This window comes from Paenibacillus sinopodophylli (assembly GCF_005930355.1).
In the GTDB taxonomy this organism is placed as follows: domain Bacteria; phylum Bacillota; class Bacilli; order Paenibacillales; family Paenibacillaceae; genus Pristimantibacillus; species Pristimantibacillus sinopodophylli.
The window spans coordinates 115,344-173,014 of record NZ_VDBO01000002.1 but is presented as its reverse complement, the minus strand read 5'-3'; the positions used below and the strand labels follow the sequence as shown (position 1 = coordinate 173,014).

Annotated in this window: 48 protein-coding genes (2 of these 48 cut by a window edge); 15 read left to right on the top strand and 33 right to left on the bottom strand. The window is 47.2% G+C overall.

Translation table 11 applies throughout. The annotated features are described in order from the left end of the window. Together FGT79_RS12650 and FGT79_RS12645 are read right to left on the bottom strand one after the other, a co-directional pair. Window positions 1-1,468, bottom strand: partial view of an alpha-N-arabinofuranosidase gene (locus FGT79_RS12650; RefSeq protein WP_171056218.1) — the 5' portion only. The gene continues 35 nt to the left of window position 1, outside the view; 1,468 of the gene's 1,503 nt are visible here — the first part of the coding sequence; it begins with the start codon at window positions 1,466-1,468; its stop codon lies off the left edge, out of view. 228 nt (window positions 1,469-1,696) lie between these two features. Continuing rightward, the gene (locus FGT79_RS12645; RefSeq protein WP_138753179.1) at window positions 1,697-2,479 is read right to left on the bottom strand and encodes an alpha/beta hydrolase; all 783 of its coding nucleotides are present in this window, start codon (window positions 2,477-2,479) and stop codon (window positions 1,697-1,699) included. Window positions 2,480-2,798: 319 nt separating this feature from the next. Here FGT79_RS12645 and FGT79_RS12640 point away from each other — a divergent pair, with 319 nt between their 5' ends. Next, window positions 2,799-3,779 (top strand): aldo/keto reductase, encoded by a 981-nt coding sequence (locus FGT79_RS12640; protein WP_138753178.1) that lies wholly within the window; start codon window positions 2,799-2,801, stop codon window positions 3,777-3,779. A 166-nt stretch (window positions 3,780-3,945) separates the two neighbouring features. After that, window positions 3,946-4,431: a C40 family peptidase gene (locus FGT79_RS12635; protein WP_138753177.1), complete on the top strand. Its 486-nt coding sequence runs from the start codon at window positions 3,946-3,948 to the stop codon at window positions 4,429-4,431. Window positions 4,432-4,603: 172 nt separating this feature from the next. On the opposite strand, the gene FGT79_RS12630 is transcribed toward FGT79_RS12635, so the two are convergent. Continuing rightward, a complete protein-coding gene (locus FGT79_RS12630; RefSeq protein ID WP_138753176.1) occupies window positions 4,604-5,221 on the bottom strand; it encodes an ATP-dependent DNA ligase in 618 nt (205 codons plus the stop codon). A 133-nt stretch (window positions 5,222-5,354) separates the two neighbouring features. On the opposite strand from FGT79_RS12630, the gene FGT79_RS12625 reads away from it, so the two are divergent. Together FGT79_RS12625 and fabV are read left to right on the top strand one after the other, a co-directional pair. Then, the gene (locus FGT79_RS12625) at window positions 5,355-5,564 is read left to right on the top strand and encodes an alpha/beta-type small acid-soluble spore protein (protein WP_138753175.1); all 210 of its coding nucleotides are present in this window, start codon (window positions 5,355-5,357) and stop codon (window positions 5,562-5,564) included. A gap of 205 nt (window positions 5,565-5,769) precedes the next feature. Beyond that, window positions 5,770-6,960 (top strand): enoyl-ACP reductase FabV, encoded by a 1,191-nt coding sequence (fabV, locus tag FGT79_RS12620; RefSeq protein WP_138753174.1) that lies wholly within the window; start codon window positions 5,770-5,772, stop codon window positions 6,958-6,960. 163 nt (window positions 6,961-7,123) lie between these two features. Here the strand turns inward: fabV and FGT79_RS12615 are convergent, their stop codons facing one another. Both FGT79_RS12615 and FGT79_RS12610 read right to left on the bottom strand, forming a co-directional pair. Continuing rightward, complete coding sequence (locus FGT79_RS12615) at window positions 7,124-7,354, bottom strand: cold-shock protein (RefSeq protein WP_138753173.1); 231 nt, start codon at window positions 7,352-7,354, stop codon at window positions 7,124-7,126. Window positions 7,355-7,422: 68 nt separating this feature from the next. Next, on the bottom strand, window positions 7,423-7,623 hold the full coding sequence (locus FGT79_RS12610; protein ID WP_053377054.1) for a cold-shock protein: 201 nt from the start codon (window positions 7,621-7,623) through the stop codon (window positions 7,423-7,425). A 283-nt stretch (window positions 7,624-7,906) separates the two neighbouring features. On the opposite strand from FGT79_RS12610, the gene FGT79_RS12605 reads away from it, so the two are divergent. Then, window positions 7,907-8,650, top strand: a complete 744-nt coding sequence (locus FGT79_RS12605) for a CAP domain-containing protein (RefSeq protein WP_138753172.1) — start codon at window positions 7,907-7,909, stop codon at window positions 8,648-8,650. Window positions 8,651-8,703: 53 nt separating this feature from the next. Here the strand turns inward: FGT79_RS12605 and hisC are convergent, their stop codons facing one another. Both hisC and FGT79_RS12595 read right to left on the bottom strand, forming a co-directional pair. Next, complete coding sequence (hisC, locus tag FGT79_RS12600) at window positions 8,704-9,855, bottom strand: histidinol-phosphate transaminase (RefSeq protein WP_246096408.1); 1,152 nt, start codon at window positions 9,853-9,855, stop codon at window positions 8,704-8,706. 254 nt (window positions 9,856-10,109) lie between these two features. Beyond that, entirely contained in the window at window positions 10,110-12,656 is a 2,547-nt protein-coding gene (locus FGT79_RS12595) for a beta-mannosidase (RefSeq protein WP_138753171.1), read from the bottom strand. Between the two features lie 383 nt (window positions 12,657-13,039). On the opposite strand from FGT79_RS12595, the gene FGT79_RS12590 reads away from it, so the two are divergent. Further along, window positions 13,040-14,044, top strand: coding sequence for a LacI family DNA-binding transcriptional regulator (locus FGT79_RS12590; RefSeq protein ID WP_138753170.1), 1,005 nt, complete (start codon window positions 13,040-13,042; stop codon window positions 14,042-14,044). A 68-nt stretch (window positions 14,045-14,112) separates the two neighbouring features. Here the strand turns inward: FGT79_RS12590 and FGT79_RS12585 are convergent, their stop codons facing one another. From FGT79_RS12585 to FGT79_RS12550, 9 genes are all read right to left on the bottom strand, one after another. Beyond that, complete coding sequence (locus FGT79_RS12585; RefSeq protein ID WP_246096406.1) at window positions 14,113-14,796, bottom strand: HNH endonuclease; 684 nt, start codon at window positions 14,794-14,796, stop codon at window positions 14,113-14,115. Between the two features lie 124 nt (window positions 14,797-14,920). Further along, on the bottom strand, window positions 14,921-15,067 hold the full coding sequence (locus FGT79_RS31115; protein WP_171056217.1) for a hypothetical protein: 147 nt from the start codon (window positions 15,065-15,067) through the stop codon (window positions 14,921-14,923). A 45-nt stretch (window positions 15,068-15,112) separates the two neighbouring features. Continuing rightward, the gene (locus FGT79_RS12580) at window positions 15,113-16,063 is read right to left on the bottom strand and encodes a carbon-nitrogen hydrolase family protein (RefSeq protein ID WP_138753168.1); all 951 of its coding nucleotides are present in this window, start codon (window positions 16,061-16,063) and stop codon (window positions 15,113-15,115) included. Window positions 16,064-16,243: 180 nt separating this feature from the next. Continuing rightward, the gene (locus FGT79_RS12575) at window positions 16,244-17,686 is read right to left on the bottom strand and encodes a DHA2 family efflux MFS transporter permease subunit (protein ID WP_138753612.1); all 1,443 of its coding nucleotides are present in this window, start codon (window positions 17,684-17,686) and stop codon (window positions 16,244-16,246) included. Window positions 17,687-17,731: 45 nt separating this feature from the next. Continuing rightward, window positions 17,732-18,328 carry a TetR/AcrR family transcriptional regulator gene (locus FGT79_RS12570; protein ID WP_138753167.1) on the bottom strand — a complete coding sequence of 199 codons (597 nt, stop codon included), beginning with the start codon at window positions 18,326-18,328 and terminating at the stop codon, window positions 17,732-17,734. Window positions 18,329-18,475: 147 nt separating this feature from the next. Further along, window positions 18,476-19,102, bottom strand: coding sequence for an FMN-dependent NADH-azoreductase (locus FGT79_RS12565; protein WP_138753166.1), 627 nt, complete (start codon window positions 19,100-19,102; stop codon window positions 18,476-18,478). Between the two features lie 161 nt (window positions 19,103-19,263). Then, window positions 19,264-19,923, bottom strand: a complete 660-nt coding sequence (locus FGT79_RS12560) for a response regulator (protein ID WP_138753165.1) — start codon at window positions 19,921-19,923, stop codon at window positions 19,264-19,266. After that, a complete protein-coding gene (locus FGT79_RS12555; RefSeq protein ID WP_138753164.1) occupies window positions 19,920-21,578 on the bottom strand; it encodes a sensor histidine kinase in 1,659 nt (552 codons plus the stop codon). The genes FGT79_RS12560 and FGT79_RS12555 overlap by 4 nt, the downstream gene beginning before the upstream one ends. Window positions 21,579-21,678: 100 nt before the next feature. Further along, the gene (locus FGT79_RS12550) at window positions 21,679-22,911 is read right to left on the bottom strand and encodes a multidrug effflux MFS transporter (protein WP_138753163.1); all 1,233 of its coding nucleotides are present in this window, start codon (window positions 22,909-22,911) and stop codon (window positions 21,679-21,681) included. A gap of 276 nt (window positions 22,912-23,187) precedes the next feature. On the opposite strand from FGT79_RS12550, the gene FGT79_RS12545 reads away from it, so the two are divergent. The 4 genes from FGT79_RS12545 to FGT79_RS12530 all read left to right on the top strand — a co-directional run bounded on the left by FGT79_RS12545 (window position 23,188) and on the right by FGT79_RS12530 (window position 28,009). Further along, the gene (locus FGT79_RS12545; protein WP_138753162.1) at window positions 23,188-24,129 is read left to right on the top strand and encodes a ribose-phosphate diphosphokinase; all 942 of its coding nucleotides are present in this window, start codon (window positions 23,188-23,190) and stop codon (window positions 24,127-24,129) included. A gap of 153 nt (window positions 24,130-24,282) precedes the next feature. Next, the gene (locus FGT79_RS12540) at window positions 24,283-25,788 is read left to right on the top strand and encodes a spore germination protein (protein ID WP_138753161.1); all 1,506 of its coding nucleotides are present in this window, start codon (window positions 24,283-24,285) and stop codon (window positions 25,786-25,788) included. Next, a complete protein-coding gene (locus tag FGT79_RS12535; protein ID WP_171056216.1) occupies window positions 25,785-26,885 on the top strand; it encodes a GerAB/ArcD/ProY family transporter in 1,101 nt (366 codons plus the stop codon). The genes FGT79_RS12540 and FGT79_RS12535 overlap by 4 nt, the downstream gene beginning before the upstream one ends. Beyond that, window positions 26,882-28,009, top strand: coding sequence for a Ger(x)C family spore germination protein (locus FGT79_RS12530; protein WP_138753159.1), 1,128 nt, complete (start codon window positions 26,882-26,884; stop codon window positions 28,007-28,009). Before FGT79_RS12535 ends, FGT79_RS12530 begins: the two co-directional genes overlap by 4 nt. A gap of 54 nt (window positions 28,010-28,063) precedes the next feature. Here FGT79_RS12530 and FGT79_RS12525 read toward each other — a convergent pair whose 3' ends face one another. From FGT79_RS12525 to FGT79_RS12480, 10 genes are all read right to left on the bottom strand, one after another. Continuing rightward, window positions 28,064-28,828 (bottom strand): DUF3891 family protein, encoded by a 765-nt coding sequence (locus FGT79_RS12525; protein WP_171056215.1) that lies wholly within the window; start codon window positions 28,826-28,828, stop codon window positions 28,064-28,066. 47 nt (window positions 28,829-28,875) lie between these two features. After that, window positions 28,876-29,181, bottom strand: coding sequence for a chorismate mutase (locus FGT79_RS12520; protein ID WP_138753157.1), 306 nt, complete (start codon window positions 29,179-29,181; stop codon window positions 28,876-28,878). A 162-nt stretch (window positions 29,182-29,343) separates the two neighbouring features. After that, complete coding sequence (locus FGT79_RS12515) at window positions 29,344-30,504, bottom strand: LLM class flavin-dependent oxidoreductase (RefSeq protein WP_138753156.1); 1,161 nt, start codon at window positions 30,502-30,504, stop codon at window positions 29,344-29,346. A gap of 131 nt (window positions 30,505-30,635) precedes the next feature. Further along, window positions 30,636-32,633, bottom strand: a complete 1,998-nt coding sequence (locus FGT79_RS12510) for a beta-galactosidase (protein WP_138753155.1) — start codon at window positions 32,631-32,633, stop codon at window positions 30,636-30,638. Window positions 32,634-32,694: 61 nt separating this feature from the next. Next, on the bottom strand, window positions 32,695-33,522 hold the full coding sequence (locus FGT79_RS12505; RefSeq protein WP_138753154.1) for a carbohydrate ABC transporter permease: 828 nt from the start codon (window positions 33,520-33,522) through the stop codon (window positions 32,695-32,697). Next, complete coding sequence (locus FGT79_RS12500; RefSeq protein WP_138753153.1) at window positions 33,519-34,403, bottom strand: carbohydrate ABC transporter permease; 885 nt, start codon at window positions 34,401-34,403, stop codon at window positions 33,519-33,521. Before FGT79_RS12500 ends, FGT79_RS12505 begins: the two co-directional genes overlap by 4 nt. 92 nt (window positions 34,404-34,495) lie before the next feature. Continuing rightward, a complete protein-coding gene (locus FGT79_RS12495; protein WP_138753152.1) occupies window positions 34,496-35,791 on the bottom strand; it encodes an ABC transporter substrate-binding protein in 1,296 nt (431 codons plus the stop codon). Between the two features lie 101 nt (window positions 35,792-35,892). After that, complete coding sequence (locus FGT79_RS12490; RefSeq protein WP_138753151.1) at window positions 35,893-36,954, bottom strand: response regulator; 1,062 nt, start codon at window positions 36,952-36,954, stop codon at window positions 35,893-35,895. Beyond that, window positions 36,947-38,728 (bottom strand): sensor histidine kinase, encoded by a 1,782-nt coding sequence (locus tag FGT79_RS12485; RefSeq protein ID WP_138753150.1) that lies wholly within the window; start codon window positions 38,726-38,728, stop codon window positions 36,947-36,949. The genes FGT79_RS12490 and FGT79_RS12485 overlap by 8 nt, the downstream gene beginning before the upstream one ends. A gap of 89 nt (window positions 38,729-38,817) precedes the next feature. After that, entirely contained in the window at window positions 38,818-40,173 is a 1,356-nt protein-coding gene (locus FGT79_RS12480) for a glycoside hydrolase family 30 protein (RefSeq protein WP_138753149.1), read from the bottom strand. A gap of 303 nt (window positions 40,174-40,476) precedes the next feature. Between FGT79_RS12480 and FGT79_RS12475 the strand changes: the two genes are divergently transcribed. Continuing rightward, on the top strand, window positions 40,477-47,184 hold the full coding sequence (locus FGT79_RS12475) for a DUF11 domain-containing protein (protein ID WP_138753148.1): 6,708 nt from the start codon (window positions 40,477-40,479) through the stop codon (window positions 47,182-47,184). Then, window positions 47,181-48,860, top strand: a complete 1,680-nt coding sequence (locus FGT79_RS12470; protein WP_138753147.1) for a DUF11 domain-containing protein — start codon at window positions 47,181-47,183, stop codon at window positions 48,858-48,860. The genes FGT79_RS12475 and FGT79_RS12470 overlap by 4 nt, the downstream gene beginning before the upstream one ends. A 62-nt stretch (window positions 48,861-48,922) precedes the next feature. Here FGT79_RS12470 and FGT79_RS12465 read toward each other — a convergent pair whose 3' ends face one another. Both FGT79_RS12465 and FGT79_RS12460 read right to left on the bottom strand, forming a co-directional pair. Then, window positions 48,923-49,789, bottom strand: a complete 867-nt coding sequence (locus FGT79_RS12465; RefSeq protein ID WP_246096404.1) for a sugar phosphate isomerase/epimerase family protein — start codon at window positions 49,787-49,789, stop codon at window positions 48,923-48,925. Next, window positions 49,789-50,598 carry a phytanoyl-CoA dioxygenase family protein gene (locus FGT79_RS12460; protein ID WP_138753146.1) on the bottom strand — a complete coding sequence of 270 codons (810 nt, stop codon included), beginning with the start codon at window positions 50,596-50,598 and terminating at the stop codon, window positions 49,789-49,791. Before FGT79_RS12460 ends, FGT79_RS12465 begins: the two co-directional genes overlap by 1 nt. Window positions 50,599-50,729: 131 nt before the next feature. Here FGT79_RS12460 and FGT79_RS12455 point away from each other — a divergent pair, with 131 nt between their 5' ends. Next, window positions 50,730-51,548, top strand: coding sequence for a helix-turn-helix domain-containing protein (locus FGT79_RS12455; RefSeq protein ID WP_246096403.1), 819 nt, complete (start codon window positions 50,730-50,732; stop codon window positions 51,546-51,548). 117 nt (window positions 51,549-51,665) lie between these two features. On the opposite strand, the gene FGT79_RS12450 is transcribed toward FGT79_RS12455, so the two are convergent. Together FGT79_RS12450 and FGT79_RS12445 are read right to left on the bottom strand one after the other, a co-directional pair. Then, a complete protein-coding gene (locus FGT79_RS12450; RefSeq protein ID WP_138753145.1) occupies window positions 51,666-52,604 on the bottom strand; it encodes an aldo/keto reductase in 939 nt (312 codons plus the stop codon). 31 nt (window positions 52,605-52,635) lie between these two features. Further along, window positions 52,636-53,637: a Gfo/Idh/MocA family protein gene (locus FGT79_RS12445; RefSeq protein WP_138753144.1), complete on the bottom strand. Its 1,002-nt coding sequence runs from the start codon at window positions 53,635-53,637 to the stop codon at window positions 52,636-52,638. Window positions 53,638-53,855: 218 nt separating this feature from the next. Between FGT79_RS12445 and FGT79_RS12440 the strand changes: the two genes are divergently transcribed. Beyond that, on the top strand, window positions 53,856-54,692 hold the full coding sequence (locus tag FGT79_RS12440; protein ID WP_138753143.1) for an AraC family transcriptional regulator: 837 nt from the start codon (window positions 53,856-53,858) through the stop codon (window positions 54,690-54,692). Window positions 54,693-54,808: 116 nt separating this feature from the next. Here the strand turns inward: FGT79_RS12440 and FGT79_RS12435 are convergent, their stop codons facing one another. From FGT79_RS12435 to FGT79_RS12425, 3 genes are read right to left on the bottom strand one after another with little or no spacing between them, the layout of a single operon-like run. Beyond that, a complete protein-coding gene (locus FGT79_RS12435; protein WP_138753142.1) occupies window positions 54,809-55,819 on the bottom strand; it encodes a Gfo/Idh/MocA family protein in 1,011 nt (336 codons plus the stop codon). A 27-nt stretch (window positions 55,820-55,846) separates the two neighbouring features. Continuing rightward, window positions 55,847-56,695, bottom strand: a complete 849-nt coding sequence (locus tag FGT79_RS12430; RefSeq protein WP_138753141.1) for a sugar phosphate isomerase/epimerase family protein — start codon at window positions 56,693-56,695, stop codon at window positions 55,847-55,849. Window positions 56,696-56,715: 20 nt separating this feature from the next. After that, window positions 56,716-57,363: a carbohydrate-binding family 9-like protein gene (locus FGT79_RS12425; protein WP_138753140.1), complete on the bottom strand. Its 648-nt coding sequence runs from the start codon at window positions 57,361-57,363 to the stop codon at window positions 56,716-56,718. A gap of 163 nt (window positions 57,364-57,526) precedes the next feature. Between FGT79_RS12425 and FGT79_RS12420 the strand changes: the two genes are divergently transcribed. Beyond that, window positions 57,527-57,671 carry the start of an AraC family transcriptional regulator gene (locus tag FGT79_RS12420; RefSeq protein ID WP_246096401.1) on the top strand. Its footprint extends 761 nt past the window's final position, so only the first 145 of its 906 coding nucleotides appear in the window; its start codon is at window positions 57,527-57,529; its stop codon lies beyond the right edge, outside the window.

The following is a 57,671-nucleotide window of genomic DNA, read 5'->3' as shown; positions in this document are numbered from 1 at the left end:
TCGGCGAGAGCTTCGCGCTGATCGTTGAACCGTTAACCGTGAATGCCTGATAAGCGGTCGGAACTACCGTTTCAGGCTGATCGAATGTATTGTGAGCATCCTTGACCGAAGCAGTCAACTCCGTACCGGAAACGGAAATACCAGAACCGACCAAGCCGCGGAGGTCGATCTCAACGTCTGCAGCCTCATTTTGGTCTAGATTGCATAGGCTGACGTGAATGCGTCCTTCCGCATCCCTTGAAGCCGAAACGGAAACCTTCGGGATCTTATCGTTATTATGCACATAGTCCTGACTGTCAATGGATGTGTTCAGTAAAGTGGCGTTCTGATGCACCTTATACATGTCAAAAACGTGATACGTCGGTGTCAGCACCATTTTCTCACCCTCAGTCAAAATGACCGATTGCAGTACATTAATGACCTGAGCAATATTAGCCATTTGCACCCGATCGCAATGATCATGGAAAATATGAAGCGTTATGCCCGCTACAAGCGCATCGCGAATCGTATTCTGCTGATAGAGAAAGCCTGGGTTCGTACCTGGCTCAACATCAAACCATGTTCCCCACTCGTCGACCATTAGGCCAACACGCTTAGCTGGGTCATATTTATCCATAATCGTTGAATGGCGTTTAATCAGCTCGTCCATCCACAACGCTTTCTTGAGTGTAATATACCATTCATCCTCCGTGAAGCCTGTTGCTGCTCCCTTTTCGTCCCAAGTGTCGCCCGGAAGCGTATAATAGTGCAGCGAAATGGCATCCATTTTCCCATGTGCCTCGCGCATCAGTACTTCCATCCAGTTGTAATCATCTACATTCGGTCCACATGCGATCTTATGAATGCTGTTCTCTCCATAATTGCGTACATAGGTTTGGTACCTGCGATAAAGATCTGCATAATATTCAGGGCGCATATTGCCGCCACAGCCCCAGTTCTCATTACCTACGCCGAAATATTTGATATTCCACGGTTTCTCACGACCGTTCTCCCGCCGCAGCTCTGCCATTGGAGAAATGCCGTCAAATGTCATGTATTCTACCCACTCCGACATTTCCTGTACCGTGCCGCTTCCAACATTGCCCGAAATATATGGCTCACACTCCAGCATTTCACACAGCATCAGAAACTCATGCGTTCCGAAATGATTGTTTTCCAGCACGCCGCCCCAGTGCGTATTAATCATCCGTTTGCGCGATTCCCGTGGACCTATACCGTCTTTCCAATGGTATTCATCTGCGAAACAGCCGCCCGGCCAGCGAAGCACCGGAATGTTCAGTTGCTTCAGTGCCGCGACTACATCGTTGCGGATCCCGTTTGTGTTCGGAATAGGTGAATCCTCGCCTACCCAGATACCTTCATAAATACAACGACCCAAATGCTCTGAGAAATGTCCATAAATATTGCGATTAATCGTACCTGCCGTCAGATCGGTATTGATTGTTATCCGGTTAGTCAAAGCTATCATCCTCACTTTTATATATTGAATTGTTCGATCCCCACTTATTGAATTAATATAAATATTAATACAATGTTATAAATATTAATCCTAAACAAATCATAATGGTAGCGGATACATTTTGCAACTACTATTTGGGTGAGACTAACAAAATCATTCCATGATTGACGCAGATAATAAAAAAGAATCACACCAATTAGCTTCTAATCGGTGTGATTCTTCATCTTGTCCATCTTCCTACTCAGAGCGCGGAAGCCATTTCAAAAAATGTTGAATATGCTCATCCCAATAGCCCCATTCATGACTGCCCGGTCCTTCGACGTATGTCAGTGGAAGCGCAGCATCCCGGCAAGCATCGCGGAAAGCGATATTGTCCGTATACAGGAAATCTTCTGTCCCGCAGCACTGATAGAGAAGCGGCTTCTCGACTGAAGATGCCTCATGCTCAGCAACGAGATGGAGCAAATCATCATCTGTCCCCTTAATATCCTTATCTCCATAAATGAGGGTAAATAAAGGCTTCATATTCAACTGAGCTGGTTCTTTGATATGCTTTGCCATATCAAGCGCACCCGATAAGCTTCCCGCAGCTGCAATACGGTCAGGATGACGAAGCGCCCATTTGAAAGCGCCGTAGCCCCCCATAGACAAGCCTGCAACATAATTGTCCTCCCTTGCGTCTGATAAAGGGAAGAAGGAACGGGCGATAGCCGGAAGCTCCTCTGTAAGGAACGTCCAATATTTGTTCCCGTATTCCATATCCGTATAGAAGCTTTGATGGACATTCGGCATAACGACAGCAAGTCCCAGCTCAGCTACATACCGTTCAATAGAAGTTCTTCGTGTCCAGATTGTATCGTCGTCGGATAAACCATGCAGCAAATATAATGTTTTGTGCAGCTTCTGGCTGCTTCGATTGTTCAGCCCAATCTGAGAATGGGTTTGCTGAGGCAAAATAACAGTCATTGATGTACTGAGGCCTAGTGCTTCAGAAAAAAAGTTACAGGTTATGAACGCCAATTGAGACACCTCCAAATTAATGTTAGTCAAACATAGTCATAAGTAATTTAGCATTGAAATGAAGCGTTTGCAACAAGGTGAAACGGCTGTCGCTATCCTTTGGCAGTGCAGCGTGTTTCATTCCGAGAAATATAGAGAAAGGATGGCGAAATAATATCCTTTCCTATATTTTAAGAATCGACTTTAATAAGAGGTTCAATTGATACTAGCGGCGCAAAGATAGTTAGTGAACTTTTTTTCAGTGCTTATATAGCAATCGATAGCAAGGTATAATAGTAACCGTCTAAGTATAATTCCAATATCCGGAGGTTGATGAACAATGAAATTGATGCCACTCGAGCATCGAGGAATATCGAACAGCCGTTTAGCATTAGGATGCATGGGCCTTGGCGGAAGCTGGGATCTTGCGGACCCGATTACAACTGATCACGTTCGTCAGGCTGAAGCAGCCATCGACGCTGCCCTCTCGATCGGAATCACGATGTATGACCACGCCGATATTTATACAAGAGGCAAAGCCGAGTCCGTATTCGGACAAGTACTCAAGCAGCAGCCAAAACTGCGCGAGCAAATGGTCATTCAATCCAAGGTTGGCATTCAGCTAGCTGACGGTGTATTACCAGGAAGATTCAACTTCTCAAAGTCACATATATTGCCATCAGTAGACGGCATTCTAGAGCGTCTAGGTACAGAATACATTGACGTATTGCTGCTTCATCGTCCCGATCCACTCATGGAGCCGGATGAAATTGCAGAAGCCTTCACTGCGCTTAAGTTATCAGGGAAAGTACGTAACTTCGGTGTTTCCAATATGAGCCCGGGTCAAATTCGATTCCTCCAGCGTGCATTGCCAGATCCTATCGTCGTCAATCAGCTAGAGCTTAGTCTGCTGCGCCATGACTGGGTCGATCAAGGTATTCATGTGAATCAGAAAGCCGGACTAAAGGATAACTTCGCTGAAGGTTTAATGGAGTTCATGCAAATGGAGAACATTCAGATTCAGGCGTGGGGACCGCTTGCTCAAGGCAGATTTTCTGGTAGAGCTTCGGAGAATGCCAGTGAAGCAGAAATTCAAACAGCCGCTTTGGTAAAGGAAATTGCCGAGGAAAACGGTACAACGTCTGAAGCCATCGTACTAGCTTGGCTGATGAAGCATCCTGCTCGCATTCAACCGGTAATCGGCACGGTAAACCCAGAGCGCATTATCGCCTGTAAAGACGCGGTTCAACAGTCCGAAATCATGACACGCGAGCAATGGTACAGCCTGCTAGTCAGTGCTAGAGGCGTAAACATGCCTTAATTTCTGCTGTCTATTTTTAATTATGAGTTTTTTTTCATTTAATTCTCATAAACTCTCAGAATCCCTGTTATAACTAAAGGTTCGCTCTCATTCGCGATTTTCGCCGTTTTTAGATGTGTTATAGTCAGAACACATAAAACGAAACGCGGAGGGACATCCTGACAGCATGAGAACATCACACCTATTGAAATCGATTGCCAAAGCAGGCATTTGCAGCGCGATCGTCATGTCGGCAATCACATTCGGATCTTTTGCACCAAAAGCACATGCAGCAACACCTGAAACATTAGATCTTATTTCTACTGGGAAAGAATATATCGGTACACCTTATAAATTTGGCGCACCAGTTGGCGTTACATACGCTTTTGACTGCTCTTCTTTCACCCAATTTCTGTACAAAAGCTTGGATGTTAATTTGCCGCGCTCTTCTTCTGCGCAAGCATCTGTAGGCGAGAAGGTTGCGAAAGGCTCTTTAAGCGTGGGCGATCTTGTATTCTTCAACACGAACGGCAAGTCCATTAGCCATGTCGCTATCTATGCTGGCAATAACAAAATCATCCACAGCTCTACAAGCCAAGGTGTTACCGTCACAAGCCTTGGAAGCAGTTATTGGGCCAAGAAATATGTAACGGCCAGACGTGTTCTTAGCTAGTTATGCCTATTAATAATGAGCCATTGAAGGCTGCAGACGCTAATCGCGTCTGCAGCCTTTTGCTTTCGCTTCAAATAGGAGCTAATTTCAACAATGTGCAGCTCACCTTGTTTCTAATCAAAGTTTCATCTGTTACTGCTATTTAACCTATTCGATTAGGTATGAAACATTCTCATTGTCCAACCAGCTTCAATGACTTATAATCCTCGCTCAGCACCTGCAGCCAACCACCTTGTTTACCATAGGAATATACGCTGTCCTTCCGTTTGCAGGCCACTCCCTCCCCATCGCAATGTGTAACGAGATCAAAGAGCGCAGAGCCATTCCTCTCCATGTAAAACATCTTTTTAAAATAATGATTATCTTCCAATATCCGGTTAAGCAGCTTCTTCCGCTCCAGCAGCGGGTACGGCCTTAAATCCACACCGTTATAATACAACAAGTCAAATATGAAAAACTGTACAGGATTCGTCCGTTTAGCTTCTCGGATCGCAGGCTCTTTCCTCATGCGATATCTGGTTTGCAGTGTCTGGAATTCGAAAGCTCCCGTATCCGGGTTTACATAGGCAACCTCGCCGTCTAATAGTACATCAGCCGGTTCTCGCAATGGTACATTATGTAGCTCCGGATATTGGCGGGTAACGTCATTAAAGTGTCTCGTATATAATTTAGGTTTGTTCTGGATGAAAGAAAGCTGCAGTCGATGGCCGTCAATAATTGGCTCGAAAATATAATTATCATCATCAAAAGGCTTTGCATGCTCGGTCATAAGCATCGGTTTCATAAACATAACGAGGCCTCCTTCCGTGTACCCTATCTTAGCATGAAATAACCCCAAAATTCGTCGGTAATTTCAGGTTGAATAGACGAATAATCCCCTATCCTCTTCCACATAATAGATGCAAGAAGGAGGCTGAGAAAAGATGGCAAACCGCACCAATCAACTTCTTGTACCGCAGGCTCGTGCAGCACTTGAACAACTCAAATTCGAAGTTGCGCAAGAGCTTGGTATTCAACTTCCGCAAGACGGCTACTACGGGAATATGACGACCCGTGACATGGGCTCAATAGGCGGCTTAATTACACGCAGACTCGTACAGATCGCAGAGCAGCAGCTCTCAGGAAACCGTTAATCTCCCCATTATTCAGCGCCAGAGCAGCATCTTTACTGCCTTGGCGCTTATTTGTTTCGTATAGACAAACGTTAACTTCACAAAAAATACAGCAGTTCTCATGAGAGAACTTCCCTTCTGCTATAAAAATCGGTAAAATGAGATAGAGTTGTCCCACTACATAACCCTTACTTGCAAATTCCATAATGGAGAGGAATATTCTAATATGATTATTCAACCGAAAACGCGCGGATTTATTTGTACGACCGCTCATCCAGAGGGCTGCGCCCAACAGGTACAGCGCCAAATCGATTATGTTAAGGCACAACCAACCATTACAGGTCCCAAAAACGTACTAGTCATCGGCGCTTCCACTGGCTATGGCCTCGCCTCCCGCATCGTATCGTCCTTTGCCGCAGGCGCTAACACGATTGGTGTCTACTTTGACAAAGCTGCTGAAGGGGCTCGCACAGCCTCTGCAGGCTGGTACAATTCCGCTGCTTTCGAAGAAGCTGCCGCCGCTGCTGGACGCAAATCCTACAGTATCGTTGGCGATGCCTTCTCTGATGAAATCAAAGCGAAAACGATCGACTTGATCCGTACTGAGCTTGGTCAAATCGATCTTGTCGTGTACAGCGTTGCATCCCCGCGCCGTACGCATCCGAAAACAGGTGAAACCTTCTCTTCCGTCATTAAGCCATTAGGTGGCACATACACAAACAAAACCGTAAACTTCCACAGCGGCGAAGTTTCACAAGCTACAATAGAGCCAGCCACCGAAGACGAGCTGCGCCAAACCATTGCCGTTATGGGTGGCGAGGACTGGCAAATGTGGATTGATGATCTGACTGCAGCAGGCGCGCTAGCCGAAGGAGCGACAACCGTTGCTTATTCCTACATCGGTCCAGAAATTACACACGCTGTTTACCGCGAGGGTACGATAGGAGCTGCCAAAAACGATTTGGAAGCTACCGCTAAGCGCTTGAACGAGCAGCTTGGCAACGCTGGCGGCCGCGCTTTCGTGTCTGTCAACAAAGCACTAGTGACACAATCCAGCTCGGCTATTCCGGTCGTTCCGCTTTATATTTCTGCGCTGTATAAAGTCATGAAGGAAAAAGGCATTCATGAGGGCTGTATCGAGCAAATGTACCGTTTGTTCTCTGACCGATTATATAACAGCAGCGAAACGCTTATCGATGAAAAAGGACTGATCCGTGTCGACGACTGGGAGATGAGACCCGAGATTCAGGCTGAGGTTGCTGAAGTTTGGGCGAAGTTGTCTACAGAAAACGTATACGAGCTATCAGATCTTGAAGGCTACAGACGGGAATTTTTCCAGCTATTTGGTTTTGAAACAGATGGCATTGATTATGAAGCAGACGTTAATCCAGAAGTGAATATTCAAAACCTGCGCTAAACAATAAAAAGGACGTTGAACTCGGAAACCCGAATTCAACGTCCTTTCTCACTCCTATAGACAAACCAAGGTGAAACAGCTGTCGCCGACCTTTGAGGGCGCTGCGCGTTTCATTCCGAGAAATATAGAGAAAGGATGGCGAAATCCTTTCCTTTCCTATATTTTAAGAAATCAATTTGCCAGGCTTCAGCGATTTCATATCTTTATTGGCATTGTTTAGCTCAACCAACATTTTCTCGCTTCTTATCATAGTAGAGTGGCATAGGAAGCAAGCAGGCACATGATCGAAAGCAAACTCATCGCGGATCCAACCCTTACAGGCTTCGTTCTCGCATGTCCATATAACGGTATTAGCTTGAGGATGATCTTCTAACGATTTTCGGCGAAAATACATCGTGCAATCCTCCTTTGGCCTAAAAAAAGAGCCCTTAACAAATGTTAAGGGCTCTTGATGTGTAAAACCTACAGTTTTACAACGTTTTCTGCTTGTGGTCCACGGTTGCCTTGAGTTACGTTGAACTCAACGCGTTGACCTTCGTCAAGGGATTTGAAGCCTTCGCCTTGGATTGCGGAGAAATGTACGAATACGTCATTTCCACCTTCAACTTCGATAAAACCAAAACCTTTTTCTGCGTTAAACCATTTTACTGTACCTTGTTCCATTATAAAAACCTCCAATAATTTTTTTAACATGTTTTTTCCAGAAAAACTAAAAATCACACATTGAGAAAAGTATCATTATACAAATGACAACCCTTTTCAATATGTGAATTCAAGGTTAAAATTTGTTATTTGTATTAACAATATATCATAGGCTCCGGCATTACGCAAGCCCTCAACCAAAAAAACCAAAAACTTTTATGCGCGGTCGGAATAGATGCTGTTGCAGCGGGCAAATCTAATGTCGTAACCAGCACTCTATCCTAATCATATGAGGTGTCCGTACATGAAAAAGTTCGTTGCTTTGGCTGCATTGTTAGTCGTTACCGGCTGTTCGTCGGGCTCCAACATGATGCATAAGCAGTCTACACATGAGTACGCCAATGACAAAACGCCACTCATCACTACCGCACCATATGGCACACGTGCCTCATCCGTCGCTACCACAACGCCAGGAAAGCCAGATGGAACTTTGAGAAGCTCACAGTTCACATTCCCGGATTGGCTGTTTGGTGATCGCACTGGAATCCAAAATCCTACTGTGCAATATCCCGGCTATAATCAGCCAACAACGCAAAACCCTTCAACCAATAATCCAAGCGCCCAAAACCCAAGCACTCCGAATCCGACGACCCAAAACCCGAGCGGCCAGAAGGCGACTACCGGTCAATTCGAGCAGCAGGTTTTGCAAATCGTCAATGCCGAGCGTTCCAAAGCTGGTCTTGGCGGTCTAAGCATGGACGACAAGCTTGCCAATATGGCAATGGTCAAAGCTAAAGATATGTCCGACAACAATTATTTCGATCACAATTCTCCAACGTATGGATCACCGTTTGATATGATGAAACAGTTTCAGATTACTTATCGCTCAGCAGGTGAGAATATTGCCAAGGGACAGCCGACCGCCGAGCGTGTTATGAATGATTGGATGAATAGTCCAGGTCATCGTGCGAATATTTTGAATGGCAGCTTCTCAAAGATCGGTGTCGCTTACTACAATGGCTCGTGGGTACAGGAGTTCATCGGATAGTTCTCAAGCCAAAGAAGCCTGTTCCGGAGCACTCCTCCGAACAGGCTTCTAATTTATGAAGATCGAACTCCGCTCTTTTGTCCTACATAACCTTGTTCCCCTATCTCGCTTAGAGCAGTCAGCAGCGATTCATTCTCTTCACTCGTGCCAATAGAAACGCGAATATGCAGTGGCAGGGCCCATTGCTTCCCATACCTCACAATGATTCCTCTTGCCATTAGCTGCTCGTATATCTTCTCAGCATGCTCTCCAAGCTCCACGAGGATGAAGTTGCTCATGCTCTCCGTATAACCGTAGCCGAGCTTACCTAGCGCATGATACAATTTCTGCTTCTCTGTCCATACGAGCTGCTGTGACTTGTGAACATGATCTACATCCCCCAGAGCAGCAGTCGCAGCTGCTTGAGCCAATGCATTGACGTTGAACGGCTCTTTCACCTTTAGAATGCTTTGTATGATCGCCTCCGGGGCAATGCCGAAGCCTGCGCGAATGCCTGCAAGTCCATAGATTTTGGAGAAAGTATGCAGCACGAGCAGCGGATAACCTTCTTTTAAGAACGAAAGTCCATCCGTATAAGATTCATCTGAAGCGAAATGGCTGTACGCCGCATCCACCACAACGAGCACTCGTTTTGGAAGCGAATCAAGAATATGCTTTAAGTCCTGTTTCTTCAAAAAAGTGCCGGTAGGATTATTAGGTGAACATAAGTAAACCAGTTTGGTTCGATCTGAAACTGCCGCCAGAATGGCCTCTGAATCATATTCATAATTTGCTTTCAACGGAACCTCGATCGTACGGGCATTCAACAGCTGCGCCCCGAAAGCATATTCGCTAAAAGTAGGACTAGGTACGATAATCTCATCTTGATCATCCAAAAATGTTTCCGATACAAGCGTAATAAGCTCATCCCCGCCATTCGTTACAATAACCTGCTCTGGCAATATTTGATACTGAATGGCAATGGCTTGCTTCAGTCGCAGCGATTGAGCATCCGGGTATCGGTGAAGTTCTGATAAGGCTTGTTTCATAGCTTCTAGTGCCTTTGGAGACGGCCCCAGCGGGTTTTCATTAGACGCAAGCTTAATTACCCGCTCTAATCCTTGCTCCTGCTGAACCTCCCACACTGGCTTGCCGGGAGAGTATGGCTTCATATGATCCAGCGCTTTGCGCGCGCGAACCTCGATCTCGATTTGTTTATCCATCATTAACAATCACCTTCACTCATTTGTAATCAGTTCATATTACTATATTACATTAACACTTTCAAGTGGTAACGTGATATAGTGTCAATACCTGTTAGATTACATAAGGTGAAACAGCTGTCGTCGTCCTTTGGCGGCGTGGCGCGTTTCATTCCGAAAAATATAGAAAAAGGATCGCGAAATCATATGCTTTCCTATTATTATAAAAAAGCGCTAAATGACCGTATGTTGCATCACTCAGCGCTTCTATGCTTAATTTAATTTTCAGATATAAAATCAAACATGGAGCGAACCTTCACAGTCCCTGCTGCTGCACGCTTGCTTGTCGTTTCTCCGCTCACTCGGTGGTGGAACACTATCACCTTGGCTACCCCAGGTATAAGGTCGAAGAAATTGTCGATGAACATACCCTCATGCTCCGCTGTAACCCATACTTGTTTGGCAAGCGTATCTGTCACCAGACTGTATGCCGTACCATCGCTGCCTTCCACCTCTGTAATACGAATCTCGGCTGCAGTAAGCTTCTGGTTTTTTGCTTCGGTGAAGTAATACGTTTTGCTGTCAATGACTGACCCTTCACTTACAAGCTCGGCATACAATACAACACTTCCCGCTTCATAGCCCGCTAACCATTCCTGTTCGTTGATGCTGCTGACTACCGCCGCGCTATTGCCGTTTATTGAAACCGGAGACGAGCTTTGTTTGATCACCGTTCCTGCAAAATTATATAGTGTTAAACTCAGTTCACCTGTTAACGGCGCAAGCAAGTCCGTTATTGCATGCACACGTACTGTGCCTTCTTCTGTCCGGTCGAAGGAAAGCATCGTATCCGCAAAGCTTCTTTTGGCATAATATTGCATGGCTTTCCATTTGCCGTAATAATCCATACCTGCCCAAGATGCTACCGGCCAACAGTCATTCATCTGCCAATAAAGGGTACCCATGCAATACGGCATATGACGGCGATGTGCTTCAATAGCCATTTTCATCGCTTCTGCCTGCAGCACTTGGCTCATATAGAGGAACGCTGGGAAATCCTTTGGCTGCTTCATATACATATCCATATACTCTTTAATCAGACGGTTCCCGTCACCGTTCTTCTGATGCGCGCGCATTACCTTTGAATCCAGCGCTAAGTCCTGCTCAGTAGCGAATGTCATGACCGAATCATATTCGGGGAAGGATTGGAATCCGTATTCGCTCATAAACCGGCCAACCTTCACATTGTAGTTCTCGAATGGTTCAACCGCATGCCAAACTCCCCAATAGTGAATATCACCCTCTGTAGAGAGTGGATGCGCGTGCTGATTAATGTCCCCCGTTAGCGATATAAGCGGCGAGGAAGGCCAATATGGCGTAGTTGGTGCAAATTTCGAAACCGCTTCGTCCAAAATATCATGGAATATCGTTTGATAGTCTAACCAAATAACACTCCGCTGCTCGCTAGTATATTCCTTTTTCCAGCCCCAGCCGCCATTCTCATCATATTCAGCCCATGCTGAATCAATCTCGTTGTTCCCGCACCAAAGCACGATCGAAGGATGGTTGCGCAGCCGTTTTACGTTCTGAGCAGCTTCCTGACGCACATTGTTCAGGAATGCCTCGTCGCCTGGGTACATGCTGCAGGCGAACATGAAGTCCTGCCACACCATGATACCGTACTCATCGCATAGCTCATAGAATACGGACTGCTCATAAATCCCGCCGCCCCATACACGCAGCATGTTCATGTTTGATTCCGCAGCCGTCACTATTTCATGCCGATAGCGCTCGTCCGTTACATCCGTAATGAAGCTGTCATTCGGAATATGATTGGCACCTTTGGCGAATACAGGCACACCATTAAGCTCAAAGTAGAAGCTCGCTCCCTTCTCGTCCTTGTCACGAACTAACCGTACCGAACGTAATCCTGTTCGAGCGGATTTGGCCGCGATAACTGCCGATTCATCAAGAAGCTCAGCTGTAAACGTATACAGATTCGCATCGCCAAGACCTCTGCTCCACCAAAGCTTCGGCCGATCAATAACAGCCTTCACTTCAATGAAGTTGCTTCCTTGGTGCAAAACAGCTTCCTGCTCCCAGCTATGTCCCTCTGTACGTATTCTAATGGTTCCGCTCCATGATGCTTCTGCTTCTATCTCCACTTGGATAGACAGGGTTGCCCCAGAAGCCGTAACCTCGTCCTGTTGAATATGCAGATCAGCTATTTTGTTGTTTGACCAGCCTTCCAGCCTTGCTTCTCTCCAAATTCCGCTCGTAACGAAGCGCGGTCCCCAATCCCAGCCGTAGTGATACGGTGCTTTTCTCGCGAAAACACTTATTTTATCAGCACCCAAACCACCGAGCTCCGATTGATCATTCGATGCCGGCAAATTATAGCCCAGTTTTTCGATCTTTGGCAGATCTTCCTTTACTGGAGAACGGAATCTAATGTGCAATTGATTGTTTTCTGCTTTGACGATTGTCTTCACATCAGCCTTCCACGTTCTGAACATATTATCTGCCGACAGCACATGCTGCCCATTCAAATAAACGTCCGCATACGTATCGAGTCCGTCGAAAACAAGCTCCAGTACGGACAATTGCAGCAGTTCTTCCGCCACATCGAAATTTGATTCATAATCCCAATCTATCTTATCAATCCATTGCAGGTCATGCTCATTCGTCGCATAGAAAGGATCCTTTATCTTACCGTTTCGAAGCAGGTCCGTATGCACGCAGCCCGGAACGATAGCGCTCATCCATTCTTTTTCCTCACAGGCTTTGAATTTCCAATTGTTCAATATAAGCTGTGTCGCTTTCATTATGATCCTCCTGAGTATAAAGCACCGATTTTTTTATGTGATAAAATGACATCTTCACCTAACATATTATCATATAAAAACTAACGGTCAACGACTTTGTTATTTCTAATCAGCTCATAAAACAGTGTTTTCCGCATCTCCCTCTTGATAAATTGCATTATTATCTGGATATCAACCTATTTGAAAAGCATTCGCTTGTTTTTGACATAACAAAAATAACAAAATAATTTCAACGTTTTTATCCGAACCCTAACAAAAAAATATTAAAATTCCGTTTACTGTGTTATCGTTTCCTGTAATATAGATAGAAGCAGTTTGTTTCCGAGCATATCGGGACATGCCGCTGCGATGCCCCATAAATTCACTAAAGTAGGCTGATTGCTATGCGAAAAAAAATTACGATTCAATCTATTGCCGACTTCACCGGTCTGTCCAAGTTCGCCGTATCCCGTGCGCTCTCCGGCAAATCCGGTGTCAGTCCGCAAACAAGAGAGTTCATTTATAAAGCTGCAGAGCAGCTCGGCTATTTCAAGGATGCACCGCAAGACCAGCACGCCAATGGGCTGCAGACGGTTGAATCGCGCAGTTGGACTGGAACCGTCCTCGTCCTTTTTCCTAATATTCGGTTTCAGAATGCCGACTCGCCGTATTGGGGACCTGTGTTTAATGGTATCTCCTCACGACTGAATCAGCAGGGGATTAATATTCTAACGTTAACGGAGCCTTCTGATGATTCTATGTTTTCATTGCTGAAGCCTGAAGCGATCTTGGGTGTCATCACTGTGGGCTCGATTTCGACGCAAATCTTGCTGGATATTAAACGAATTGGTATTCCAATTGTAATGGTCGATCATATGGATCCCCGTTTTCATTGTGATTCAATCTTTACAGACAACCTATCCAGCATGGCAGAAATGATAGATTCCATCATTCAGAAAGGCTATCGGACCTTTCAATTTTTGGGAAATATACGCGATGCACGCAGCTACTACGAGCGATACCTTGGCTACCGCTCGGTACTCGACGACCATGGAATAGAGCATAAGCAACTGACTTCCTTGATCGGTCCAGAACTGGAGCAGTTCCACGACACCTTCAAAGCTGCTGTTTCCAAGCATGGCTTGCCTGAAGTATTTGTATGCGCTAATGACTTCTCGGCCAAGTTAGCACTAGACACGTTGGCGCAAATGGACATAATCATACCGCATCGCCCTGGCTTTACTGGGTTTGACAATACGCACCCTGAGCTGCCTTTGCTCGCTACTGTTAACGTTGATAAGGAGCTTCTTGGCAAGCGAGCTGTAGATAAGCTCCTATGGCGCATTCTTAATCCGAACACGAGCTACGAAAAATTGCTTATTCAAGCTGAAGTCATTATTCACGAATAACGGATAGAGGATGGAGGATAGCGATCAGAAGCGGTTGAACACATAACAAAGGACCTTTCTCCTAGGAATTATTCCATAGAGAAAGGTCCTTCATTTTTCATAAAGACATGAACGTCCTGATCAGCCTTGGACTGATTGCATGCGTTACAGGCACAGACGCAGTTAACCGGAGTCGTGTGGCCGCCCTTGGCACGGGGCAGCATATGGTCGATGGTATCGCCAAACTCGCCGCAAAAATAACAAGTATAATTATCCCGCTCCAATATGTAACGACGGAATTCCTTGTTGCTGAACAATCGTCGTATCGTATGACGATTGACGATTACGGCAGCATGTTCCTTAATGAGCGTTACGGCAAGCTCCAGCTCAATCTCCTGGTACCATCGCCGCCCTTTATCCGTTCTTCCCCTCATCCAGATCGTGCCTTGTCGCGTCGTCTTGAGCGCTGCCGGATCGTTCGGAAGCGGAATAGACGGCCTCTGCGACAAACTGCGAGGCTTGCGGGATTGAATCGTTCTTGGCTTAGCATTATTGACTTTATTCACTTTAATGACTTGATCCTCTTGATTGATTGGATCAGCGATTATTGCCAGCGGAGACTCCACCGTCTTCGCCTTTCGACAGGCACGGCATGCACCACGCCGTGCACCTGCACTTGCGCGTTTGCCTGTACGGCGCAAAAACTCTTCTAGCGGCTTCATCTGCTTGCAGCTCGCGCAAAGCTTGGAAGCAGGAGGTTCAGTGTCATCCATCGTATGTTCCGAGGCACGCATGAATGCCGTGCTCGATTACTTCCCCTCATGTTTTTCTTCTATTGTAGCATTAATTCATACATGTTGGGAGTGAACTAGATAGCCGTTTAGTACAAGTCCATTCTCACGATGAGGGACGATTGCCGTTATCGTCAGTGTCATGATCCTCCCATCTGCGCGAGTATGCCTTATTCGTAATCCAAAACGTTATCCATGCAAGTATCCCGACAATAATAGCCGACGCAATCCACACGCCTACAGGCACATCCATCTGATCATCTCCTTTATTGTTTTTATGCAAACGACGTTTCAAACTTTATGGTGTAAAAGCTACAATGCTTTGCTTCGCTTCGTTCACCTGCAATTGAAACACATCCGGCCGATTATAATGGCCTGCAACATCAAAGTCGAATCGACTCGCCATCACGAATGCCATATCCAAATCCGCATACAGAATGGCCTCCGTTCCGTAAGCCGGTTCTGCTACATATTCGCCTAACGGACCAACAATCGCACTTCCGCCTTGACAAAGAATGTCAGGATCCTGAGCCAAATCCACATGTTCACGCAAGCTAGGTGGATAGGAATCCTTCGTTACAAATTGATTGCTCGACAATACGTAGCATCTGCCCTCGCAAGCAATGTGCTTCAGCGTTGCTTGCCAAGCAGGACGGGCATCGGCGGTAGGCGTTACCAGAATGTCGATGCCTTTGGCATACATCGCCATTCGAGCAAGCGGCATATAGTTCTCCCAACAAATCAAGCCGCCAATTCGTCCAAACGGTGTATCGATAACCGTCAACGTGCTGCCGTCGCCTTGCCCCCATAACAGCCGTTCAGTGCCTGTCGGAATGAGCTTGCGATGCTTTCCAAGAAGCTTGCCGTCGGGGCTAATATAGACGATGCTGTTGTACATCGTGGATTGACTGAACTCCTGATCGCGCTCCACAACGCCAATGATCAGATAAACACCGGCTTCCTTCGCGATTTCGCCAAGTCTATCCGTGTCGGCACCTGGAATGGAGATTGCGCAGCTCCAGTACTGAGCCCATTCTTCGCGCCCTTCCATCGTCCTGCTGCCGACTCGTGCGCCAAACGAAAGGCCTCTCGGATAACCTCCGATAAACACCTCTGGAAAAAGAATCAGCTTGGTTCCATTCGTTTTTGCTTCCTGAGCAAAATTCGCTATTTTCTGAAATGCAGACTCTTTATCAAATAAGATCGGAGCTGCTTGTACGACGGCCACTCTAGCTTTCCGCTCACCCATATCCTTAGTCGCCTCTCTTCACGTCATAACAACTTGAAATTGTGGTCTTGTTCCTATAAACATACATCCAACTTCAGCTGCTGTAACCGTCCAATTGGCATATAAGATAACCAGCCAATCTTATAGAGGAAATAAAAAAGACGTTAGCAGAAGCGCCAACGTCTCAATAAAGCTATATGATTAATGCTGCTTAGCAACATGAACCCGTTTAATAAAGAAGGCCACAATCAAGCCGACGATTGCAACAACCATCGCGAACATAAAGGCATTCTGTATGCCAGCCGTCATAGCCAGTGGTGCATTGGCCGGATCGGTCGGATCAGCAACATCTTTCATAAAGCTGCTCATGCCAGCCGTCATGATACTCACAGCAACCGCTGTTCCGATTGCACCTGCAACCTGCTGGAGCGTGTTCATGATAGCCGTTCCATCTGGATACAGCTCGCGTGGAAGCTGGTTGAGACCATTCGTTTGGGCAGGCATCCATACCATCGAAATGCCGATCATGAGACAGGAGTGAAGCACAATGATTAGTGTAATGGTCGATGCCGTTGTAATGCCTGAGAAAAACCAAAGCACGGCAGCTACGATAGCAAGCCCTGGAATAACAAGCCATTTCGGTCCGAATTTATCGAATAATCCACCCATAATCGGTGACATGATCCCGTTGAGGAGTCCGCCAGGCAATAGGATTAGTCCTGCTGTCAAAGCGCTTAATCCTAGACCGCTGATCAAGTACATAGGCAGTACAAGCATGGATGACAGAATAACCATCATACAGATAAATACCATAAGCGTTCCTACAACAAACATCGGGTGCTTGAAAGCACGCAAATTCATCATTGGCTGCTTCATCGTCAATTGACGAATCGCAAAGATGATAAGCGAGACGATACCAATGATCATAAACGTAATAACCTTCGTACTCGTCCAACCGCCTTCGCCCTCTCCGGCACTACTGAATGCAAACACAATGCCACCGAAGCCCAGTGTCGAGAAGAGAAGCGAGAACAGGTCAATCTTTGGTTTCGTGATTGTAGATACATTCTGCATATACATAATGCCGAACAATAAGGCGATAACCAAGAACGGCAGCGACAGCCAGAATATCCAATTCCAGCTCAGGTTTTCGATAAGTAGACCTGCAATAGTAGGCCCTACTGCTGGAGCAACCATAATAACTAAACCAATTACGCCCATTGCAGCTCCCCGTTTATCAGCGGGGAAAATAATAAGTATTGTATTGAACATTAGCGGCAGCAGAAGCGCTGTACCGACCGCTTGAATGACACGTGCTGTCATCAGCACCTCAAAGCTTGGAGCAAGTGCAGCTACCAGCGTACCCAGCACCGAGAAGCTCACCGCAGCAATAAACAGCTGCCTTGTGGAGAACCACTGAAGCAAGAGACCGGATATCGGCACCAATATGCCGAGAGTAAGTAAATAACCCGTTGTCAACCATTGAACGGTCGTAGCTGATATCTCAAATACTTGAATCAAATCACTAAGCGCCACATTCAGCGCCGTTTCACTGAACATCCCGATAAACCCAGCTAATAACAATGAAATCATAATCGGAATAACTTTAAACTTCTGTCCTGCATTTTGCTGCGGTTCTGTCATTGTTGCTTGCAAGCACGCCACTCTCCTATATCTATCTTTCTTCTCTTACCCCTCGTTTGAGAACGATGGGCATTGATTAATAACGTACGGCACGCATTTCGCTGCCGTCAGAAGCGACTGCTTGTCACGATTCGTAATCGCCAGTATTAAGGCTCCTTCAAGCAGGGAGACGATAACAACTCCGATCTCCTTTGCCTTTTCCTTCTCAGTCCCTGCTGCGATCAGTTGATCCGATATGACGGCCTGCCATGAAGCAAACACGGCTTGTCCGGCACTCCTGAGCTTCTCGCTGATGCACGACGTTTCTACCGCCATCCAGAAGCTAAACGGCATATATCCTTTATACTCGCACTTCTCTGCATCCTCCGCCAAATCTAGAACGAACGCTTGTACCGCATCAGAAGGTTTATCATAGGCTGCGAATTTGCTGGCCCATTTCTCTATAACAAGCTCTCTCGTGCCGTGAATACACTCCAGTGCCAGCTCTTCCTTCCCTGCTGGAAAATAATAGTACAGCGAGCCTTTGGGACATTCGCTCTCTTTTATAATTTGGCTCAGTCCAGTTGCGTGATACCCTCTCGTGAAAAAAAGCCTTGCTGCTGTCTCAAGGATAGTTTGGCGTGTATTTGTTTTTTCTGACATCCATTCACTCCTCGATTATAACGATCGGTCTACATAATTAAACATCTCTGAGCGGAACAAGTCAACCATTTTATTCTGGTATTTCTCATCCCATCAAACAAAAAAAAGCCGAACTCTCGCTCGGCTGTTTCCTTGGTAGTGATTTTATTAGAAGCTTGCTGCTACTTTTTTCGCTTGCTCAAGACCAGCTGCAACGATAGCTTCTGCTTGATCAGCCAATTGGTTGTGGCCTTCAATAATGACGCTCTCTAGGTTTGTTACACCGAAGAAGCCCATTACGTTGCGAATGAAGTTGAAGGACATCTCAACACCAGCTGCAGGACCTTCGGAGTAGATGCCGCCGCGAGCATTAAGAATCGCGACTTTTTTGTCAGTGACCAAACCAACTGGACCTTCAGCAGTGTAGCTGAACGTTTTACCAGCTTGCGACAGGTAATCGATATAAGTGTGCAATACAGCAGGAACTGTGAAGTTCCAAAGCGGGAATGCGAATACTACTTTGTCAGCAGCTAGAAATTGGTTAATAAATTTATCAGAAACCGCTACAGCTGCTGACTCTTCTGCTGTCAGGTCGTAGCCGCGAGCAGCCTTAAAGTTACCGTTAATCATATCTGCATTCAGATATGGCAGTTCTTCTTTGAACAAGTCAAGCTCAATAACAGCATCTTCAGGGTGGCTAGCTTTGTAGCTATCCAGGAATGCATGATATAGTTTAACGCTTGTTGCCTGTTCGATGCCGCGATCGTTTGCTTTAACAAATAATACTGTACTCATTTTGTGTTTCCCTCCACATATAGGTGATTTACTTTTTGTAAGTATCTTTATTGTATAAAGTTTTCGCAGTAGAAACATCGGCAATTAGGCTGAAATAGCAATTAAAAAAAGACAGTTAAGGCTTAGAGATGGTCTTACGACTTTAGTCTTACTTCGCAAGCTTATTCGCTACTTTTCATGAACTGAACCGCATAAATAGCTGCCTGGGTACGATCTGTCAGCTCCAGCTTGCTCAATATGCTGCTTACATGTGTTTTTACCGTTTTCTCAGCTACGGTCAAAGCAGCAGCAATTTCCTTGTTGCTCATGCCTTTCGTAATCAACTGCAGCACTTCCAGCTCTCGCGGCGTCAGGTGCTCCATTCGTTCAATACCCAACTGAGCTGTAGCGGCCGGATGATTAGGCGCTACCTCTGTAAGCAGAGCGCTTGCAATGTCGGGATGGAGCTGAATATTCCCCTTATAGGCGCTGCGAATCGCCTCTGCCAGCTGATCCGGCTCTACATCCTTGAGCATATATCCGACAGCGCCGGATTGCAGCGCAGGTACAATATGGCTCCGATCAGAAAAGCTTGTCAGAACAAGCACCTTCATGCTCGGATTATGCTTGATAATCAGCGTACTGGCTTCTATTCCATCCATAACCGGCATGTTCAAATCCATTAGAATAATATCGGGAATGAGCTCGGCGGCCTTCTCTACAGCCTCCTGCCCATTGTGCGCTTCTCCGACTATTTCGAAATCTGGCTGCATCGTAAGAAAAAACGAGATGCCCTTCAGTACAATTTGATGATCGTCAACTAACAGTATTTTGATCTTCACTGCCGCTCCTCATTCCACATTTCCGATTCCGTTGCAATCGGTATGCTAGCTTTTATACGAGTAAACTGTCCCTTCGTGCTTTTAATGGACAACTCGCCGCCCAGTGTCTCTGCTCGCTCTCTCATGGTCAGCATTCCCATCGTCAGCTTACCCTTGCGTTTCTCAGGTGCAAAGCCGCGGCCCTTATCTATAATTTCAATACTGGCAAGCTGCTCTGACTTAATAAGACGTACATGAACGATGTCTGTGTCTGCGTGCTTCTTCACATTGTTCATAGCCTCTTGCCCGATTCGCCAGAATGCCTCTTCGATTGCCCGAGGCAGCTCACGAACACCATCAACTTTCTCGTATACCGTTAAGCCCATGTTTTTCCCATACTGCTTCAGTGCTGTTAGTAAACCATGCTCTAAGCCCGCCGGCCGTAGCTGCCAAATCAGTGTTCGCATCTCCTTGAGTGTCTCGTGGGACAGCTGACTGATTTCTTGAAGTGAGCGCTCCACGATCGGCTCCTTGCCTGCAAGAACCGTTTCCGCACCTTTGGCCAGAAACGATAATGAGAATATCTTTTGGATGACCGAATCATGTAAGTCTCTCGCCATTCGGTTCCGCTCCTCCATTCGTGCAAGCTCCCGCCGCTGCTCATAGACTCGCAGGTTCTCTACGCTCAGAGTAAAATGATCGCCTAACGAGTACAAAAAATCTTCCAAATATTCATCGAATTGCCGCCTTAGCTCGCTGCTAATGAACAGCACGCCTATCGGCCGACTCCTAATGCGCAACGGAATAGCTACCGCAGAAGCGAAAGGCGGTATGCCGATAGCGGATAAGGATGAGCTCGGAACCTGATTGCAATCCGATAAGGTGACGATCCGGTTCTCACGGAATGCCGTACTCACCGTTCCTCCTTGGTCAATCTCAAGCGACAGCCATTCTTTCTTCACATGCTTGTCTGTATAGGTCGCCCGCAGCGATAATTGCTGCTGCTCATACATAAAGAGCGAGACATGCTGCCAATTGAACGTATCCCCAATATGCCTAACGGCTTGGAGCGGCAAGTCATTAATATCCTGAATCGCATTTATTCGCTGAATCACATCACCAAGCTTGGCGTAATGGAGGGCATGCCTCTCCTGTACTTGATAGAGGCGTATCCGTTTGATTGCAGTGCCAATCTGGTATGCTACCGCTTGTAACAGCGCGAGCTCTTCTTCCGAGAAGTGAGTCTTGCCTTTATGGGCAACATTCAACAGTCCGAATCGGTCAGTCCCCGCATGAAGTGGCACAGTAGCATGATGTGAAATACCCTCCGTGTCACCTAATTTATTCGTTATTGTATATGTAATTCTAGAGCATTCAATAATATTAACTGCTTGCTCCAGCTTATTTTGCTTAAACCGTTCGACACACCAGCATAAAGACCCGCACATCACTTCTTCATTATTCGCTCCCAGCCCTTCAGGCAAGTTATGACTAGCCACGCATACGGTCTCGCAGTGGTTGTCTACCATGAACACCCAGCCCGTCGTAAAACCGGTAACTTGAAGCAGCTTGGCTAACACCTCATTCAACATGTCATCCATGTCATTCGTGCTATTCAGTGTCTCCGCAATTTCCTTCAACGCGACTAGCTCATAAGCTCTGATTTCCGCAGACATACGCTCACCCCTTTCTGGCAACCCTTATACACCTGTCTATTTCCCAAAAAAGAGCGACTTACCTGATCTATCAGTCAGACAGCCACTCCATCATTGCGGTCTAGATTCGGCTTGCCGTTCTTCTAACCAAAACCAAATAACATGCAACTGCACCAAGCTCCGCCGCCGCAATCCAGAAGACCATCGGCAGTGCATTCGCACTCCCACCCAGACCAACAAGCGGTGCCATAATCCCACCTAGTGTAAAGGATAAGAGCCCCAGCAGTGCGGATGCACTCCCTGCCGTCCGTCCATGCCGCTGCATAGCTAGCGCGAATCCGGTAGTCGATATGATGCCTACGCTGGCTACAACCAGAAACAATGGAATAAGGATTGCCATCAAAGGCGCGTCAAGCCATACAAGCAGCATAAGAGCAACGCCTGCCGTTGCTGCAATCGTTAAGCCGCAAACAAACAGCTTTCTCTCGCCTACTCTTGCAGCTAGTCTGCCCGTCACTTGCCCGAATAGGATGATGCCTGCTCCATTAATCGCGAACAATAGGCTGAACCCCTGCGGCGTAACTCCATAAATATTTTGCAGAACAAAAGGAGAACCTGCGATATAGGCGAACATGGCGGCCATAACCAATCCCTGTGTCAGCGCGTAGCCTATAAAAATTCGATCACGCAGCAGCACATTGAAGGTGTTCATCGTCTCACGAAAACCACCGGATAGCCGCTTGTCTGGAGCTAGCGTCTCTGGCAATCCTAATAGTACGGCAAGCAAAATGAGGAAGCCCCACACTCCGAGTACTATAAATACACCTTCCCATGAGGTAAAGCGCAGTAACTGACCTCCTGCTATTGGAGCAAATATGGGAGCAGCACCATTAACAAGCATCAGCATGGCAAAGAAACGAGTGAGCTCTGGCCCCTCATACAAATCGCTTACGACAGCCCTCGAAATGACAATACCTGCCGAGCCTGCGAAGCCTTGAATAAACCGGAGTACAATCAAGATCCCGATAGACGGTGCCATCGCGCACAATATGGATGACAGCCCGTATAAAGCCAAAAATAACAGCAGAGGTTTCCTCCTGCCTTTAATATCGCTCCAGACGCCAGAAAACAGCTGTCCGACGGACAAACCGATCATGCAAGCCGTTAAGCTGAGTTGAACAAGCGAGGGGCTCGTATGGAAATCATCGGTCAAATGAGGCAATGCCGGCAAGTACATATCGAGTGAAAGCGGTCCGAAAGCGGACAGAGAGCCAAGTAATAGAATAAGCCATAATCGTCTTGTGCCTTTGGATTGTTGAATCTTCTTCGTTTGTAATAGACTGTGACTAGACACTTACAGCATCTCTCCCTCTTCAAATCAAACAGCAATACTTTACTTTATCACCTTTCATTCTTCGTTCCAATACGTTATTCCAAGGTGAAACGGCTGTCGCCGTCCTCTGGCGGCTATGCTCACGTTTCGCATAGACGTATAGAAAAAGGATGAGCATACTCATATATTTTCCTATACGCCCGTTGTAAACATTTGTCCTCCTTTGCTTTGTTTGTTATGATTGAGCAAAGACTGTCGTATTTTGATGAATTTTGTTTATCTTTTAAGGAGGACCACATGCAAAAGATTAAAATATTTTCCGGCACCTCGAACCAAAGGCTGGCCGCAGAGCTCTGCAAGGAGCTGAATCTTCCGCTTGGCGATGTTGCGATCTCTAGGCAGCAAAGCGGAGAAATTCATGTATCCTACGGAGAAACCATACGTACATGTGACGTATTTATCGTTCAATCGCTATCCCATCCGGTCAACGAGCATTTAATTGAGACACTTGTCATGATCGATGCAGCCAAACGCGCCTCAGCCAAAACGATTAATATCGTTATGCCCTATTACGGATATGCTCGGCAGGAGCGGAAATCTGCACCACGTGAGCCTATATCTGCCAAGCTCGTTGCAGACGTTCTAACAACCGTTGGCGCGAACCGCATCATTACTGTTGATTTGCATGCCGATCCGATTCAAGGCTTCTTCGATATTCCCGTTGATCACTTAACCGCTCTCGATTTGATCATTGCGTATTTGCGAGAGAAGAAGATCAAGAATCCAGTCGTCGTTTCCCCGGATGCGGGACGCGCAACAACAGCCGAGAAGCTTGCGGGTCTGCTCGATTGCCCATTCGCCATTATGATCAAAAATCGTCCTGCGCACAATCAGTCAGAGATTACGCATATCATTGGCGATGTAGAAGGCATGACACCGATCATTATCGAGGATTTAATTGACACGGGCAGTACAATCGTCAACGTTGTAGAGGCGCTCAAGAAAAAAGGCGCACATGATTCATACATATGTGCAACTCACGGTCTATTCTCCGCCAATGCGCTTGAGAAACTGGATCATCCGAACATTCGTGAGGTTGTTATCACGGATACGATTGCTATCGGTGAAGCACGCTCCGATAAATTTGTCGTATTGTCTATGTCTCCGCTGCTCGCTACTGCGATCAAAATCATTACCGAAGGCGGTTCGATCGCAACCTTGTTCAAAGCAGGCACCTAAGCAGCGGGCATATTCTGCTCATCTGCCATTCCCTATAGAGATACCTCCTTGCATCGTTTGCAAGGGGGTATTTTTTTTGTCGTGAATAACGATGGAAAAGCGTGGCAAAATATAGCCTACGAGAATGAGAAAGCAGGACGGTGAGTATTCCCTATGAATGTTGAGCCGCAAGAGCATAAGTCAGGTGATGCTGATCCGATCCGCATAGAACTCACCGATAATATCCAGCATGTTCACCGTTTATTTTGCGATACAACCGATTTCATTATTCGAACGTTTACGATTAAGCAAACGGGTGAGGCTGCCGCATTAATCTACATCGACGGGCTGACGGATAGACCCGCTATTAATAATGACATTCTATACCCGCTTCAAATCCAATCCGATGCAGGAAAACCAGGCGACGAGCTTGTCATGACCGTGGGACATGTCGACAAGCAATCAGACTTCCATCACATCGAGACCGCTGTTCTTCACGGCAGCAGCGTATTGTTCATACATGGACGAACGTATGCTTATGTGCTTGGAACAGGAGGCTGGCCGCAGCGGGCTATCGAGGATCCGCAAATGGAGGCTTCTCTGAAAGGAGCCCATCAGGGCTTCGTAGAAACGAGCGGGTTGAACATCGCAATGATTCGCCGATATATTCCAAACCGCGAATTGAAAATGAAACGGCTTGTCGTCGGAGAACGCGGTCAGACCAATGTTACTATTCTCTATTTGGCCGATGTGATGAACAATGAGCTGCTGCTTGATATGGAGAAGCGCATTCAGCAGGTAGATGTAGACGTTATTCTAAATACAGGTGAGCTGTCCGAGCTTATCGAGGACAACCCATTCTCCTTGTTCCCGCAGTTCGTATTGACGGAGCGTCCTGACTCTGCAGCATCACAGCTATTGCAAGGAAGATGTGTCGTTGTCGTAGACCGATCTCCAAGCGTGCTGGTCGCACCAGTTAGTTTTTTCTCTTACTTTCAAAGCATAGACGATTACAGCACCCGTTGGTCAATCGCAACTTTCCTGCGTCTGCTGAGGATGTTCGCTTTTATTACCGCTGCCTTTCTGCCTGCGTTCTATATCGCGGTCGTGTCCTATCACTTTGAGATTATTCCCATGAAGCTGCTGCTCACTCTTGGTGAATCACGCGGCCAAGTACCATTTCCGCCATTCGTAGAAGCTATCATCATGGAAATTACGCTGGAAATGCTGCGCGAGGCAGGCGTACGCCTGCCTGCTCCAGTCGGACAAACGGTTGGTATCGTTGGCGGTATCGTGCTTGGACAAGCGGTCGTTCAGGCCGGATTAATCAGCAACGTCATGGTTATCGTCGTAGCGTTCACTGCCATTTCATCCTTTATCTTGCCGAACTATGATATGGTCGCAGCCGTTCGTTTAATTCGCTTTATGCTAATGATTCTCGCCACTCTGTTTGGGTTCGTAGGCATCATAGTAGGCTTGATGACAATGATTGCCCATTTGCTGACGCTCAAATCACTTGGCATGCCTTATGGGATACCTCTTGCACCTGTAAAATTCGCAGACTGGAGGGATACAATCGTGCGTGTGCCGCTGTGGCTAATGGACAAGCGTCCCCGAAGCACGTCTCCCAAACAAGAAACGCGTCAAAACACCAGCATGCCGAAGGAGGAGCAGCCTTGATTAATACGGACAAAAATTCGATTACATACACACAATTCGTCCTTATCATCACTGGCATTCAGATCAGTGTTGCGGTCCTCTCCCTGCCAAGAAAACTGGCAGAAGCTGCAGGATCTGACGGCTGGCTTGCTCTTCCGCTTGGCTTTATCCTAAACCTGGTATGCAGCTACATTATCGTCGCGGTAATGAGAAGCTGCTCCGGTAGAACGTTGATTGATACTGTCAGCGCTATGATGGGCAAATGGATCGGAAAAGCCTTTGCGCTGGCATTGGCCTTTTATTTCCTGAATCTGATGTATGATGGCCTAGTTCGCGCTATCCTTATCGTGAAAATTTGGCTTATGCCGAACACGCAGGCTTATGTACTCATGCTGTTGCTCTTGTTTCCCGCTTATAAGATTGCACTTGGCGGTCCGCGAATTATCGGCAGATACGCAGAGCTTGTCACCGTCATTTCATGCTGGCTGCCCTTTGTTTACTTGTTCACGCTGAAGTATGCCCATTGGCTTAATTTACTGCCTTTCTTCAAAGAAGGCTTCCTACCTGTTTTATACGCCGTAAAGTCGACCATCTATCCCACACTGGGCCTTGCGGCCGTATTTATTTTGTATCCGTATTTGAAAAACAAAGAAAAAGCCGCACCCGCCCTATTTATTTCGAATATGATTACGACGACCGTTTATTTGTTCATTACAATCATCTGCTTTATTTACTATAGTCCGCATGAATCCAAGTTCTATAATGATCCGATCATCAGTATTCTCAAAACAATCGAGTTCCGGTTCATCGAGCGAATCGAGATCCCTTTCATTTCGTTCTATTTGTTTGTTTTCTCGCTGGTGTGGATTCCGTCCATGTATATTGTTTCCTACTGCATGAGCCTAGTTTTTGAATTAGACAGCCATCGCACACCGCTTCGCGTCCTATGTATCGTTCTGATTGTAGGCACTTTCTTCTACATGCCGACCTTCAATCAAAGCGATAAAATTCAACACTTCCTAACCTGGTTCGGATTCAGCATGGAGTATGTCTTGCCAAGCATACTGTTAATAGCTATCACGATATATAATCGTTATCGCCCAAGGAATGCCTTATGAAGCAGCAGAGCCATCCATTCGCTTCTCTCATCGTGATCATGGGATGCTTGATTTTATCTGCCTGCGGCGATCAATTAAGTTTAGAGAATGCCTCGACGCCGCTCGCACTCGGCATTGACCTAGATCAAGACGAGAAATTTCATTTCTACGCCACTGCGCCCGTCTACAGCAAAAACATTAAGAAAAAAAGCCAAGAAATTACCGGCGAGGCCGAGTCTCTCCGTCAATCCAAAGCGCTGCAAGATTCGCAAACAGCCGGTTCTGTTCAAGGAAGAAATTATCAAGTTCTCTTAATAGGCAGACATCTGCTGCAATATAACGATTGGTTTCCGATGCTCGATGTTATATTCCGCGATGCCCGCAACACAATTACCGATCGAATCATAGTCGTTGATGGTTCCGTAAAAGAGCTGCTTTACTTGAATCCACCCGATCAGCCTCTCTTGCCCATAATACTAAGGGGAATGGTCGATACGAAAACTACAAAGTCGGAAACCTACTCCACTACCGCTCAGGAGCTTCATCGACAATTTATGGACAAAGGTGTAACACCATACGTAGCTGAGGTTAAAGTAGTCAACAAACAGATCCAGCTAAAAGGGAGTGCATTATTAAACGAACGAGGCAAATACATGATGTCCTTGAATGCACAGGAGACCATCCTACTCAACATTCTTCAGAAACAAGCAGATCCCGGCTTCAGCTTATCGTACCTTATTCCAGATAAGCCTCAAACAGGGCCATTCGCGACGAATATGCTGAGCTTCACAGGCGGAAAAGTCAAAACATCGATTAAAACAGCCTATGCCAACCAAAAATTCAAATTCGATATTCATATCAAAACAACAGTCGGACTATCAGAGCATATCTTTCCCATCGACATAACTAAGGACTCACCTAAGCTTCAAAAGCAAATTTCCAGTCTGATGCAGGAGCAAATCGAAGGCATCATTGAAAAACTGAAAAAACACAAAATCGATCCCATTGGGCTAGGTGTATATGCAAGAGCCTACCAATATGAGCATTTCAAGCAGGTGGAGGACGAATGGGGCGAAGCCATTTCCCGCTCCGAGATTAACGTCAAGGTTGATCTAACGATCGGTGCAATGGGCCCTGTGAAATGAATAGAGGCGATTCCCCAAGCTTGCGGGAATCGCCTCTATTTACGTATTCTCTCGTTAATCAAATTGAGGAACAAACCGAATACCTTGCTCGCGGAGCTCCGCCTTCCGATAGGCCTCCGCAATGCCAAGCTCGGCTGCTGCCGATTTATTCACTTCCTTATAAGACAACACGGATTCAACCGATTGTATGAACGGAAATGGATGAAGTTCTATCGTCCATTCATCCTTCCAATCGGCAACCATAGAGGTTTGACCTGAACGATCAAACCAATAGGAAAACCCCTCGGCAAACCACTCATAGCTCGCGCGAGGCGTACCTGGCTGTTCCATACAAACAAACAGGGACAACTCATCACATAGCAGCAATGCCTTGGCATGCTGTTGAAGCAGCTTCACTTCCAGCTGGAGCCTCTCGAGTATTGCGCTTTGCCTTGCAAATTCGCCTTCAACAAACGGAATCGTGTACTCATTCCGGAATCTTTCGGCTAGCGTCGTATATAGAATACTGCCAAGGAGAGCCGCGTATTCGCTCGTTTCCTGAAGGCAATCAAGCGCTTTGGAATAAAAAGTGAAGCGTATATTTCCTGGAAAGTCTCGAAAGGAATACGGAGCTTGCGCGGCATCATTCCACAATGGAAGAAGATCTAGCTGGGTCCAGCTGCTGTCATGCTCGTAAGCAGCCAAATTCAGTTCTTCACGCCGATCCTCGCTGCTGAAAAGTTCATTCTTCCAAGCTGCAACAAGATCGCCACAAATTCTCGCATGGTCATGCTGTGCTATTAAGATGAAGGAATTTTCTCTCTCGTACACGATCAACATAACCATTCCTTTCTTTATGAATATACAAACGAATTCGTTATCCTCAACTATCCAACAGGGGTGATGGCGCTCTGTTCATGCTTAATTTCCTTATGCCTATCAATAACCAAATCCATAATACAGCGATAAATGACAGCAGCATACTCCTCATTCATATCTCTGCTCGCGGCTAAGTTCTTAATCTTCTCGAATTGTTCACGTTCGCGGCCCGCATCCTGTGCAGCAAGCTTATGGGTTGCTTTATAAATACCCACTTCTTCAGTCAATTGAAACCGCCTCGCAAGTAAAGTAATCATTTCATGATCCAATTGATCAATGCCTTGTCTTAACTCATCTAGTTTGGAAGCCTTCATATGCCTCTCCCTTATCTGTCAGTTTCCTAATATTGTACCATCTCTGCGGCAGAAACAGCTATAGATTGTCTACATATCGCATGCTAAGTAAGCACAGCAAAGACTGTTACCCGCTCCAGTAACAGCGTGTACCAGTCTTTTACCTCATAATGGAAGTTCATTCTAATCCGTTTTCGATGCCCGCTTCCGCAGCTCCTTGCGAACTACCGGCATAACCTTTGTCGCTAGCAGCTCAATAGATGAAGCTACCTTGGAAAACGGCATACCTCCGATATCGAATTGTGCCATAAATCGATTATGCCCGAACAGCTCATGCTGCGCCAATATCTTCTCAACAAGCAGCTCTGGACTTCCGACAGCCAAAGCGCTTAGAGGGTCCGCAAGCGTATCGAAGTGCTCGCGTGACATTAGCGCACTCTGGCCGGGCCCGCTCATAAACCTGCTGACATAGTTAGCATAATGAGGATAATAGTCATTCATCGCTTGCTCCGTCGTATTTGCAATATAACCATGACTCGTTATCGCAACCTGCAGTGCCTCCAGCTTATGTCCAGCCTGAATACCTGCTTTTCGGTACGTCTCTACAAGAGGCTTGAACTTCGCTGGATCTCCGCCAAGGATGGCGAGCGCCATTCCTGCTCCTGATTGGCCTGCAAGCTCCGCGCTTTGTGGGGTACCGCCTACACCTATCCATAAAGGCAAACGGGGCTGAAAAGGCCGCGGAGATATTTCAGATTCAATCAGCGCAGAACGAAAGTTGCCAGTCCAGCTGATCCGTTCATGCTCGTTCAACTCAAGCAGCAAACCGAGTTTTTCTTGGAATAATTCCTTATAATCACTTAGTTCATAACCGAACAACGGAAAGGATTCAATATAAGCGCCGCGACCTACAATCACTTCGGCTCGTCCGTCTGACAATAGGTCGAGAGTAGAGAAATCCTCGAACACTCGCACAGGATCCGACGTGCCAAGCACAGTTGTAGCACTTGTGAGCTTTATCCTTTTTGTCGCATGTGCAATGGCAGCTAGCACGACAGGCGGGGAAGTAAGCACAAAGTCGAGCCTATGGTGCTCTCCCACGCCGAATACATCAATACCTGCTTCATCTGCCAGCATAGCAGCCGCGACGATTTCTTTCATGCGCGCACGCGGATTTGGTATGAAGCCATCCACTGGGCTTGGACTTAAATCTCCCAGCGTATATATGCCGAACTCAAATTCTTTTGGCTGCTTCTCTGTACGAAGTAAGCCTGAAATCTCTGTTTCCTCTTTGATGACAAACACCACTTTCGTCCTTTTTAATACGATTAAACTATTATTCATTTCATTCGCCGGTAGTTACTATTCGTAAGTTATGATACATAAGTAATTTAATTTCGTCAAGATAAGAAGCCTAGCGCTAGACAATTCAAAAAGGCTGAAACAAGTCAAGCGTGCTTCAGCCTTTTCAGGTATTATTCTTTTACAATAACAAAGCCCCACGGTTCAAGCTCCAATGACTCACCGTTTGCAATGCTGCGGCCAGATAGCAGCTCTTCACCGCTTCCATGCGTATATAGGAAAGAGACGCGTGAATTCGAATAGTTGAAATAATAACGGATCGTGCTACCCGCTACATTCTTGCCTGACTTCACGATGAGGGGGAAACTAAGCTGCTGCTCGTCTGTCCATAGACCCGCCTGCTTAACTGCACCCGCAAGCACTCTACGAATAACCGCTGCGCTAGGCAAGCATCCGATATAAGTTGCGATGCCGCTTCCGAATGCATTCTGTGTAATAGCTGCATACTGTCCCCATTGGCTATGATCGTAATATGCCAGCACCTCAGCTGTCGTTGGCGTGATCAGCTCCATCCAAGACTCAACCGTGCTGCTTGCAAACTCCGAATCGATCAGCTTGCCTTGCAAACCGACGCCATCCGGTGTAACGAACAAGCTGTAGCCGATACCGCAAGCTTCACTCACAATGCCAGGCTGCTCAGTCGTTCGAACCTTTACGACCTCATCGGCAAAGCCGCTTTTGAACGTATAGACGACATGCCCACCGTTTCTAACGAATTCATTCAGGCGCTCCAGATCAGCTGTCGCTGCCGCGTAGAGTGCAGGAACGATAATGAGCTTATAATCGCTTAATGAGGCATAAGAAGGTTGAATGAAATCGACTTCGACGTTCAATTTAAATAGTTCATCGTACAAGGCTCTAACGACGTCATTATAGCCTTTTCCATCCGGCAGCTTGAACCATTCCATCGCGCTCAGCGCCTCATTGCTCACCATAACCGCAACCTGATTGCTTTTCTTCAAATGAATAAGCTCATCACTTAATCTGGCGAAATCGGCACCAACTGTTTTGGCTTCGTTATAGACAGGATTAGGCTTCAGATCGTGACTGAGCAAACCCTTCCAATACGTTTCAAACGAATTATGAATAGAATGCCAGTGCCAATAGGCAACCATATTGGCACCAGATGCGAGATGACTGAATGCCAGCAGTCGCAGCTGTCCTGGATATGGTGTCCAATGCGGGAATGCCTGCGCTTGTGTTTCGAGTACCAAATAGTTGTTTTTCTTGAGCGAACGAGTCATGTCTCCGCCGAAGGAAATTTCGATACCTGTCAGGTCAGCCTGTGATGGATGGTATATATCTACACCTGCGATATCAAAGGGCTCTGCAGCCGCGAAATGATCAACCGAAGGCTGTACGCCAAAGGAGTAGCCGCGCCATTCGAAATCAAAATTTTGCGTAACGAATTGCCCCGGCTGCTTGTATTCATTCACGAGCGCAGCCTGCCACGCAAGAAACTCGTTCACCAGCGTACGCTGGAACTTCGCAAACTCAGCACCTAGACTGCCATTGATCGTACCTACAACTGACGGAAACTCCTCCCAGCTGTTAATACGATTACTCCAATAGTCAAGCCCAAAGAGCTCATTTATGTTATCCAAGGTTTTATAATGATTCCGTATATATTTGACAAATTGCAGCTGTACATTCGGTCCCGCTGTATCGTAATGTTTGGTTTCATTATCAGTCTGGTAACCGATGACCGCTGGATGCTTGCTCACTCGGCTAATCAGCTTGCGAATGATTCGCTCTGAATAAAACAGATAGGATGGGTTTGTGATATCCATAATTTGACGAGCTCCGTATTTGCCTGGCCCTTTCGCCGTTTCTGCAAGCACATCCGGGTGCTCCTTCACCATCCAAGCAGGAACAGCATATGTCGGCGTTCCAACAATAACCGCGATCCCTGCTGCATGCATCGCATCCAGCACCTTGTCCACGGATGAGAAATCGAATACACCGTTTTGCGGCTCATGTGTGCTCCAAGTCGATTCGGCGATTCGGACGACATTAATGCCCGCTTCCTTCATCATCCTGATGTCTTCGTCCAACCGTTCATAAGGCATATATTCATCATAATAAGCGACACCGTACATTAATTTATTCACGAAAACAACCCTTTCGTCGTTAGCATTGGAACCTAGGATCTATAAAGAGAGTAGGAACCAATTAGCCCTTGATCGCGCCTTCGGCAATACCGTGCATAATGAATTTTTGAAAAAACGAGTAAATAATAACGACGGGAATTGCCGTCAAGACTAGCGCAGCAAGAATAAGCGACCATTCCTTGTTGTACTCGCCGAACAATGTGTTCGTCGATAGGATCAGTGTATAATTCTCGACATCCGTCAGCATCAAAAGCGGCAGCAGGAAATCATTCCATATCCATAAGAAGTCTAGAATCGCGATCGTTACTGTAATCGGCACGAGCAGCGGGAATATAATGCGGAAAAACGTTTGGTATTCATTACAGCCGTCGATCTGTGCTGCCTCTTCAAGCTCTCTTGGAATCGACTTCACAAAGCCATGATAAAGAAATACCGCCATATTAACGCCAAGCCCGATGTAAATGATAGCAAGACCATACGTAGTGCCTTGAACGTGCAATGCTTTCGCCATTCTTGTTAGTGGAATCATAATGGAATGGAATGGTACCAGCATTGATGCAATGAACAGGAAAAAGATGATGCTGCTCACTTTACCGCTCGTGCGAGAGAGCTTATAGCCGGCTAGTGAAGCGCAAAATACGATGCCACCAATACCGAGTACCGAAATAACAACAGAGTTAAGGGTACTATTCAACAAGTTGATTTGCTTAAAAGCATTCACATAGTTGTCGAAGCTTATGCTTGTAGGCAAGGAAACGAACGATTCGAACATTTGCCCTTGCGTTTTGAACGAATTGATAATTGCTAAGTAGATGGGGAAAAAGGAGATGGCTGCGCCAATGGACAGCATGACCGTAATAATAATTGACGATGATTTTTTCTGATTCATGCCTCCAGCTCCTTTTTCTTCATGACTTGAATTTGTATCAATGTGAAAATGAGGATAATGACGAACAAGATGACCGATTTGGCGCTTGCATACCCGTATCGGAAGTTATTCGAGAAAGCTTCCTCATAAATGTTCATCGTTATAACCTGCGTGCTCCGTCCAGGACCTCCGCCGGTTAAGCCATATACCACTTCAAACACCTTAAACGCCCCATTCAGCGTTAGGAAGAAACAGATCGTAATGGCATGTGTAATCATTGGAAGTGTTACGTTGCGGAAAGTTTGGAACGCAGAAGCACCATCGATAACAGCTGCTTCCTTCAAGCTTTGCGGCACGCCCTGTAGACCCGCCAAATAGATAATCATCATGTACCCGACACCATTCCATAGTGATACCGTTAGAATAGAGAAGAAGCTAACCTTTGGATCGCCGATCCAAGCTTGATCCAAGAACGAAATAGCTGTTTTCTCTGCAATTTGCGGTATGACCTGTGCGAATACGAACGTCCACATGAATGCACTGATAATCGTACTGATCATGTTTGGCATGAAGAAGATAGTACGGAAGAAACCTTTTGTCCGTTTGCGGGATTCAATAAAGACAGCCAGCAGCAAAGCGAATACGTTCTGAAGCACAACCATAAACAACACATATTTCAAGGTGAAGAATATGGAAGATACGAAATCCGGATCTTCTTTCAGTGCTTCGATAAAGTTTCCCAAACCTATGAAGTCATAGTCCCTGTTGAGACCATTCCAATCCGTGAAGCTGTAGTACATGCCTCCCAGCGTTGGAATTAGCAGGAAGATTGCATATAAAATAAATGCAGGTCCGATGAATGTGAATAGCGAGATGTATTTTTTATAGCTTTTGACCGGCACAGTATTCGCCCCTCTCCTATGTGTCTCTAAGTAAAGAAAGGGATGAAGTGAAGATGGAATGCTTTCTCCTCTTCGTCCCTAGGCTTATTCCCTTACTTGTTTACTTTGTTATATGAGGCCCAAGACTTATCGAGCGCTTTGAGCACGTCGTCTTGCGAGATCTGTCCTGCATAATATGCCTGCAAGCCTTTGCCCACTTCGTCTTTAACAGCCTGCGGAATTGCTGGATCCTGATAAGATTTGCCTTCTTTCACATAAGCAGTCGCATCATTCACCCACGGATAGCTCTCATAAGTGTGTACAGTAGCAAGCGGGTTGAACTTGAGTGCTTGGAAGAAGCCGTTGGAAGCTGTGTCATCCAACACATAGTTCATGAAATCAAGCGCTACTTCTTTGTTTTTAGTCGTTTTGGACACAGCAAGCGAAGTAGATGCACTCAGATTAATTAATGTTGCTTTTGGATCATCATTGATCGGCAGCGGTGCCACTCCGAAATCGAGATCCGGATTTGACTTGAGAATCGTTTCCGCATACCAAGGACCTTGCAGCCACATTGCACCTTTGCCTGCAGCGAATGCCGCCGCGCCGTCATCGCCGCCTACCTCTGTTGCTTTTTCTGTACCGTTAGCATTGATCAGATCAAAGATATCGAACATCGATTTCATCTCCGTGAAGGAGCCTTCATCCTTGTTCATGCGTTCGATGAAGTCTGGATTCGTCGTATTAATAATCGCGCCAGCTGCTAGCGGCAGCACCAACTGCGGTATCCATGCTTCTTTATAGGAGAGAACGAAAGGGGTTACGTTATTTGCTTTAAGCTTTTCTACAACCGCTTTCATTTCTGTCAAAGTCGTTGGCGGCGTCAACCCAAGATCAGCGAATATTTTTTTGTTGTACAGATAGCCCCATGACAGCGTTTCGAGCGGAAGTGCTACAACCTTGCCATCCGTAGTCGTAACCGACGGCTTCACGCTTTCAAGCAGTTTCCCTACGAAAGGCTGATCGGACAAATCCTCCAAGTAACCTGCTTTGTAGTAGGAAGGAATTTCGTTAATGGCATGAAGGGCGAAGATGTCAGGTGCATCATTCGATGCCAATCTTGTTTTCAAAATTTGAGCCGCATTATCTGCAGTTGGCATTTCCAGCTGTACCGTAACGTCGATATTTTTCTCTGCTTTCTCTTTGGCTACGAAATCAGCGATATATTTGTCGTAGTGCTCTTTGAATCGCGGCTGGGCGATGAACATTTTCAGCTTGACGCTCTTTGCCTCTCCGCCGCTGCTTGCCCCTTCATTCGTGCTTCCCGTGTTACCCGCATTATTACCGCAGCCCGCAAGCAGCGAACCAGCCAGCATCGTAATCAGTAGACCCTTGAACATTTTTTTCATCTAATTTGACCTCCCTGAAGCTTGTTTTGTTTACGCTTTCATTGTAATTCATTTTTGTAAGCGTTTAATTGGACGGGATTAGACACTTTCGTTGGACAATTTTAAACCTCGCTGTTCTTTCTCATTTCACCTGGTGCGATGCCAAAATGCTTTTTAAATACACGATAGAAATAAGTAACATCCTCGTACCCCGCCATCTCTGCAATCGCTTTAATCGGGATCGTCTCATCCAGCAGCCACTCCTTCGCTTTCACCATCCGCAGATGAAGCATATAATCGGTCACGTTGCGGCCATACTCTTGTTTGAACATTTTGCTCAGATATTCTTTGCTTACGTAAAAAGCCCTTGCCAGCTGTTCTAGTGTTACCGACTCGGTATAATGTTTATCCATATAAAGCCGAACTTCATCCAAATTTAATTTGTTCTTATATTTGCGATGCGCGATCAACTGCTCTAAGGTTTGTTCATATCTTTCAGTCAGCAGCAAGGCTGTTTTGGCGCAGGATGCGAAGTCCTCCTGTTCCAGAATCGCATTCAAGCTGTCACTGCCTTGTGAATTAGCGTCCATCAGCTCTTTAAGCAGTAGAAACATCTCCTGAACGACCTGTTCCAGTACAGCCGTCTTACCATTCCCGTTCTGCTCAATTTCATCCATCATCTGGACTAGAGTAGTCCTAACACCCACCGTATTCAATTCATTATAATAAGACTTCACAAGCTGCTTGTACTCCATCAATGAATAGGAAAGGTTCAAATCGAGCGATATGGCTCCCCGCTCCACTTGAGCAGCCTCTAAGCTGTTTAGGCAATTCCGCAGCGCAGCATTGAGCTCATTTGGATCAACTGGTTTCAGCAAATAGTCGACCGCTTTAAACCTTAAGGCGTGCTTCGCATATTGAAAATCATCGTAGCCGCTAACGACAATCGTCTTAATTAGAGGAAAGCGGTCATTCAACAGCTGAAGGAGCTGAACACCATCCGTACCCGGCATCCTCATATCAGTAATGACAATATGCGGTTCCAGCTCCTCCGTTTGTCTAAGCGCATCGTCTCCATCCTCGGCTTCTCCGATAATCTCCATGCCTAGATGTTCCCATTCCCCGAAGGTTCTAATAATATCTCTTGTCCAGCTTTCATCATCTACGATCAACACCTTAATCAATTAGCTCACCTCTCGCTTCTTCTGGTATAATGACGGTTACTATCGTTCCCTCTCCATGCTTGCTCTCTACCGTTATCCCATACGCTGTTCCGAAATGCATGACGATGCGGGAAGCGACATTTTGTATGCCGATCCTGTTGCCTCGCGTCCACACCTGTCCGCTCTGATAATTAAGTCTCCGCTGCAGATCAACAAGCTTCTTGTCTTCAATACCTATCCCATTATCTTGAATGCGAATGTGCACTGCATCTCTGATATGTGCAACGGATACCGAAAGCTCCCATTTGCCCGATTTATTCTCCAGACCGTGAAAAAACGCGTTTTCTACGATCGGCTGAAGCGTAAGCTTCGGTATTAGGCAGGCGAGTGCCCGCTCATCTATATCTGTCGTATAGTTCAGCCTTGTTGAGAAGCGCTGCTGCTGTATAAGCATATAATTGTTCAAATGCTCAAGCTCCGCTTTCAAGCTGGCCAGATCATTGGGGTCCCGAATGACATATCGGAACATATCACTTAAAGATCTGATAATTTCATAGCTTTCCGCTGGTTTTTTCGTGAACAGCATACTTCCGATCATTTGAAGTGTGTTTTGCAGGAAATGGGGATTAATTTGTGCTTGCAGCGCTTTGAGCTCCGCCGTTTTTTTGTCCAGATTAATGCTATATTCTGTTTTAATATGTTCTTTTATGCGATAGGACATGTTATAAAGCTTCGTCTCCAGCAAGCCGATCTCATCAACACGGTTGCTTTGGGGCAGCTCTGTTTCTTTAATAATACCAAGTCCTTGCATCGACCTCGCAAGCGTCACAATCGGCGTAGCCGTCCGCCACGCAAGCAGTATCGCAATAGCGATAGATACGACTATCGAGATCAACCCTACGATAATCCCGAATTGCATCGTCGACTGCGCACTCTTGTTAATAAAGCTGGTAGGAATAATCGTAACCAGCTTCAAGCCTACAGGATCGATCGTATTGTAAAATACGTATTCCTTAGGCATTTTGAAATAGCCATGATCATCTGTTACTTGATTGACTCTGCTCATGATTTCATCAGAGGGCTTCTCACCGAGCGGCTGATAGAGTACATTGCCCTCATCTCCAGCGATCAACACCTTATGCGCTTCGCCGCGTCCGATCAACGCGAGTGTCTGGTCTAGCATGGACCAGCGGATATTCAAGGAGATACCGCCGAGCTTATCACGGTTCTCGAATCTGTTAATGCTTCGAACTAGCTGGAATTGCCCATCGTCGCCGCTAGTAGATAGAATAATAAAATCTTTATTCTCCTCGAACAGTATATTATAAGGCGAAGGAACAACGCTGGTCGACTTCAGGTCGTTCTGATTGGCACTGATGTTGAACAGCTTGGCTGGTTCTTTCAAATAAAGTCCAGTGCCAATCACATGATTGCCTGCAGAATAAAATAAGTTGTTGAGTGTATCCATAATATTTTTTTGTGCGGTATATGGATTGTATAGCGAAGACCCTTCCGTGCTTGCCAAATATTCACTAAGATGAGGGCTAATCATTACGGTATAGATTAAATTGTTCAACTGTGCGAACTGATCGCCCAAATAAACACCCGTCCATTTCATATTGGATAAATTCGTCGTAATCACTTCAGTTTCCATCGATTTTCGGTTATTTTCCGCTGCTAAAGCCGTTACGGCGATAATGGGCACAACCGACAAAAAAATCATCGTAAAAATCAATTTATTCCGAATGCTGCGCCGGAAAGGGTTCGTCAGCAGCCTTATAAGCTTAGTTATCATAGCAGCAAAGCGCCTCCTTCATCATGAGTGTATAATGGCGCAAAAAACTAACGCCCCCTCGATTGCAGGCGTTAGTTTGTAAGCATTCGTCATCCCTCAGGGACCACGATTGTATGGAAGGATTCAGGCTCCAGCTGAAGCTGCAGCACTTTATCACCTACAGCAAGCCGCAGCTCTCTTACATCTTTGAATGGGTTCGTAAGCACGACTACAGATGTGCCGTCAGGCTTCTTGAACGCAATGGCGTTGCCTGTCCAAGGTCCCTGTAGTGCTGCTCTCCTATCGCTAGGTGCCGTGAAATGCGAGAAATGCTTCATCACATAAAATTCTGGATTTCGAATGACTTGGCCGTTCTCCTTGTCGATCGTGAGCATGGCATTCTGCTCCCACCCCCAAGTGCTTCTGCCCTTTGGCTCCAGCACCATATTCCAATAAATATAAGCGTTCACACCGTTCGTGAAATAATGCTGATACAAATTAAATACATATCTTGCATAGAACCATGTGTTCTCGCCGTCGCCACACTCATTCTCCGTCTGCATGTAGCGCAGTTCCGGGTAGCTAAGCGCGGTGCGCTGAATGGCATGCTTGCCTGCCCATTGGTAACCGACACCCTTCACATATTTATAAGCTTCGGGATCGCTTAACACCGTGTTGGCAAAGGCATTGAAGTCCGATTCTTTTTTCTTCAGCCATTCATCCCATTCTTCAGGAGCGTTGATCGTTCCGAGCCATATTTCCGTATCCAAACCATGCTGCTCGAACGCCGGACCTAAGTAGTCACGTATAAATTCACGAAGCTGCTCGCCCGTCCACACGCAGGAAGGAAACTTCTGATCGGCAACAACCTCGTTTTGGACATGCACCTGATGAATCGTAATGCCTTCTTCCTTATAGGCTTGAACAAATCGAACGAAATAAAGCGCATAAGCCTCCAAAATTTCCTTCTCCCAGCGAAGTGTCCCGTAGTTATAGGACTTCGGAAATTTCATCCACGTTGGCGGGCTCCACGGCGAAGCAAACAGCTTTAAATGAGGATTAAGCGCCAGTGCTTCTTTAATGTAGGGAATTAAGTATTCGCGGTCCCGATCAATAGAGAAATGCTCCATCGCCAGATCGCCGTCAGTTTCATTCAAGCTGTACCATTCCAGCGCATAATCGCTCGCTCCGATCGGCATACGGCATATGCTGAATGCTTGTTCACCATCCGGATGGAACAGCGCATGCATAACCTCCCGTCGTGATTCATGGGGCAGATGCTTGAGTGCAGCAAAACCAAGCTCGTTGAAGCAGCCGCCGAACCCCTCCAACTCTTGATGCAGCACATCCGTAACGGATAGATTGGCATCTGCAATCCCATGCTCTATATGAATACTTTCGTTAGGATTCTCTTTCCACAAATTCGTTTCCGTACTTGTCCACCATTGTATCCGTTTTTGTTCCATTTCCGCAAACCCACTCCTTGTAAGCGTTTTTATCATTATAACAGCAGGATGTAAGCGTTTAATTAGAACATTTTAGTGTCGAGGGTTGGACAATATTAAACCAAGGTGATATTCCTAAACCTTTATCTTCCCTATGATGTCGCATCCAGCCGCAATTATGCATTTCAATAAGAGTGCTTAACATTAATTTAGCTGTACAAACAGATTTTGAAAAATGGCGGCATACACTTAATGCAGGGTGTTTTGGAGTATAAACGGTGAAGAGCCTGCGAGGCTTTACTGAAATCTATTCATGCTAAGGGGGTGAATCCAATACCTCTGGTCGTCCGAGCAACCTTTAACGCTACTGGCGCTATTACGTTTACCGGCAATACGCTCGGTCTAAGCCGTTCCGAAACTGCAGGCGTACCAGGTACTGCGGATAGCATAGGCGCTTTTACAACAACGAACACAACCGTTCGATACGGCACATACCCTTTTGGGACTACTAGCAATTACTTAACGAACAGTGCAGCGGCCGAGCTTGTTATTCCCGTTGGAAGCACAGTGCTGTATGCGGAACTAATATGGGGCGGGAGCTACATTAACGGAAGCGTGAATTTAAGCGCGGCGATTAACAACTCCGTCACCTTTATTACACCTGCTGCCACAGCAAGCGTCGCGCCGGATGCAGCAACAAGCAACACCTTCGATCTGGGAGGAGGAGCCTTCGGTTACGTCCGCTCTGCGAATGTTACTACGCTTGTGCAGGCTGGAGGTGCAGGTACTTATACGACAGGTACTGTCGTAGGAACAATCGTCATTGCTGGAGACTCAACTGCAAATCATGCGGGCTGGACTTTGGCTGTCATTTATCAGAACCCTACGCTCCCATTCCGCAATATGTCTCTTCGAGCAGGAGCTGTCCTTGTACAGAGTACATCCGGGCCCGTTAACACGACGCTAACCGGATTTGCAACTCCAATCTCTGGTGCATTAGGCGGAAGAGCCTTGTTCAGCGGGCAAGAAGGGGATGCCAACCGAACAGGGGATCAAGCTTTATTCGGCCCTACCGCCGCAAGTCTCGTCGCTTTATCTGGAACGAACAATTTCGCGAACAACTTCTTTGCCTCGCAGATTAATAACAATACCGGCGCGCTGAATACAACCGGCACTTTTGGCAATCGGAATCAAACAAACGGTGCTCCTGGAACCAACATTGTCGGTGGACGCCAAGGCTGGGATATCACGAACGTCGATATATCTGCAAGGCTAACGAACAACCAGAACTCTGCCGTGCTGTCTCTAACCACCTCAGGCGATGCCTATGTGCTTAATGCGAATGCGATTCAGGTCGATATCAATGCTCCTATTATTAATGTTGTGCTCAGTGAGAACGCAACGGGACCTACGATTGGTGACGTGATCACCTTCACTGTAACGGTCAGCAACTCTGGTACGGCGAACGCTGCCAGCGTCGTGTTAACCGATCCCCTTCCAGCAGGAGTTACCTTCGTGCCTGGTAGTGTCGTGGTCGGCGGCGTAGCGAAACCAACCTTCGATATTCGAACAGGAGCGCCGCTCGGGTCATTGAACTTAGCCACTTCCATTACCGTTACCTATCAAGCGGTCGTAACCTCATTGCCTGCCAGTGCTCAAATTGCAAGCACAGCGAATGCCGCCTTTACGTTCCAGAGCGTATCTGGAGGTTCCATCATAACCGGGGTCATACCATCCAATACGGTAACGATTCCGATATATGCACCTAATTTATCCATGGTCAAAAGCACAAGCACGCAGAACGCAACCGTTGGCGATCAAGTAACCTATACAATTCAGGTTGCCAACACGGGCAGCTCAGCAGCAACGGTCACACTGACCGACAATATCCCTGCAGGCACGACCTTCGTTCCGAACAGCTTCCGCGTTAATGGCGTGATTATTCCAGGCGCCAATCCGCCTGCGGGGGTAGCCATTGGCACTGTTGCTGCCGGAGGTTCAGCGACGGTTACTTTTCTTGTGCAGGTAAACGCGCAGCCATCACCGCCTCAGCTCGTCAATCAGGCAACTGCCACTTATTCGTACCAAATACCGGACGGCCGCATATTCTCAGGCTCCTTCTCATCTAATACCGTAACGATTCCGGTAAGGCTGCCTAACGTAACAGCTGTCAAAAGCGCAGGATTGACCGATATTGCTGTAGGCGAATCAATGACTTATACCCTAGTCGTAACGAATAATGGAATTTCGGCAGTTACCAACACCATTCTAACGGACGCCATACCGGTAGGCGCTGCCTTCACTTCGGGGAGCGTTGTGGTCGGCGGTATTTCGCAGCCAACAGCCAATCCTGCGAGCGGGATCAGTATCGGTGCAATACCACCAAGCAGCTCTGTAACGGTGACTTTCGTCATTAATGCCGTATCTGTACCCAGCTCAGGCAGCTTTGCGAACCAAGCCTCTATTTCCTATAATTCTGGCTCTTTCACAAGTCTTTCGTTATCGAACAATATATCGACACCTGTATACCAGCCGGTAATCAGCATTGTGAAAAGCGGAGCACCGACGAGCGCAACTGTAGGCGGAATCGTTACTTACTCCTTCTCAGTAAACAATACCGGTAATATTGCTGCTCAGACAACTTTAACGGACAATATTCCCGATGGGACTTCGTTCGTTTCTGGCAGCGTCATCGTAAATGGTATAAGCAGACCAGCAGACAGCCCTGTAACCGGCATTCCTCTTGGCTCTATTGCTCCAGCAGGAAGCTCGAGCATTTCGTTCCAGGTTTCACTTAACACACTGCCATCACCGCAAACCTTGGTCAATGTGGGGACAGCCAGCTTTACTTATCAACTTCCTAGCGGCAGATCGCTCAGCGGAAGCAGCAGCTCCAACACCATAACGCTTACTGCACAAGCACCGAATGTATCGATTACCAAATCGGCTAACGGTACTGCAGCTGCTATTGGAGATGTCATTACGTACACCGTTGTTGTTACGAATAACAGTGTAGTTTCTGTCAGCAACGTCATCGTATCGGATGATATTCCGAGCGGCACAACCTTCGTGGCTGGCAGTACAACTGTTAATGGTGTGTCTAGCGGAGCAAATCCAAGTGTCGGCATTTCCGTAGGAACGATTAGTCCGTCAGGTATTGTAACCGTAACTTTTAGATTAAGTGTTGCCTTCTTGCCTAATCCTGCTGTCATTAGTAACCGAGCCGGCGTCGCTTATACATCTGGTTCCTTCATGGGATCTGCACTATCAGAGCTCGTCAATATCCCTGTGTTTCAGCCTATTATTACTCTGACCAAATCAGCTAGTACAGCAAGCGCCACAGTTGGTGATACGTACACCTATAGCATCAGAGTCAGCAACAGCGGCAATGCCAGCGCCAATGTTGTGCTGACAGATAATATTCCAGCCGGTACAGCCTTTGATATTAACAGCGTTCTGATTAACTCCATTCCCTATCCTGGACTAAGTCCGGCTAACGGCATTCCAATCGGCAATGTGCCAGCAGGCTCCACAATTGACGTTAGCTTTGTCGTAACGGTAGTCTCATTGCCTACGCCTCAATTTCTCGTGAATCAAGCCAGTGCTGCATTTGACTATTTACTTCCGGATGGCAGGCAAATATTCGGAAACGCGACATCAAATATCGTCTCCGTGCCCGTTTCACCTCCGAACGTAACCGTCGTCAAATCACTGGTTCCTGCCGTCGTTGTTGTTGGCGATACGTTTACGTACACCTCACTCATTACGAACAACGGCATCGCACCTGTCAACCAAGTCGTCCTAAACGATCCGCTTGCTGTGAATCTCACTTTCGTGAGCGGATCGGTTTCAGTTAATGGCATTATCCGGGCGGATGCAGCGCCATCCTCCGGCATTCCAATCGGTACGCTGGCCCCAGGCGGATCAGCTACCGTAACCTTCGAGGTGAGCGTAACGATGGCCATACCTACTCAGATTACGAACCAATCGACAGTTAGCTTTACATCGGGCGCATTCTCGGCCTCCTCTTCATCCAATACAACGACCACACCAGTCACACAGCCGCAAATCTCCTTGTTATTGAGCGCCAATACGACCAATGCCACACTCGGCGATACGGTTACCTACACCGTGCTTGTAAGTAATACCGGGAATCTCGAAGCGATCCTCACTTTAACGGACCTGCTGCCGCCAGGTACGACGTTCTCGCCGAACAGCGTAGTTGTTGGCGGTGTGCCTCAGCCTGGCCAGTCACCTGTTAGCGGTATTAGTGTGGGCTCTGTTCCTCCTGGGGCTTCAATACCTGTCACCTATTCAACCGTCATAACCACATTGCCTAGTCCGCAATTTCTCGTGAATCAAGCCACTGCAGCTTACACCTATTCACCTCCAGATGGTAGACTACTGAATGGCTCAGCCGTCTCAAATACACTGTCCATCCCTGTATCGGCACCCAATGTTGCGGTGACCAAAAGCACAACTGCCGTTGACCTTGCAGTCGGGGAGTTTATCACTTATTCCGTAGCCGTCAACAACAGTGGAATCGAAACGATTAACAATGTAGTCTTAACGGACCCGCTGCCAGACGGCACTGCATTCGTAAGCGGAAGCGTGACCGTTAATGGAACGCCAGTACCTGGTAGTCCTGTGAACGGCATTTCCCTAGGCTCCATTGTAGCCTCCGCCACGACAACCGTAACGTTCCAGCTAAGCGTCATATCCATCCCGGCATCAGGGAAGGTTGGGAACCAGGCCAATGTCACATTCACATCTGGCGTATTCTCAGGAACAACCATATCCAACATCGTAAGTACACCTGTCTACCAACCAATTATTTCGTTTGCCAAAAGCGCCAACTCCATTAACGCTACCGTTGGCGATACGATCAGCTACACGATTAACGTCAGCAATTCCGGTAACTATTCTGGCTCGGTCACCATTACAGACAATATTCCAGCAGGCACCATATTCGAGCCTAACAGTGTCTTGATTGGCGGAGCACCGCAGCCTGGTGCTGATCCTGTTTCCGGCATTGTAGTAGGGTCAGTAGCACCAAATACGACTATACCTGTCGTCTTCTCAGTAGTTGTTGATACACTTCCGAATCCGCAGCAGCTATCCAACCAAGCAAATGGAACCTTTGCCTTCACGCTCCCAAGCGGACGTTCGCTCAGCGGCAGCGGCAGCTCGAATACGGTTGTCATCTCGGTATCAGCGCCTAACGTCAGCGTAATCAAGAGCACAACATCGACAGCCGTAGCGATTGGCGATACCGTGAATTACTCGATTTCTATTCTCAACAGTGGAATAGCGGCTGTTAATAATGTCATCTTCACAGACCCCTTGCCAGTCGGCAGCGCATTAGTGCCTGGAAGTGTACTGGTAGACGGCGCTGCAAGGCCAACCGCAAATCCCGCAACAGGCGTAGCCATCGGCACTATCTCACAGGGTCAGACCGTCGTTGTCAGCTTCAATGTAACGGTCATTTCGCTGCCGAATCCAGCACAGCTAAGCAATCGTTCCTCCGTCAGCTTCACGTCAGGCGTGTTCTCGGGAGTAACGTTCTCCAATACGGTAATCGTCCCTGTATACCAGCCGATTCTGACAGGAACTAAAACCGGCAGCACCGTTAATGCAACGATAGGCGACACCGTTGTTTATACGATTCAAATACAAAACACAGGCAATTATCCTGGCAATGTTACATTGACCGATACGATTCCTGTAGGTACAATTTTCGTCGCCAACAGCGTCATCGTCAATGGACAGCTGCTGCCTGGCGCCGATCCAGCTTCAGGCATTGTGCTAGGTGCGATCTCTCAGACAACGTATGTAATGTTTTCTGTTGTCGTTGATGCTCTGCCTCCATCGCAGCAGTTGGTTAACCAAGCTTCTGCGACATATAACTTCACTCTGCCGGATGGACGTACGTTAAATGGCTCATTTACAACAAATACGTTATCCATTCCGGTTTCTGCTCCTAACGTGGCAGCGGTGAAGAGCACAACCGTCATCGATGCGGTTGTCGGCGATACAGTAACTTATCGCATAGCCGTTACAAACAGTGGTATCGTTAATATTAATAATGTGCTCGTCGTTGATCCGATTCCGGCAGGAGCCTCCTTCGTCGCAGGGACAGTCGTTGTAGACGGCGCAGCTAGACCCGCTGCCAACCCGGTGCTCGGTATAACGATTGGAACGATTCCACCAGGTACCACGGTTCTGGTCGACTTCAATATACTCGTTAACTCCCTGCCAAATCCGGCAACATTAAGCAATAGGGCAACAATTAGCTTTACATCAGGGGCTTTCTCCGGCAATACCTTCTCGAATACACTAGTAACTCCTGTCTATCAGCCTATTCTTGCTTTGCTAAAAACAGCTAATACTTCAAATGCAACGGTTGGGGATACCGTCACGTACTGGCTGACACTTACTAATACCGGCAATATTGATGCGCAGGCAACTGTGTACGATACCATTCCGGCTGGCGCTGCTTTTGTTCCGAATAGCGTAAACATTAATGGTGTTCCTCAGCCAGGCGTCAATCCTGCAACCGGAATTCCAGTCGGCACTGTACCCGCAGGCGGCTCAATCAGCGTAATGATTTCCTTGCAAGTTACGGTTGATGCCCTGCCTTCACCACAGCAGCTCGTGAATCAAGCCAGTGCCAACTTCTCTTACTCGCCGCCAGACGGCCGATTGCTGACAGGCAGCCTTCTATCCAATGTACTGTCCATACCAGTCTCTTCGCCGAATGTTACAGCTGTTAAGAGCGCATCTGCTATTGATGCGGTTGTCGGCGATACAATTACGTACACAATCTCAGTAACTAACAACGGCATCGTGCCAGTCAATAACGTCATTCTCATCGATCCGGTCCCAGCAGGCACCGTCTTTACGGCGGGAAGTGTGTTAGTTAACAGTACACCTGTACCAGCAGCGAATCCGAATTCCGGCATTTCAATCGGTACAATTGCTCCTTCTGCAACTTCGATCGTTTCATTCCAGGTCGTGGTCGTTACAATATGAGTCCTTCACCTGCCGGCAATCCCACTCTGCAAAACCAGTCATTCGTGCAGTTTGCTTCCGGGAGCGTAGATTTTGTCACCTATTCGAACACGGTGGATACAGCATTAATAGGTACACGGGTATCCATTGTCAAAAAAGCTTTCGAGAGTGAAGTGCTGCTCGGGAGCACGATTACGTATGAACTCCTATTGACCAATAATGGCAATGTAGCCGGAACGATTACTCTTATTGACCGATTGCCTGAAGGAACATCCTTTGTCGCCAACAGTGTGCTCATTAACGGTGCACCTGCTCCCGGCGCCAACCCTGATATCGGCATTGCTATCGGGAGCTTGGCGCCGCTCGCTTCGGCCAGCATCGTATTTCAGCTTATTATTGTGACAATTCCAGCTTCATTACAGCTCGTCAACACAGCCCGTGCCGATTCTGTCTTCCAAACGGCAGAGGGACGTACAGTCACAAGCACCACTTATTCGAATACACTCGTGACGCCAGTTAATGCGATTTCTCTATACGCAACGCTGCGGGCAAGCACCAGCGAGACCTTCGTTTCCGATTACGTCACTTATGAGCTCACCTTTGTGAATGACGGCAATCTCAGCCTTAGAGATGTCGTTGCTTTTATTAACCTGCCAATAGGTGTGCTATTCGTGCCTGGCAGCGTAACGATCAATGCTATCATTACGCCTAGCGCAGATCCACGATCAGGGATAGCGCTCGGCACGCTGCAAGCTCACTCTTCTGTCATCATTACGTACCGCACGCAAACGACAGATGGTACCGCGTACTTGTCAGTCAGTCAGGCTACTATACGTTATGTCGTTTCTGGATCACCAAGCTTCACGCAGTCCAATGAAGTGAGTGTCCTATTAATCAAGCCAGAAATCATCGTCAACAAACAGGTCGATCAGACCATAGCCGTTCCTGGCGACACTCTGCTGTATGCCATAACCATAAATAACGTTCAGAATATAGCTGTCGATGCCGTGCTTGAGGATCACTTGCCGTCAGGTATTACCCTGCTTGCAAACAGCTTGAAGCTGAACGGCATTCCGCAGCCTGGCGCCTCCATTGAAGATGGCATTAATCTCGGCACGCTGCTCGGGAAGTCGCAAAGCATCCTCACCTTTGCTGCCAGAATTGCTGCAACGCTCACATCGACAGCACCGCTGTCGAATTTGGCGAAAGCCGTGTACACCTTCAGACTGGCAGGTGGAAGAGTCGTTAGCAATTCATCGCTCTCGAATGCTGTCGCTACAGCGGTAGCTGCACCGATTATTCAGCTTACGGGCAGCGTAGCCCCGCCACTGGTCGACTACGGTGATACGATAACCGTTCGCTCCACCTTAACGAACATAGGCAACCTGTCTGCCGTCGTTTCTTTTACGAGTGATTTTCCTACAGGGGTTGATTTACTCCCCCGAACTTTTCTCGTGAACGGCAGCCGTCTTGGCCAGAACGACTATGACGGAGACCGTTCCTGGCTGCTTGGCAGTGTTCCGCCTGGCGCAGCCTTGCACATCATCTATTCGGCGATCGTTACCGATGCAATTGTGTCAGACGACATTATCGGGTACGTAAGAGCCAGCTTCACCTACGAGGTAAGCGGAAGACGATTCAGCGGTGAAGCAGCTTCAGGCGTACTTGCGGTAACCGTAACGGGAGATGATGAATAGCTTCTATAATTAACAAAGAGGGTATATCAGAGCGACTCACGCTCTACGATATACCCTCTTTGTTATTGCAACCCTTTATGCCAAAGCTGCCTTACAAGCTGTTTGAGGAAAAGCGCCTGCTTCCACCGATCGCCAAGCTCTTCTTGTCTTGCTCCTGCTTCATCCCTCGTAATCGCATAGGGCGGCGGCCCCAGCTCAATAACAACAGGAAAGCGATCTGCATCCAGTCGATCTGCTGTTCGCCAATGACGCATAGCGCTCTCCCACCACCTTGCGAAATGAGGAAGCATCGGATGCTCTCCCCTTTCACCGGGATCGATCTGAATCTGCTCGCCATTCGAAATCCGCGTATGAATGCTACTTGCGTGCGGCAGCAGGCTTTGGAGCATCTCCTCCGCTTCGGGTGATACCGTATGCAGTTCGCCTGCAACGACATAATGCGAATAGTCTATCGTAAGTCTAAGCTCAGGCAGCGTTTCTAAAAACTGTCTTGTACGGATCAAATCCTGCGTAATCGTGCCGCGATGCGTCTCAACGAAAATCGGTATACCTGCATGTCTGGAAAGCGCATCGATTCCGGACAATAGCGTGAGTGCTTCATCTCCGGTTAGAAAAGGCTTCATCACTTGTGCATTAATATAATCGACTCGTCCGAACTCTATCGCTTTCTCGATGAACGCTGACATATCCCCAAGGGACGCTGGGTAGGCATTCACGCTAAACGACAGGTTATACCGATCAAGCTGCTCTTTCCACTGCCCGCTATCCTCCGGCTTCGGAACGAATGCATTAATCCCATCAAAACCGCTGTCCGCAATTCGTTTGAATTTCTGCTCCAGCGTTGCCGCAGGACCAGCAGATCCCGCAAGTCCCTCCATTCCCCACCAAGACATTTCAACTAGCAGCTTGTTCTGCCATTTGTTCAACATCAGTGTGGGTACGCCATGTCGAATTCAATGCCGCAAGGCCCTCCGTCCGGATTGATTTCAAGATCAACCTGTGTGCCGTCCTGACGAAACAGCGGGCGGTAATGATCGCTGATATGGGTAGCTGAAGCGTTCGCATAATGACATATAAAAGCGCGGCGGAACTGATCCTTTGTCTTGTTCCGGTAGGAGCCATGAATCAGGTTCCCATTGAAAAACAACACATCGCCTTTGTCCATAATAACCGGCATCGCTTTGTGCTCCTTCGGCGGCTTAACGTAATGGGTGGTGAATGACTCCGAAGAATCTGCAAGCTCTGGACAGCTAATTTCATGCTCGCTTGTTCTCGGCACGACGAGCAGTCCGCCATTCTCTTCCGTAGCTGCATCGATAGCCGTCCAAGCTGCGATACAGTTGCCCGGCTCAACCTGCAAATAGAAATTGTCCTGATGCAGCGCTTGGCCCCTTGAACCTGGAGGCTTGTAATAGAACATGCTTTGTGCAGCCAACGCTTCTTCTCCGTACAGATCAGCGAGTACATCCATCACGGGCTGATGAAGCATATATTGTTTCGCAATCTCATCGAAGCGATGCGGATGCATGACACGCGGATAACGTTTGAGCGGATCCTCGGCGTTCTCACTTAAATCCGGCTCGAACAAGCCGGGGATCGTACGACGGCTTATTTCCTCGAAGCGATCTTCGATCGTACGTACGTCTTCCTCCGTGTATAAGCCTTTGACGATAATATAACCTTCGGTTAGAAATTGCTCGCGCTGTTCTGCATTTAATGAAATGAACGGATTAGCCATTATGCTTCTCTCCCTTAATTCATTTATTCTTCTTGACATCATCATAAGACTATCGCTATTTTTAAGGAAGCAAGCTTACTGCTATAAACTAACGGTATTCTGCTATTTATTCATTTTCGGAGGTATGCCCCTTGCCTAAATCCATGCAATCAAAGTCAGAACATAACGCAACATACAGCAATCTATTCGGCGGGCTACTGGACGAAACAGACACTTACAAACATCGCAGACCAAACGGGATGGAGGATTGGCTACTCTTCTTCACACTGGAAGGAGAAGGCTACTTGCGAACTAGCGGGGAAGAACAGCTATGCCACAGCGGTCAAATCGCCTTCCTCCGCTCCGGGATTCCACATGAGTACGGAACGACGAAGGGCAAACGTTGGCATTTCTACTGGGCGCATTTTCAGAAACTACCTGAAATCGACTACCTCCCGAACAAGGAGATCATTGTTGCAACCATTCCAGAGGGCCAGATGCATCAACGTGTACAGCAAACGATCCAAAATGTACTGACCGATTCTAGGGAGCAGGCGAGCTTCTGGCATATGCTGTGCGAGAATTCGCTGCGTGAAATCATTTTGCTTGCGGCACGCCTGCTCGAAAAAAGACTAGACCCCCGAATCGAGCTGGCTTTGCAATATTTATCGCGCCATATGACTCGTCCCATTCGCCTCGAGGAAGTGGCCGATGCTGCGTCATTGTCTCTCTCCAGACTGTCCCATCTCTTCAAGCAGGAAACGGGAGGAACCATAATCGAACATTTGAACCGGCTGCGTCTCCAGCAGGCTGCGCTTCTCATGGAGCATATGGGTAGAACAGCGACTGAGGCTTCACTCGATGTCGGCTTCAACAATTACAATCACTTTGCTGATTTGTTCCGCAGCACATATGGGATCAGTCCCAGGGCATACAAGAGTGAACGGCTGAAGCCGTCCTCTGGCAGCTAAAATATCGTTTCGGGTAGAAATAGAGAGAAAGTTGGCGAAATGATACATTTTCCTATATCACAAAAAAAGAAAGGGCTGCTCGCGTGGAGTAGCCCTTTCTTTTAGGGTCTTACATTATTAAACCTTCTCTGTCGCCAGGTCCAGCCACTGCATCTCTTCCTTCGTCAACGAAATAAGCGATCCTGCATCACATGAGTTCAGCTCTTCGATAGATTGAGCGCCGATAAGCGCACAAGTAGGGAACGGTTGATTCAGCACGTAGGCGAGTGCAATCTGGATTGCACTGACGTTTTTCTGAGCACCAAGCTGCTTCGCCCGCTCTAGGCGCTCCCAGTTCGCATCGCTATAAAAAACGCGTACCAGATCGGCATTGTCACGAACTTCCGGTGAGAACCGGCCCGTAAAGAAGCCACGTGCCTGTGAGGACCAAGACAGCAAAGGCAACTGCTGCTTCTCATGCCAAGCAATTGTTTCTTCATCCGCAGAAACACAGCCTGCCCAGAACGGCTCATTCGCTTTCGCAAGGCTTAGATTCGGACTGCTGAATGAAAATCCGACAAGCCCCTTCGCAGCCGCATATTCATTCGCTTCTTCAATACGCTGCCACGTCCAGTTCGATACGCCGATTGCTCTAATCTTTCCTGATTGGATATGCTCGTTTAAGATTTCGATGACTTCACCCGCTGGAACGGATGGATCATCGCGATGCAGCGCATAAAGATCGATATAATCGGTTTGGAGACGAGCAAGACTGTCCGTCAAATCCTCAAATATCGCTTGTTTATTTACACGCGAGCCGTTGCGATCATGATGCGCACATTTGGTCAGAATAACCATATACTCCCGATTATCCCGCTCCTTCATGTAACGACCGATAACTTCCTCGCTTTGCCCGCCGCAATAAATATGTGCAGTATCGATCGAATTTCCGCCAATCGCGATAAACGCATCTAAATTGGCAGCCGCTTTCTCATAGGAATCATGGTAGAAATAGTCTGAACCTTTCATTAAACGCGACACTTGCTTAGGCGAACCTTGAATTTGAATATATTCCATAATGAAACTGCCTCCTCTTATATCATGGTTGTTATAGGATAACTCTAGTACGCGATTCAGCAGATGCCAGACAAGCATCAATGACTCTCATGTTGGCGAGTGCATCCGACGCTCCGAACAAGAGCGAACTCTCACCATTAATCGCATTTGCGAGCTGATCGGCTTGTTCTGTGTATGCATTGACATGCGGCACCACAATTTCCTTGCGCTCGCCTTTGGCGGTCACATAGAAGTTGCCGCTGCCCGGCTCAGGTGTTACGTACGCCGAAGGTACTTCGATTAAACCTTCTGTACCCAGCACCTCTAGCGGGTTTCGGAATGCAGCCCACATGCCGCAATCGAATGTCAGTGAAACGGCCCCTTCAAACTCGACCAAGCCAGAGGCCATCATATCGACGTAGTCATGCTGCTCGGAAAACATCGCTTGTACGGTAACAGCTTCCGGTTCTTTACCGAGCAGCAGGCGAGCAGCATTAATCGGATAGCATCCGACATCGTATATGGAGCCGCCGCCCCATGCCTTCCGATAGCGGACATTCTCTTTATGTCCTGCATTATTGAAGGTGAATGCGCTGCGGATGCCTCTAACCTCCCCGATTTGCCCTTCATCTATTATTTTCTTAATCATGTCATAGCGCGGATGGTATCTGTACATGAAGGCTTCAGATAAAAACACCCCTGCCTTCGCTGCCGCTTCCGCCATTTCCGCTGCTTCCTTCTCTGTCAAAGCAAGCGGCTTCTCGCATAAAATATGCTTGCCCGCTTCGGCGGCACGAATCGCCCATTCCTTGTGCAAATGGTTTGGCAGCGGGATGTAGATTACATCTATTGTGTCATCCGCCAGCAGTGCTTCATAGCTGCCGTATGCAACAGGAATGTTCAACTCCGCCGCTGTTCGCTTTGCATTTTCTTCATCGCGGCTTGCGATTGCCGCCACCTCGTTCAGCTCTGAGAGATGAATGCCAGGTATTACCGCTCGTTTGGCGATTCCAGCGCAGCCCATAATGCCCCATTTTAATTTTTTATTTGTCATTTCATTTGCCACCTCATATTCTAATCTATGACTATATTGTGATTTCGCATTTTAATAAGAAACGCCTGTTCTCGCAATAACCAACTACAGACGCACTTATTACGAGTAATAAAAAGCGCTTACTTGATGCTTGCTTTTAGTTTAATGTAGATACAGCAAAAATAAAATGATATTATTTTGTTACGAATTAAAACTATATTGTCATTGAGGTGCACATCATGCAACGGCAAAGCCATTTGCTTACCCTGCCGAACAACCCCTTCTTTTGCTTCCCTGAATCGGTAGGTAATTATTGGAACCACCCTGAACATGATGCCTTTAGGGAAGCCGGTTCTTTGAACAACTTCAACATTCATTACGTCGTTTCAGGCAAAGGCTTCGTGGAGTGGGACGGGAAGGTGCATACGCTCGAGGCAGGCGAGGCTGTACTTTATTTCCCTTTGCAACGGCAGCATTATTACAGCAGCAAGGACGATCCGTGGGATATTAGATGGGTGCATTTCTACGGCACAGGCCTGCAAGATTATATGATCGAAAGAGGCTTTCACAAAAGCCAGCTATGGACAGTCAGGCAGCGTTCCACCTTCGAGCAAGCACATGAAGAATTGCTTGTTGAAGCCGAAGCTCATCGCATGCTGCATCCTACCAAGCTATCCGCATTGACCTATGCTATTCTGGCCGTATTCGTCGAGCAAGCCGTTCCTATATCGGGCAATAAAGCAAGCTCAGCAGGCAATCGCATCTTAGAATTGCTTCCCCTCATGCAGCAGGAAGCTGCTCAGCCCTTTATATTGGAGCAGTGGGCCGAACAGGCAGGCGTCAGCCCTTACTATTTCTGCAAGCTGTTCCGCAGCGTCATGGAGATGACTCCGATGGACTTCATCACCCGTTCCCGCTTGCAGATGGCCAAGCAATGGCTGCTGGAGCGCAGAGACACGAACATCGGACAAATTGCTGAAGATGCGGGATATCCCAGCGTAAGCTATTTCAACAAACGTTTCATGGAGCATGAAGGCATGACACCTACCTTGTATCGACAGCTTTATGGCGTATGAAATACGATCCTGATCATATGCCGCGGCAGCCGACTTGCCAAGCACAAAAGGCAGTGCCCGAAGCTTTAGCTTCTGACACTGCCTTTTGTATTACTGACTATAGATGATTTCATGAATTATAGTGAAACCCATGCTCCGCCTTGCTCAGCCGAATGGCGCTCTGCTTCAATGATTTCCAGCGTGCCTACAGCGCTGGACGGCAGGCATGTCGCTACTGCCTTGCCATCATTAACCGATTCAATAAAATACTTGATCTGGCGATAATAGCCCATATCGCTGGAGAGCTCTGCTACAAAGCCTGGCGCATCGTTCGGATTAACCTTAAGCTGTCCATTCTCAAACACCAGATTACCGCCTTCAAAGTTAACTCGGAAGGTCATAGAAAAGCCGTAATCCCCTTCCAGCGTCCAGTCGGCTTGGGCATTCAGCACTTTACCGTCCGGATACACATAATGAGTCGATACAATATCGTAGCCGCTGCCTGGAATGACATTGCGAGCAAGCGTCGATACCTTTTCTGGCTTACCGAACAGCCAATGAACCATATCCGCATCATGAATATGCATATCAAGCAAACAGCCGCCGCTCTTGCTGCCATCGAGGAACCAGCCTTTTGGCGCTGCTGATCCTCTAAAGAAATAACCGCCGGTAACTCCACCGTAACGACCATCGGAAACTGCTGCTTTCAAATATTCATAGGCAGGCCAGAAACGCAGACATTGTCCGATCATTAAGGTTTTGCCTGTCTGTTCCGCCGTATGAGCCATGCGCCAGCCATCTTCCGACGTACCCGCTACCGGTTTCTCGCACAACACATGCATCCCTCGATCAAGCAGCGAGCAAGTTAAATCTGCATGCAGATACGTTGGCAAAGTAATATCAACAACGTCCAATTGCTCATTCGCAAGCATCGCTTCTATGTTGTCATAAAGACGATAAGGCGAGAGATCATATACCTCTTGCTCCGTTGCCATGTTGCCGGAAGCTTTGCCCTCTTTGAGCTCTTCAATAAGTTGATCACAGATCGCAACAAGCTGCAGCGGCGCTCCCTCTGCGGCAAGACGTACATAATTGTCGAAATGCATGCGCCCCATAAAGCCAAATCCAATTAATCCAACCTTCAACATCGTATGATCTCCTCATTTCTCGTAAAATTATCCGATTTGACGACCCAGTATCGCGTCCATTGCTCTCGAGGTATTAAATATGATTTGCTCGGAATGATGCGTATAAGGTGGAATCATCTCGCCTGTAACATAGTTGCTGTAGCCGATGGCGTTCAGCGCATCCATAACAGCCGGATAATTAACGTCTCCCGCGAGCAGATCGACAAAACCGTGAAGACCGCCTGCTTGACGGCGATAATCCTTGAAATGCACTTTTTTGATCCGATGACCCAAGATGCGAATCCAGTGCTCCGGATAGCCGTTATGCAGAGCGTTTCCTACATCGAAATAAGAACCCACATAATCAGAAGCATGTGCATCAATAAACGAACGCATCTCCAGCGGCGAGAGCAGAAATTTATTCCATACATTCTCAATCCCAATGGCTACGCCAGCACTTTCTGCAAAAGGAACAAGCTTGTTAATCGCCTCCAGCGCGCGATCATAAGCATGCTCATAGTCGACAACCTCGCTGCCTGGAATGAAATCGACACCAACTGCACCAGGGATAACCAGAATCGTATCAACACCAAAAGCAGAGGCAAGCTCAAGCTGCTTCTTGCACACATCGATTGCCTTCTCGCGATTAGCCGCCTCTGCACTCGTCATCGCATAGGACCAATATAATCCCGTCGCAAGTCCGGCCATTTCGAGATCTGCATCTTGAAGCCTATTTTTTATTTCGTTAATTTCCTTGTCCGATGCGGCAAGGCTAAGCTCACCTGTTTCGTTCAACGACAGCTCAATGCCGTCAAAGCCCGCTTTCTTTGCCGTTTGAATACAATCAGCAATCGTAGAATCACCATTGAACGACCAAATATTTATACCTTTTTTCATACCAATACCTCCTGAACGAATCATGATATAAACTGAAGTGTGCCAAATTTGCGAGGGAGATGGAAATTGACAACGTCGGTCGCCTGCCAAGCTTGATATTCCCTAGTCCCTGCCTCATCCTCGTCGATACGATAGAAATTCACTCGCCAGATTTGTCCCGGTTCAAAAGGACGCTGGAAGTTCCCAACCGGAATATGAATGGTGTAGATCCTTTTGTAATCATCCAGCCGCTCAACTACAGTCTGCAGCCCCTCCAAACGCCATGACAGGTCCGTTCCGATAACCGATTCAGCGCCATCATGAGCAATCATGGCATCAAAGACGATATTATGCGGACTTACTTCCAGCTCCATGTAGCTGGTGCCCGTTCCCGACTCATCAATAAACAGCTCAACAACATCCTGTTCATAGAGCGGGTCATCCCGTTTCGTAAACGTTGACTTAACGTAGGAATCATTGCACAAATAACGTAGATGCAAGTACGCTTGGCTCCAGCATAACCGTACTTCCGTCCATTCCTTGGGCGCTGCACCTGTTACCGTTTCAACTAGCTCGAGTGCCTCGCAGCCCTCCCAATCCAATATGCTAATGAAAGGATTGTCCGGATCGCATTGCATCTGTTTACAATAGTAGGTTTTACTTTTCCGCAGCATGGCAGCGTCCACCATTTCACGCTCCTTTTAGCAAATTACGTGATATTGATAATTAGTGATTCACATGTGATAATACTTATAATACAGGATTAACGAGATCTTTTATTTAGTGAAAATCGTGATTATTTGGACTTTTCCGTTCTCTTTAAATTGAATATATAGGAAGGAATAATCAGCCTTGGATAACGATACAAACCAATACCCTTTACAACAAGTTGCAGCCCCTAATTTATGGTCGCCAAGCGTTCACTACGCCCAATTCCAGCACATGCCTGTCGGCATACTGCCAGAGCGAAGACTCTATGATTTCGAGCTTCTATATG

What these genes read in the sequence shown, in the direction of transcription:
- FGT79_RS12595 (WP_138753171.1), bottom strand. Translation starts at nt 12,656, where the DNA reads ATGAAAGCGACACAGCTTATATTGAACAATTGGAAATTCAAAGCCTGT.
- FGT79_RS31115 (WP_171056217.1), bottom strand. Translation starts at nt 15,067, where the DNA reads ATGGATGTGCCTGTAGGCGTGTGGATTGCGTCGGCTATTATTGTCGGG.
- FGT79_RS12520 (WP_138753157.1), bottom strand. Translation starts at nt 29,181, where the DNA reads ATGAAGGCTTCCAAACTAGATGAGTTAAGACAAGGCATTGATCAATTG.
- FGT79_RS12615 (WP_138753173.1), bottom strand. Translation starts at nt 7,354, where the DNA reads ATGTATTTTCGCCGAAAATCGTTAGAAGATCATCCTCAAGCTAATACC.
- FGT79_RS12505 (WP_138753154.1), bottom strand. Translation starts at nt 33,522, where the DNA reads ATGAATCAGAAAAAATCATCGTCAATTATTATTACGGTCATGCTGTCC.
- FGT79_RS12480 (WP_138753149.1), bottom strand. Translation starts at nt 40,173, where the DNA reads ATGGAACAAAAACGGATACAATGGTGGACAAGTACGGAAACGAATTTG.
- FGT79_RS12525 (WP_171056215.1), bottom strand. Translation starts at nt 28,828, where the DNA reads ATGTTGATCGTGTACGAGAGAGAAAATTCCTTCATCTTAATAGCACAG.
- FGT79_RS12590 (WP_138753170.1), top strand. Translation starts at nt 13,040, where the DNA reads ATGCGAAAAAAAATTACGATTCAATCTATTGCCGACTTCACCGGTCTG.
- FGT79_RS12625 (WP_138753175.1), top strand. Translation starts at nt 5,355, where the DNA reads ATGGCAAACCGCACCAATCAACTTCTTGTACCGCAGGCTCGTGCAGCA.
- FGT79_RS12630 (WP_138753176.1), bottom strand. Translation starts at nt 5,221, where the DNA reads ATGTTTATGAAACCGATGCTTATGACCGAGCATGCAAAGCCTTTTGAT.
- FGT79_RS12565 (WP_138753166.1), bottom strand. Translation starts at nt 19,102, where the DNA reads ATGAGTACAGTATTATTTGTTAAAGCAAACGATCGCGGCATCGAACAG.
- FGT79_RS12575 (WP_138753612.1), bottom strand. Translation starts at nt 17,686, where the DNA reads ATGACAGAACCGCAGCAAAATGCAGGACAGAAGTTTAAAGTTATTCCG.
- FGT79_RS12540 (WP_138753161.1), top strand. Translation starts at nt 24,283, where the DNA reads ATGAATGTTGAGCCGCAAGAGCATAAGTCAGGTGATGCTGATCCGATC.
- FGT79_RS12610 (WP_053377054.1), bottom strand. Translation starts at nt 7,623, where the DNA reads ATGGAACAAGGTACAGTAAAATGGTTTAACGCAGAAAAAGGTTTTGGT.
- fabV (WP_138753174.1), top strand. Translation starts at nt 5,770, where the DNA reads ATGATTATTCAACCGAAAACGCGCGGATTTATTTGTACGACCGCTCAT.
- FGT79_RS12515 (WP_138753156.1), bottom strand. Translation starts at nt 30,504, where the DNA reads ATGAATAATAGTTTAATCGTATTAAAAAGGACGAAAGTGGTGTTTGTC.
- FGT79_RS12450 (WP_138753145.1), bottom strand. Translation starts at nt 52,604, where the DNA reads ATGGAATATATTCAAATTCAAGGTTCGCCTAAGCAAGTGTCGCGTTTA.
- FGT79_RS12435 (WP_138753142.1), bottom strand. Translation starts at nt 55,819, where the DNA reads ATGTTGAAGGTTGGATTAATTGGATTTGGCTTTATGGGGCGCATGCAT.
- FGT79_RS12580 (WP_138753168.1), bottom strand. Translation starts at nt 16,063, where the DNA reads ATGGGTGAGCGGAAAGCTAGAGTGGCCGTCGTACAAGCAGCTCCGATC.
- hisC (WP_246096408.1), bottom strand. Translation starts at nt 9,855, where the DNA reads ATGATGGATAAACAAATCGAGATCGAGGTTCGCGCGCGCAAAGCGCTG.
- FGT79_RS12555 (WP_138753164.1), bottom strand. Translation starts at nt 21,578, where the DNA reads ATGTCTGCGGAAATCAGAGCTTATGAGCTAGTCGCGTTGAAGGAAATT.
- FGT79_RS12440 (WP_138753143.1), top strand. Translation starts at nt 53,856, where the DNA reads ATGCAACGGCAAAGCCATTTGCTTACCCTGCCGAACAACCCCTTCTTT.
- FGT79_RS12530 (WP_138753159.1), top strand. Translation starts at nt 26,882, where the DNA reads ATGAAGCAGCAGAGCCATCCATTCGCTTCTCTCATCGTGATCATGGGA.
- FGT79_RS12425 (WP_138753140.1), bottom strand. Translation starts at nt 57,363, where the DNA reads ATGGTGGACGCTGCCATGCTGCGGAAAAGTAAAACCTACTATTGTAAA.
- FGT79_RS12460 (WP_138753146.1), bottom strand. Translation starts at nt 50,598, where the DNA reads ATGGCTAATCCGTTCATTTCATTAAATGCAGAACAGCGCGAGCAATTT.
- FGT79_RS12570 (WP_138753167.1), bottom strand. Translation starts at nt 18,328, where the DNA reads ATGTCAGAAAAAACAAATACACGCCAAACTATCCTTGAGACAGCAGCA.
- FGT79_RS12640 (WP_138753178.1), top strand. Translation starts at nt 2,799, where the DNA reads ATGAAATTGATGCCACTCGAGCATCGAGGAATATCGAACAGCCGTTTA.
- FGT79_RS12445 (WP_138753144.1), bottom strand. Translation starts at nt 53,637, where the DNA reads ATGACAAATAAAAAATTAAAATGGGGCATTATGGGCTGCGCTGGAATC.
- FGT79_RS12470 (WP_138753147.1), top strand. Translation starts at nt 47,181, where the DNA reads ATGAGTCCTTCACCTGCCGGCAATCCCACTCTGCAAAACCAGTCATTC.
- FGT79_RS12605 (WP_138753172.1), top strand. Translation starts at nt 7,907, where the DNA reads ATGAAAAAGTTCGTTGCTTTGGCTGCATTGTTAGTCGTTACCGGCTGT.
- FGT79_RS12585 (WP_246096406.1), bottom strand. Translation starts at nt 14,796, where the DNA reads ATGGATGACACTGAACCTCCTGCTTCCAAGCTTTGCGCGAGCTGCAAG.
- FGT79_RS12430 (WP_138753141.1), bottom strand. Translation starts at nt 56,695, where the DNA reads ATGAAAAAAGGTATAAATATTTGGTCGTTCAATGGTGATTCTACGATT.
- FGT79_RS12465 (WP_246096404.1), bottom strand. Translation starts at nt 49,789, where the DNA reads ATGTTGAACAAATGGCAGAACAAGCTGCTAGTTGAAATGTCTTGGTGG.
- FGT79_RS12495 (WP_138753152.1), bottom strand. Translation starts at nt 35,791, where the DNA reads ATGAAAAAAATGTTCAAGGGTCTACTGATTACGATGCTGGCTGGTTCG.
- FGT79_RS12545 (WP_138753162.1), top strand. Translation starts at nt 23,188, where the DNA reads ATGCAAAAGATTAAAATATTTTCCGGCACCTCGAACCAAAGGCTGGCC.
- FGT79_RS12635 (WP_138753177.1), top strand. Translation starts at nt 3,946, where the DNA reads ATGAGAACATCACACCTATTGAAATCGATTGCCAAAGCAGGCATTTGC.
- FGT79_RS12485 (WP_138753150.1), bottom strand. Translation starts at nt 38,728, where the DNA reads ATGATAACTAAGCTTATAAGGCTGCTGACGAACCCTTTCCGGCGCAGC.